This is a genomic window from Marinobacter sp. NFXS11 (assembly GCF_040148675.1).
GTDB lineage: Bacteria > Pseudomonadota > Gammaproteobacteria > Pseudomonadales > Oleiphilaceae > Marinobacter.
This window is the reverse complement of sequence record NZ_JAGDDV010000002.1, coordinates 1,383,925-1,441,359: the sequence shown is the minus strand read 5'-3', so window position 1 is coordinate 1,441,359 and position 57,435 is coordinate 1,383,925. Positions and strand designations below refer to the sequence as shown.

The 57,435-nt window shown below is 58.3% G+C and carries 52 protein-coding genes and 1 tRNA gene (1 of these 53 only partly in view); 34 read left to right on the top strand and 19 right to left on the bottom strand.

Going from position 1 to position 57,435, the window contains the following annotated elements; translation table 11 throughout:
* Positions 1-971: the start of a penicillin-binding protein 1B gene (mrcB, locus tag J3362_RS15620; RefSeq protein ID WP_349520886.1), read on the bottom strand. 1,360 nt of this gene lie to the left of the window's left edge; 971 of the gene's 2,331 nt are visible here — the first part of the coding sequence; the start codon lies at positions 969-971; the stop codon falls past the left edge of the window.
* Between the two features lie 157 nt (positions 972-1,128).
* On the opposite strand from mrcB, the gene J3362_RS15615 reads away from it, so the two are divergent.
* From J3362_RS15615 to J3362_RS15605, 3 genes are read left to right on the top strand one after another with little or no spacing between them, the layout of a single operon-like run.
* Positions 1,129-2,679, top strand: a complete 1,551-nt coding sequence (locus J3362_RS15615) for a bifunctional aminoglycoside phosphotransferase/ATP-binding protein (protein WP_502882442.1) — start codon at positions 1,129-1,131, stop codon at positions 2,677-2,679.
* Positions 2,680-2,719: 40 nt separating this feature from the next.
* Positions 2,720-3,088: a pentapeptide repeat-containing protein gene (locus J3362_RS15610; RefSeq protein WP_349520882.1), complete on the top strand. Its 369-nt coding sequence runs from the start codon at positions 2,720-2,722 to the stop codon at positions 3,086-3,088.
* A complete protein-coding gene (locus J3362_RS15605; protein WP_349520881.1) occupies positions 3,085-3,456 on the top strand; it encodes a Rieske (2Fe-2S) protein in 372 nt (123 codons plus the stop codon). Before J3362_RS15610 ends, J3362_RS15605 begins: the two co-directional genes overlap by 4 nt.
* Here the strand turns inward: J3362_RS15605 and sfsA are convergent.
* Entirely contained in the window at positions 3,440-4,171 is a 732-nt protein-coding gene (sfsA, locus tag J3362_RS15600) for a DNA/RNA nuclease SfsA (protein ID WP_349520879.1), read from the bottom strand. The genes J3362_RS15605 and sfsA overlap by 17 nt on opposite strands.
* 179 nt (positions 4,172-4,350) lie before the next feature.
* Between sfsA and dksA the strand changes: the two genes are divergently transcribed.
* The 11 genes from dksA (at position 4,351) to pgi (ending at position 16,231) form a co-directional block, all read left to right on the top strand.
* On the top strand, positions 4,351-4,791 hold the full coding sequence (dksA, locus tag J3362_RS15595) for an RNA polymerase-binding protein DksA (protein WP_008173182.1): 441 nt from the start codon (positions 4,351-4,353) through the stop codon (positions 4,789-4,791).
* Between the two features lie 61 nt (positions 4,792-4,852).
* A complete protein-coding gene (gene gluQRS, locus J3362_RS15590; protein ID WP_349520878.1) occupies positions 4,853-5,725 on the top strand; it encodes a tRNA glutamyl-Q(34) synthetase GluQRS in 873 nt (290 codons plus the stop codon).
* Between the two features lie 50 nt (positions 5,726-5,775).
* Positions 5,776-5,952, top strand: a complete 177-nt coding sequence (locus J3362_RS15585; RefSeq protein ID WP_048497702.1) for a hypothetical protein — start codon at positions 5,776-5,778, stop codon at positions 5,950-5,952.
* A complete protein-coding gene (locus J3362_RS15580; protein ID WP_349520876.1) occupies positions 5,942-8,905 on the top strand; it encodes an ATP-binding protein in 2,964 nt (987 codons plus the stop codon). Before J3362_RS15585 ends, J3362_RS15580 begins: the two co-directional genes overlap by 11 nt.
* Before the next feature lie 7 nt (positions 8,906-8,912).
* Positions 8,913-10,316, top strand: coding sequence for a sigma-54-dependent transcriptional regulator (locus J3362_RS15575; RefSeq protein WP_349520875.1), 1,404 nt, complete (start codon positions 8,913-8,915; stop codon positions 10,314-10,316).
* A gap of 333 nt (positions 10,317-10,649) precedes the next feature.
* Positions 10,650-10,994, top strand: coding sequence for a hypothetical protein (locus tag J3362_RS15570; protein WP_349520873.1), 345 nt, complete (start codon positions 10,650-10,652; stop codon positions 10,992-10,994).
* The gene (gene pcnB, locus J3362_RS15565; protein WP_349520871.1) at positions 10,987-12,351 is read left to right on the top strand and encodes a polynucleotide adenylyltransferase PcnB; all 1,365 of its coding nucleotides are present in this window, start codon (positions 10,987-10,989) and stop codon (positions 12,349-12,351) included. Before J3362_RS15570 ends, pcnB begins: the two co-directional genes overlap by 8 nt.
* A 2-nt stretch (positions 12,352-12,353) precedes the next feature.
* On the top strand, positions 12,354-12,848 hold the full coding sequence (gene folK / locus J3362_RS15560; protein ID WP_349520870.1) for a 2-amino-4-hydroxy-6-hydroxymethyldihydropteridine diphosphokinase: 495 nt from the start codon (positions 12,354-12,356) through the stop codon (positions 12,846-12,848).
* A gap of 58 nt (positions 12,849-12,906) precedes the next feature.
* Positions 12,907-13,701: a 3-methyl-2-oxobutanoate hydroxymethyltransferase gene (gene panB / locus J3362_RS15555; RefSeq protein WP_349520868.1), complete on the top strand. Its 795-nt coding sequence runs from the start codon at positions 12,907-12,909 to the stop codon at positions 13,699-13,701.
* Positions 13,698-14,546 carry a pantoate--beta-alanine ligase gene (panC, locus tag J3362_RS15550; protein WP_349520866.1) on the top strand — a complete coding sequence of 283 codons (849 nt, stop codon included), beginning with the start codon at positions 13,698-13,700 and terminating at the stop codon, positions 14,544-14,546. The genes panB and panC overlap by 4 nt, the downstream gene beginning before the upstream one ends.
* A gap of 23 nt (positions 14,547-14,569) precedes the next feature.
* On the top strand, positions 14,570-16,231 hold the full coding sequence (gene pgi, locus J3362_RS15545; RefSeq protein ID WP_349520865.1) for a glucose-6-phosphate isomerase: 1,662 nt from the start codon (positions 14,570-14,572) through the stop codon (positions 16,229-16,231).
* Here pgi and folK (J3362_RS15540) read toward each other — a convergent pair.
* Both folK (J3362_RS15540) and folB read right to left on the bottom strand, forming a co-directional pair.
* Entirely contained in the window at positions 16,214-16,738 is a 525-nt protein-coding gene (folK, locus tag J3362_RS15540) for a 2-amino-4-hydroxy-6-hydroxymethyldihydropteridine diphosphokinase (RefSeq protein ID WP_349520863.1), read from the bottom strand. The two genes, pgi and folK (J3362_RS15540), sit on opposite strands and share 18 nt — an antisense overlap.
* Positions 16,738-17,094, bottom strand: coding sequence for a dihydroneopterin aldolase (gene folB, locus J3362_RS15535; protein WP_349520861.1), 357 nt, complete (start codon positions 17,092-17,094; stop codon positions 16,738-16,740). Before folB ends, folK (J3362_RS15540) begins: the two co-directional genes overlap by 1 nt.
* A gap of 140 nt (positions 17,095-17,234) precedes the next feature.
* Between folB and plsY the strand changes: the two genes are divergently transcribed.
* Positions 17,235-17,825, top strand: a complete 591-nt coding sequence (gene plsY, locus J3362_RS15530; protein ID WP_349520859.1) for a glycerol-3-phosphate 1-O-acyltransferase PlsY — start codon at positions 17,235-17,237, stop codon at positions 17,823-17,825.
* 3 nt (positions 17,826-17,828) lie between these two features.
* Here plsY and tsaD read toward each other — a convergent pair whose 3' ends face one another.
* On the bottom strand, positions 17,829-18,884 hold the full coding sequence (gene tsaD, locus J3362_RS15525; RefSeq protein ID WP_349520857.1) for a tRNA (adenosine(37)-N6)-threonylcarbamoyltransferase complex transferase subunit TsaD: 1,056 nt from the start codon (positions 18,882-18,884) through the stop codon (positions 17,829-17,831).
* A 237-nt stretch (positions 18,885-19,121) separates the two neighbouring features.
* On the opposite strand from tsaD, the gene rpsU reads away from it, so the two are divergent.
* The 8 genes from rpsU to J3362_RS15485 all read left to right on the top strand — a co-directional run bounded on the left by rpsU (position 19,122) and on the right by J3362_RS15485 (position 31,078).
* Complete coding sequence (gene rpsU, locus J3362_RS15520) at positions 19,122-19,337, top strand: 30S ribosomal protein S21 (RefSeq protein WP_007153483.1); 216 nt, start codon at positions 19,122-19,124, stop codon at positions 19,335-19,337.
* Between the two features lie 149 nt (positions 19,338-19,486).
* The gene (gene dnaG / locus J3362_RS15515; RefSeq protein ID WP_349520854.1) at positions 19,487-21,214 is read left to right on the top strand and encodes a DNA primase; all 1,728 of its coding nucleotides are present in this window, start codon (positions 19,487-19,489) and stop codon (positions 21,212-21,214) included.
* Positions 21,215-21,347: 133 nt separating this feature from the next.
* Positions 21,348-23,195, top strand: a complete 1,848-nt coding sequence (gene rpoD, locus J3362_RS15510; protein WP_349520852.1) for an RNA polymerase sigma factor RpoD — start codon at positions 21,348-21,350, stop codon at positions 23,193-23,195.
* Between the two features lie 96 nt (positions 23,196-23,291).
* Positions 23,292-23,368 (top strand) — tRNA-Ile (locus tag J3362_RS15505).
* A 199-nt stretch (positions 23,369-23,567) separates the two neighbouring features.
* Positions 23,568-24,905, top strand: a complete 1,338-nt coding sequence (gene aupA, locus J3362_RS15500; protein ID WP_349520850.1) for an alkane uptake protein AupA — start codon at positions 23,568-23,570, stop codon at positions 24,903-24,905.
* 12 nt (positions 24,906-24,917) lie between these two features.
* The gene (locus J3362_RS15495) at positions 24,918-28,145 is read left to right on the top strand and encodes an Ig-like domain-containing domain (RefSeq protein WP_349520848.1); all 3,228 of its coding nucleotides are present in this window, start codon (positions 24,918-24,920) and stop codon (positions 28,143-28,145) included.
* A 157-nt stretch (positions 28,146-28,302) separates the two neighbouring features.
* The gene (locus tag J3362_RS15490) at positions 28,303-30,597 is read left to right on the top strand and encodes a molybdopterin-dependent oxidoreductase (protein ID WP_349520847.1); all 2,295 of its coding nucleotides are present in this window, start codon (positions 28,303-28,305) and stop codon (positions 30,595-30,597) included.
* A gap of 19 nt (positions 30,598-30,616) precedes the next feature.
* Positions 30,617-31,078, top strand: coding sequence for a DUF2489 domain-containing protein (locus J3362_RS15485; RefSeq protein ID WP_349520845.1), 462 nt, complete (start codon positions 30,617-30,619; stop codon positions 31,076-31,078).
* A gap of 337 nt (positions 31,079-31,415) precedes the next feature.
* Here the strand turns inward: J3362_RS15485 and J3362_RS15480 are convergent, their stop codons facing one another.
* The 3 genes from J3362_RS15480 to J3362_RS15470 form a co-directional block, all read right to left on the bottom strand.
* Positions 31,416-32,780: an aminoacyl-tRNA deacylase and HDOD domain-containing protein gene (locus J3362_RS15480; protein ID WP_349520844.1), complete on the bottom strand. Its 1,365-nt coding sequence runs from the start codon at positions 32,778-32,780 to the stop codon at positions 31,416-31,418.
* A 151-nt stretch (positions 32,781-32,931) separates the two neighbouring features.
* Positions 32,932-35,007, bottom strand: coding sequence for an ATP-dependent DNA helicase RecG (gene recG / locus J3362_RS15475; protein ID WP_349520842.1), 2,076 nt, complete (start codon positions 35,005-35,007; stop codon positions 32,932-32,934).
* Between the two features lie 8 nt (positions 35,008-35,015).
* A complete protein-coding gene (locus tag J3362_RS15470; protein ID WP_053114223.1) occupies positions 35,016-35,975 on the bottom strand; it encodes a hydrogen peroxide-inducible genes activator in 960 nt (319 codons plus the stop codon).
* A 76-nt stretch (positions 35,976-36,051) separates the two neighbouring features.
* Here J3362_RS15470 and J3362_RS15465 point away from each other — a divergent pair, with 76 nt between their 5' ends.
* On the top strand, positions 36,052-36,918 hold the full coding sequence (locus J3362_RS15465) for an NAD-dependent epimerase/dehydratase family protein (RefSeq protein ID WP_349520840.1): 867 nt from the start codon (positions 36,052-36,054) through the stop codon (positions 36,916-36,918).
* Between the two features lie 61 nt (positions 36,919-36,979).
* Here the strand turns inward: J3362_RS15465 and ridA are convergent, their stop codons facing one another.
* The 4 genes from ridA to gmk all read right to left on the bottom strand — a co-directional run bounded on the left by ridA (position 36,980) and on the right by gmk (position 40,691).
* Positions 36,980-37,366, bottom strand: coding sequence for a deaminase RidA (gene ridA / locus J3362_RS15460; protein WP_008169589.1), 387 nt, complete (start codon positions 37,364-37,366; stop codon positions 36,980-36,982).
* Positions 37,367-37,444: 78 nt separating this feature from the next.
* Positions 37,445-39,586 carry a RelA/SpoT family protein gene (locus J3362_RS15455; RefSeq protein ID WP_014575900.1) on the bottom strand — a complete coding sequence of 714 codons (2,142 nt, stop codon included), beginning with the start codon at positions 39,584-39,586 and terminating at the stop codon, positions 37,445-37,447.
* A 173-nt stretch (positions 39,587-39,759) separates the two neighbouring features.
* Positions 39,760-39,972: a DNA-directed RNA polymerase subunit omega gene (gene rpoZ, locus J3362_RS15450; RefSeq protein ID WP_008169593.1), complete on the bottom strand. Its 213-nt coding sequence runs from the start codon at positions 39,970-39,972 to the stop codon at positions 39,760-39,762.
* An 86-nt stretch (positions 39,973-40,058) separates the two neighbouring features.
* Complete coding sequence (gene gmk, locus J3362_RS15445) at positions 40,059-40,691, bottom strand: guanylate kinase (RefSeq protein ID WP_349520837.1); 633 nt, start codon at positions 40,689-40,691, stop codon at positions 40,059-40,061.
* A gap of 148 nt (positions 40,692-40,839) precedes the next feature.
* On the opposite strand from gmk, the gene J3362_RS15440 reads away from it, so the two are divergent.
* Positions 40,840-41,661 carry an RluA family pseudouridine synthase gene (locus J3362_RS15440; protein ID WP_349520836.1) on the top strand — a complete coding sequence of 274 codons (822 nt, stop codon included), beginning with the start codon at positions 40,840-40,842 and terminating at the stop codon, positions 41,659-41,661.
* A 21-nt stretch (positions 41,662-41,682) separates the two neighbouring features.
* On the opposite strand, the gene J3362_RS15435 is transcribed toward J3362_RS15440, so the two are convergent.
* Positions 41,683-42,549 carry a YicC/YloC family endoribonuclease gene (locus J3362_RS15435; protein WP_349520834.1) on the bottom strand — a complete coding sequence of 289 codons (867 nt, stop codon included), beginning with the start codon at positions 42,547-42,549 and terminating at the stop codon, positions 41,683-41,685.
* Between the two features lie 168 nt (positions 42,550-42,717).
* Here J3362_RS15435 and rph point away from each other — a divergent pair, with 168 nt between their 5' ends.
* Positions 42,718-43,434 (top strand): ribonuclease PH, encoded by a 717-nt coding sequence (rph, locus tag J3362_RS15430; protein ID WP_349520833.1) that lies wholly within the window; start codon positions 42,718-42,720, stop codon positions 43,432-43,434.
* A gap of 278 nt (positions 43,435-43,712) precedes the next feature.
* Here the strand turns inward: rph and J3362_RS15425 are convergent, their stop codons facing one another.
* Positions 43,713-44,519 carry an exodeoxyribonuclease III gene (locus J3362_RS15425; RefSeq protein WP_349520832.1) on the bottom strand — a complete coding sequence of 269 codons (807 nt, stop codon included), beginning with the start codon at positions 44,517-44,519 and terminating at the stop codon, positions 43,713-43,715.
* An 81-nt stretch (positions 44,520-44,600) separates the two neighbouring features.
* Here J3362_RS15425 and pyrE point away from each other — a divergent pair, with 81 nt between their 5' ends.
* Both pyrE and J3362_RS15415 read left to right on the top strand, forming a co-directional pair.
* On the top strand, positions 44,601-45,239 hold the full coding sequence (pyrE, locus tag J3362_RS15420) for an orotate phosphoribosyltransferase (RefSeq protein WP_008174208.1): 639 nt from the start codon (positions 44,601-44,603) through the stop codon (positions 45,237-45,239).
* Positions 45,240-45,242: 3 nt separating this feature from the next.
* On the top strand, positions 45,243-45,896 hold the full coding sequence (locus tag J3362_RS15415) for a DUF4124 domain-containing protein (protein WP_349520831.1): 654 nt from the start codon (positions 45,243-45,245) through the stop codon (positions 45,894-45,896).
* Positions 45,897-45,993: 97 nt separating this feature from the next.
* Here J3362_RS15415 and J3362_RS15410 read toward each other — a convergent pair whose 3' ends face one another.
* Positions 45,994-46,416 (bottom strand): hypothetical protein, encoded by a 423-nt coding sequence (locus J3362_RS15410; protein ID WP_349520830.1) that lies wholly within the window; start codon positions 46,414-46,416, stop codon positions 45,994-45,996.
* Positions 46,417-46,695: 279 nt separating this feature from the next.
* On the opposite strand from J3362_RS15410, the gene J3362_RS15405 reads away from it, so the two are divergent.
* The gene (locus J3362_RS15405) at positions 46,696-47,175 is read left to right on the top strand and encodes a fibronectin type III domain-containing protein (protein WP_349520828.1); all 480 of its coding nucleotides are present in this window, start codon (positions 46,696-46,698) and stop codon (positions 47,173-47,175) included.
* 7 nt (positions 47,176-47,182) lie between these two features.
* Here the strand turns inward: J3362_RS15405 and J3362_RS15400 are convergent, their stop codons facing one another.
* Entirely contained in the window at positions 47,183-47,521 is a 339-nt protein-coding gene (locus J3362_RS15400) for a DUF2782 domain-containing protein (RefSeq protein WP_349520827.1), read from the bottom strand.
* An 87-nt stretch (positions 47,522-47,608) separates the two neighbouring features.
* Between J3362_RS15400 and polA the strand changes: the two genes are divergently transcribed.
* Positions 47,609-50,341 (top strand): DNA polymerase I, encoded by a 2,733-nt coding sequence (gene polA, locus J3362_RS15395; protein WP_349520825.1) that lies wholly within the window; start codon positions 47,609-47,611, stop codon positions 50,339-50,341.
* A gap of 222 nt (positions 50,342-50,563) precedes the next feature.
* Positions 50,564-50,938 (top strand): hypothetical protein, encoded by a 375-nt coding sequence (locus tag J3362_RS15390; protein ID WP_008174194.1) that lies wholly within the window; start codon positions 50,564-50,566, stop codon positions 50,936-50,938.
* A 31-nt stretch (positions 50,939-50,969) separates the two neighbouring features.
* Here J3362_RS15390 and J3362_RS15385 read toward each other — a convergent pair whose 3' ends face one another.
* The 3 genes from J3362_RS15385 to J3362_RS15375 form a co-directional block, all read right to left on the bottom strand.
* Positions 50,970-52,373, bottom strand: coding sequence for an OmpP1/FadL family transporter (locus tag J3362_RS15385; RefSeq protein WP_502882435.1), 1,404 nt, complete (start codon positions 52,371-52,373; stop codon positions 50,970-50,972).
* A gap of 118 nt (positions 52,374-52,491) precedes the next feature.
* Positions 52,492-53,613: a PilT/PilU family type 4a pilus ATPase gene (locus J3362_RS15380; protein ID WP_088558221.1), complete on the bottom strand. Its 1,122-nt coding sequence runs from the start codon at positions 53,611-53,613 to the stop codon at positions 52,492-52,494.
* Positions 53,614-53,829: 216 nt separating this feature from the next.
* The gene (locus tag J3362_RS15375) at positions 53,830-54,864 is read right to left on the bottom strand and encodes a type IV pilus twitching motility protein PilT (protein WP_148607526.1); all 1,035 of its coding nucleotides are present in this window, start codon (positions 54,862-54,864) and stop codon (positions 53,830-53,832) included.
* Between the two features lie 140 nt (positions 54,865-55,004).
* On the opposite strand from J3362_RS15375, the gene J3362_RS15370 reads away from it, so the two are divergent.
* The 3 genes from J3362_RS15370 (at position 55,005) to J3362_RS15360 (ending at position 57,211) form a co-directional block, all read left to right on the top strand.
* Positions 55,005-55,709 carry a YggS family pyridoxal phosphate-dependent enzyme gene (locus J3362_RS15370; protein ID WP_349520823.1) on the top strand — a complete coding sequence of 235 codons (705 nt, stop codon included), beginning with the start codon at positions 55,005-55,007 and terminating at the stop codon, positions 55,707-55,709.
* 61 nt (positions 55,710-55,770) lie between these two features.
* Positions 55,771-56,604 carry a pyrroline-5-carboxylate reductase gene (gene proC, locus J3362_RS15365; protein WP_349520822.1) on the top strand — a complete coding sequence of 278 codons (834 nt, stop codon included), beginning with the start codon at positions 55,771-55,773 and terminating at the stop codon, positions 56,602-56,604.
* Between the two features lie 22 nt (positions 56,605-56,626).
* Entirely contained in the window at positions 56,627-57,211 is a 585-nt protein-coding gene (locus J3362_RS15360; RefSeq protein WP_349520820.1) for a YggT family protein, read from the top strand.
* Positions 57,212-57,435 lie beyond the last annotated feature (224 nt).

The window sequence follows — 57,435 nt, the reverse complement described above, 5'->3', positions numbered from 1 at the left end:
CGGCGCGGATTGTAGTAACTGGGGCCTTTGACCATGCCCACCAGCAACGCGATCTGGTGCACATCCAGATCCTTGAGGGATTCGCCAAAATAGAACTGGCTGGCAAGACCGAAACCGTGAATGCTGCGTGTTCCGGCTTGTCCGAGGTAGACCTCGTTCAGATAGGTTTCGAGGATATCGTCTTTTTCATAGTGCAACTCCAGGAGCACCGACATCAGGGCCTCGTTGGCCTTTCTCACCAGCGTCTGCTCCCGAGTCAGGAAGAAGTTTTTCACCAGTTGTTGGGTCAGCGTGCTGCCACCCTGAACGATGCGCCCGGCCTGGATGTTGGCAAGCATGGCCCGGCCAATAGAAAGTGGCGCGATGCCGAAATGGTCGTAGAAATTACGATCCTCCACCGACATCAGAGTGGTGGGCAACAGGGCCGGCACTTCGTCCAGCTGGACCAGCACCCGGTCCTCCTTGTGCGCCGGGTAGATGCCGCCAATCTGCGCCGGCTCAAGCCGCACAATTGGGGCATTATCGCCTTCAATTACCGAAAAGCCCTGAACCCGATCGCCAGATATCATCAATGAGATCCTGCGCCTGGGTTCATCGCCGTCCGGGAACGAAAAGCCCCGGGTACTGATCACAAAGCGATTGCCCGTGCGCTGGTAACTGCCGGATTTCCTGCCGTCACCCTTACGGAAACCGGAGAGGCTCAGTTCCCTCTCCAGGGCACCGGCACTGACGCTGGCACCGTCGAAAAGCTCCAGCGGGCGCGCATAAACCCGGGACGGAACCTCGAAACGCCGGCCTTCGAAACGGGAGGTCACCACGGCATCGAGGTAAACCATCCAGCCAGCCAGCAAAACGAGACCGATGGCACATAACCGGAACATGAAACGCCAGAACCACGGCCGGCGACCGTTGTTGGAGGAACGTCGGGAGGGCTTTCGCCTGGGGCTGGAAGATGCTTTGGATTTTTTCATGCCGCGATTATAACGAAGGGAGCGGTGAGGAAGGCAGGCCATCCGTGTGTTATTTCTGTAATCTGCCCGTTATGATAGAGCAAGAAAAATCAATGGGTTCAGGGAACGCGAGGAGAGCACGGTGAGTGAGACATCCCCAGGCAATCTGATTCTGGCCATGCAGAATCCAGACCTGTACGACCATCCTGTCGATGGTTTCCAGGTTATCGAAACTCACATCTCACAGGTGATCCTGACCGGTGACTACGCCTACAAGATCAAGAAGCCCATGGATTTCGGCTTCCTGAATTTCTCCACCCTCGATCGCCGAAAGCATTTCTGCGAGGAGGAGCTCAGGCTCAATCGGCGACTGGCCGAAAAACTGTATCTGGAAGTGGTGCCCATCACTGGCACGCCGGAAAATCCGGCCCTGGGTGGCGAGGGCGAAGCCTTCGAATACGCCATCAAGATGCGTCAGTTCGGTCAGGACCAGCTTTTCGATCGCCTGCAGGAACAGGGGGAGCTAACCCCCGAACCGCTCACGGACCTGGCGCGTCAGGTCGCTGCATTTCATGAGCAACTGCCGCCTGTACCGGATGACAAACCGCTGGGAACGCCGGAGGCGGTGTTTGCCGCCATGCAGGAGAATTTTGACCAGATCCGTCCGCTGATTGACGATTCGGACCTGCTCATGCAGCTGGACAACCTCCAGGCCTGGACCGAATCCACCTTCGAGCGCCACCGGGAGCTGATTGCCCGTCGTCGCGACAGCGGCATGGTGCGGGAGTGCCATGGCGACCTCCATCTCGCCAATATCACCCGCTTCGAGGATGCGGTAACGGTTTTCGACTGCATTGAATTCAACGAACCGTTCCGCTGGATCGATGTGATCAACGATCTCGCGTTCCTGCTGATGGATCTGGAGTCCCGGGGGGAAAGCGCCCTTGCCAACCAGGTGCTCAATACGTACCTGGAATATCGCGACGACTTCGAAGCCCTGCCTTTGTTGCCGCTTTATAAGGCATACCGGGCTATGGTGCGCGCCAAGATTGCCCTGTTTACCATGGGGAACCCGGGGCTCACCGATGTTGAAAAAGCCGACCTGATGCAGCGCTATCGAGACTACGCCCAGTTGGCAGAGGATTACGGAACTATTCCGAATCACTATCTGCTGGCAACCACCGGGCTGTCCGCGAGCGGCAAGACCTGCGTCAGCGCCGCCATGGCCAATGAACTGGGGCTGATACGCCTGCGCTCCGATGTCGAGCGCAAGCGCCTGCACGGACTGGCCCCACTCGACAGCTCCCGCTCACCGACCGGTGGCGATCTGTACACAGAGGAAGCGACAGAGAAAACCTATCAGCGGCTGGCGGAGCTTGCCAGTCACGTTCTGGCCGCCGGTTTCCCGGTGATTGTGGACGCCGCCAGCCTGAAACAGAAAGAGCGGGCCCTGCTGGCATCGATAGCCGAAGATCAGGGTGTGCCCTTTGCCCTGATCCATTGCGAGGCGCCGGAAGATCTGCGCCGGGAGTGGATCCGAAATCGCAAGGGCGATGCCTCCGAGGCAACCGAGGAATTGCTGGACGCCCAGCAAACCTGGTTTGAACCGTTAACCGCGGAGGAGAAGAGCCACACCATCCACCTGCACACTGACCAGGAGCATGTGGCAGAGGCGGTGGCCGACCGGATCCGCCAACATCTGGGTATCCCCGGCGGAAAGGCCGACTAAGAACAACAACTGGCTCCCACTGGCGAGCGCGAGGTTCGATATGGACGATAAAAGCGAACACGAAGTACATCAGATCAGTCACCCGCTCTACGATATTCTTCGTAGCGAAGACATGCAGGCGTTCAATTCTGAAAAGGCGAAGCTTGCAGAGTTACCCAGTTTCGCCCATGGCGATTTCCGGGGTCTGGATCTTAGGGGAATGGATGCCAAGGGGCTGGATTTCCGCCACGCCTACTTCCGGGGCGCCGACCTGCGAGGTATCGACTTCTCGAAATCCCGGATGGAGGGCTCCAGTATTGCCAGCGCCAAGATTTCCGGCTGCTATTTTCCGCATCGCCTGGACGCCGATGAGATCGTCATGTCCCTGAATCACGGGACCCGCATGCGATACACGATCTTGCCGAAATGAGCAGCTTCCCGCATTCCTGGCAGCCCGTCTGTCCGGCCTCCGAGCTGACACAAGGCCAATTCGTGGAATTCCGGCTCCGGGAGAAGGCCCGGGAGCCGGCAGGCATGCCGCTGACCGGGTTCCTGTTTCTGGACGGTGGCACGCCCCGCGCCTATCTGAACATCTGCCCGCATCTGGGCGTTGAACTGAACTGGATGCCCGGCCGGTTCATGGATTCCGACAACCTGTTTATCCAGTGTTCCACCCACGGCGCCCTGTTCAAGCCCTCAGACGGCGAATGCATTGCCGGGCCCTGCCAGGGCGATGCGCTCACCCAGCTGGACCTGCGGGAGCGGGACGGCCAGATTGAGGTCAGACTTCCAGAATAACGGGCACCGATTCGGTCAGGGTCAACACACCTGTTGGCGTGCCGTCGCTCTCGCTCAGATCGGCACGATAGGCAATCACTTCCACGCCAGCATCGCAGGCCTCCCGCAGTAACTCACCGTATTTTCGATCAATATGGTCCGCCGGGCGAACGGTTTGAATGCCGGTGTGATTAACCACGAAAAACAGCACCGCGCGATCGCCCTGCTCAACCTGGGCAATCAGCTCCCGCAGATGCTTCTGGCCGCGCTCGGTCACCGCATCGGGGAAAAAACCCTGAGCATCGTCCGCCAGCGTGACATTCTTGACCTCCACCCAGGCATCGGCCGCGGTGTCATGGCCGGAAAGCAGCAGGTCGATCCGGCTCTTCTCCGAACCATACTTAACCTCAGCGCGGCACTCGGAATAGCCGGCCAGCTCCACCACGGTGCCGGCTTGCACGGCCGCCCGGGCCTGGCTGTTCGGCCGGGCGGTGTTCACGCAGGCCAGTTGCCCGGGCGAGGTTTCCACCAACTCCCAGGTGTATTGGAGTTTGCGCTTGGGGTTATCACTCTGGCTGAGCCAGACCCGAGCATCCTCTGGCTGACAGCCCAGCATGGAGCCGGTGTTCGGGCAGTGGGCGGTTACCTCCGAACCATCCGGCAGCCGCACGTCTGCCAGAAAGCGTTTGTAGCGGCGGATAAGCCGGCCTTCAACCAGCGGTTCTGGAAACTTCATGTGATCTCCGTACAAAAGTCGATGTCACAAGGCTGGCACCCCCGTGACTAATCTGCTATTTTCCGCAAATTCCCGTTTCAGGACGAATGCTTCATCCAGGGTATAACCGCGCAGCCACGGGGGCTCACGCGGAGGGAAGCAAACCGTTCTTGTGAAGTACAAACAAGAGGCCGGGTTCAATGGCAACTACTGCAGAACAACCACGCGAACGTTTTACCAACTTCACCCCCTATGAAATGAAGAAGGGTGAAGAGTACATGAGTGCGGAAATGCTCCAGCACTTCAAAGATCTGCTGCTGCAATGGAAGCAGGAGCTGATGGAAGAAGTCGACCGCACCATGCACCACATGCAGGAAGACGCCGCAAATTACGCGGATCCCAGCGATCGCGCAACCCAGGAGGAAGAATTCAGCCTGGAGCTGCGTACCCGCGACCGGGAGCGGAAGCTGATCAAGAAGATTGACCAGACCATCGACCGCATCGACAAAGACGACTATGGTTTCTGCGATCAGTGTGGCGTGGAAATCGGTATCCGCCGTCTGGAAGCACGACCGACAGCCACCCTGTGCATCGATTGCAAGACACTGGCCGAGATTCGCGAACGCCAGACAGGCATCTGAGCCTACTACTCAACAGCTGCCGGCCTGGGCTTTTTCCAGCCCTGCCGGCTGACTGACAGCCATGAACAACCCTCATTACCGGGGCCGGTTTGCGCCCTCTCCGACAGGCCCGTTGCATTTCGGCTCCCTCGTTACCGCACTTGCCAGCTTTCTGGAAGCCCGCAGTCAGGGCGGCCAGTGGTTTATCCGCATTGAAGACCTGGATCCACTGAGAGAGCCGCCGGAAGCGACCGGCCAGATCATTGCCAGCCTTGACGCCCACGGGCTGTTTCCCGACGAGCCGGTACGCTTTCAATCCAGACGTCACGACGCCTATCAGCAAGCCGTTAACCGGCTGCTTGAAAGCGGCTACGCGTATCGTTGCCAGTGCTCGCGCAAGGAATTGCAGGCCAACGAGGGGCGCCACCCGAACCAGTGCCGAACTCGCACAGAAATCGACGGTGACCGGCCATTCGCAATCCGCTTTGCCCTCGAAGACCAGGACTGCCACTGGCAGGACCAGCTGCTGGGGCCACAACACCAGACGGTGCAAGCAGAGCTTGACGATCCGGTCATCCTCCGCAAGGAGGGGTTCTACGCCTATCAGTTGGCGGTGGTGGTCGATGACATTGATCAGGGAATCACGGACGTGGTGCGTGGCTCGGATCTGCTGGACATGACGGCGCAGCAGCAACAGATTTATCGGGCCTTGGGCGCTCTTCCTCCACGCTGGCTCCATATCCCGGTCATACTCAACGAGCAGGGTCAGAAACTCAGCAAGCAGACTCATGCACCAGCTCTTGATGATGACAAACCTGTAGACAACCTGTTCATGGCGCTCGTTGCCCTTGGCCAGAACCCGCCTGCCGATCTTGCCAGCGGTTCGCTGGATTCGCTGCTGGAGTGGGGCCGGAGGAACTGGCGACGGGGCGCCATCCACCTGACATCCCGGTGAGGGACATGGTATAAAGCCCTTCTCACACCTCAGCGCGGATAGCATGCCTGATGTATATCTACCGTCTGGTCTTCCTGTTGGTACTGGCCATCTATATCTTTTCGCCCAACATCCTTGACTGGTGGACTTCGCCGGGAAACGTCTGGTACAGCCCCTACATTATCTGGGCCGGCCTGATTGCCATCGGTTTCTGGCTTGAGTGGCGGCGGGACCCCAATGAGTTTTAGTCCCTCCGGCCTGCTGCTCGCCAGCCTCCTGTATCTGATTCTGCTGTTCGGAATTGCCTGGTTTACCGAAAAGGGCATGGTCCCCCGGCGCTGGGTTCGCCACCCCCTGATTTATGTGCTCAGCCTGGGCGTCTATGCCGGCATATGGGCGGTCTACGGCGCGGTTGGTATGGCCGCCGAATCCGGCTACGGCTTTCTGGCCTACTATCTCGGCATCAGCGGCGCTTTCCTGCTGGCGCCCGTGCTTCTGAACCCGGTCATGAGGATCGGACGCGCCTATCAGCTCACGTCCCTCGCCGATCTGTTTGCCTATCGCTACCGAAGCCAGTGGGCTGGCACCCTGGTCACCCTCTGCTCCGGCGGGGCCATTCTGGCCTTGCTGAGCATGCAGATACAGGCCGTCGCCACCTCTGCCAGCATTCTTGCGCCGGACACATCGCCTGCGGTAATCAGCGTGATGTTCAGCTTGATCGTGGTGCTTTTCGCCATGCTATTCGGGGCAAGGCGCGACCAGAACTCGGAAAACCATCAGGGGCTGGTGCTGGCCATCGCCTTTGATTCGCTCGTAAAACTTGTGGCATTGCTGGTGCTCGGGGGCGTCATTCTCTTCGGGGTCTTTGACGGCATGAGCGGACTGGAAAGCTGGCTGGACAACCGAACGTCGCCAGCCACTACCATGACCCTGAGCATTGACGACGGCAGTTGGCGGGCACTGATGCTGATGTCCTTTGCCGGCGCCCTGGTGCTGCCACACATGTACCACATGACCTTCAGCGAAAACCCCTCCCCCAAGGCACTGGCCAAAGCCAGCTGGGGCCTGCCACTTTACCTGTTGCTGCTCGGCCTGCCGGTGCCCCTGATTCTCTGGGGCGGCCAGGAGCTGGCGGTGACCACAGGGCCCGGATTCTTTGCCATCGGGGCAGCCCAGGCTATGGAAAGCCCCGCACTTACACTGCTGATGTATATTGCCGGCCTGTCAGCGGCCAGCGGCCTGATGATCGTCAGCACCCTGGCACTGGCGGGCATGGCACTGAACCACGTGGTGTTGCCCCTGAAAACCCCGAAAGACCAGGGTGATATCTATCGGTGGCTACAGTGGATCAAGCGCCTGCTCATCGCCGTGATCATTTTCCTGGCGCTGCTGTTTCATGAAGTTGTCGGCAAAAACCTCGACCTGTCCATTCTCGGCGCCATTTCCCTTTCCGGCACTTTGCAACTGCTGCCCGGCGCCCTGGGCGTGATTTACTGGCCCGAGGGCAATCGCCGCGGCCTGATCGCCGGTCTTGTTGTCGGGCTGGCCATCTGGGTGGTGACGCTCGTGCTGCCGTTCTCGCACACGGCCAATCTGCTGGCCTGGCTGGATGCGCCACTGATACCGGACTACAGCAACTGGCATATCTTCACGTTCGTCAGCCTGACCGCCAACATTACCGTGTTTGCGCTGATTTCCATTCTCAGCACCAGCACCAGTGAGGAAAACAGCGCGGCCCAAGCCTGTTCACTGGGCGCCCTGTCCCGCCCGCAACGCCGTGAATTGCTGGCCACCTCCTCCAGTGACTTTGTTCGGCAGTTGGCCGAGCCCCTTGGCTATGGTGTCGCACGACGGGAAGTTGAGCGGGCACTGGGCCAGCTGAAGCTGCCCAATGTGGAGTATCGCCCCTACCAGCTCAGGCGACTGCGGGACCAGGTGGAAATAAACCTGTCCGGCCTGCTTGGCCCCTCCGTAGCCCGGGACATGGTCAAGCGCCATCTCGGCTTCAAGCCCATGGCCCAGGGCGGCACCGCCCAGGACATCCGCTATGTGGAGCGCGCCCTCGGCGATTACCAGAACCGGCTAACCGGGCTGGCCGGCGAACTCGACAACTTGCGCCGGCATTACCGGCAAACGTTGCAGAATCTGCCCATTCCCGCCTGCTCGGTTGGCGAGGACGGCGAGATTCTGATGTGGAATCACGCCATGGAAGCGCTAACGGAGATTACCGCCGACGATGTAGTCGGTGCCCGACTGATGGCCTTGCCCGAGCACTGGCACCTGCTGCTGGACGATTTCAATATGGGTGAGGATCTGCATCGTTACAAACACCGACTGGACCTTCGCGGCAAGCCTCACTGGCTGAATCTTCACAAAGCCGCTCTTAGCGGACCGGACCACACCGAAGGTGGCAGCATTATCCTGGTGGAGGACCAGACCGAGACCCGGCTGCTCGAGGACGAATTGATGCACAGCGAACGGCTGGCATCGGTGGGAAGGCTCGCGGCCGGTGTCGCCCACGAGATCGGGAACCCGGTCACCGGTATCTCTTCCCTGGCCCAGAACCTGAAACTGGAAACCGACAACCCGGACATCCTGGACACCGCTGACCAGATCCAACAGCAGACACGCCGCATCTCTACCATCCTGCAGTCGCTGATGAACTTTGCCCGCAGCGGCAATCATGCCCAGGCCAACCGGTACGAGCCGGTAGCGATTCATCGCTGTGTTGAAGAATCGATCAACCTGCTGTCGCTCAGCGACAAGGGGCTGGGCATTCACTATGTCAACGACTGCCCGCCCTCTTTGCAGGTGCTGGGAGATGAGCAGCGTCTGGTCCAGGTATTCGTCAACCTGCTGGCCAACGCCCGCGACGCGTCACCGGAAGGCGGCACCATCCGGGTCAGTGGAAAGGGCGATGGCTACTCCGCTATCATCGAGGTGGTTGATGAGGGCTCCGGTATTCCCGGGGATCAACTCGATCATATCTTCGAGCCGTTTTACACCACCAAGGCCCCCAACAAGGGAACCGGTCTTGGCCTGTCGCTGGTGTACAGCATTATTGAAGAGCACTATGGCAACGTTCAGGTGGAAAGCCCGGCTTCTGCCGACACTGGCCGCGGAACCTGCGTGAGGCTGAGATTGCCAGCCTACGAACCGGAAACCGGCACCATTGCCATCAGCCAGAACCAAAGGTCTTGAGACTGTTATGCCTCGCATTCTGATCGTGGAAGACGAAGACATTATTCGCTCGGCAGTGCGCAAACTGTTGCTGCATGCCGGCTATGAGGTCGCCGATGCGGCCTCCGTTGAGGAAGCCGAACAGAACCACGAACCCGATCAGTTCGATCTGATCATTTCCGACCTGCGCCTACCGGGCGCAGCGGGCACCGAACTGATCAATCGCGCACCCAACACGCCGGTGCTGATCATGACCAGCTACGCCAGCCTGCGATCAGCGGTGGACTCCATGAAAATGGGCGCCGTTGAGTACATCGCCAAACCGTTTGATCACGATGAAATGCTGGCCGCGGTCGAAAACATTCTGGCCCGGAAACCCGCCGGCCGGAACTCGGGTGACGAATCGACACCAGCCCTGGAAACGCCGGAAAGCAGCGATCCTGCCAACATCATGTTCGGCCAGTGTGAGCCAATGCAGCGGGTGTTCACGCTGATCCGGAAAGTGGCACCGACAGAAACCACTGTTCTGATTCAGGGCGAATCAGGAACCGGCAAAGAGTTGGCGGCTCGTGCCCTGCACCTGCTCAGCCCCCGCGCTGCCAAGCCACTGATTTCGGTGAACTGCGCGGCTATCCCCGAAAGCCTGATTGAATCGGAACTGTTCGGCCATGAAAAAGGCGCTTTCACCGGTGCGGTATCAGCAAGGACCGGCCTGATCGAGGCCGCCGATGGCGGCAGCCTGTTTCTGGATGAAATCGGCGAACTGCCGGCCGAAGCCCAGGCACGTCTGCTGCGGGTTCTGCAAGAAAGCGAAATTCGGAAAGTCGGCTCCACCCAGAGCCGCACCGTCAACGTGCGGATGATTGCCGCCACCCACCGAAACCTCAAGGCCATGACGCGCACCGGGGAATTCCGTGAAGACCTGTACTACCGGTTGAACGTTATGCAGATCCGGATCCCGCCCTTACGTGAACGTTTGAGCGATATTCTCGGCCTCGCTCGCCGTTTCCTGAAACGACAGGGCGAGAAAATGGGCAAGCCCAATCTCAATCTCAGCCCCGAGGCCATGCGCGCCCTCGAACGCCATCGCTGGCCGGGAAACGTACGGGAACTGGAGAACGCCATTGAGCGCGCAACCATCCTGTGTGACGGGGACGTGATCACGCCCTCATTGCTGGACCTGGACAGCGAAGGCAGCGACGAATACATCCCCGAGACTCTCGTGGACGGTAATAACGAGCAGACACAGACCAGGGAAGTGGACGCGTCCAACGATCTCTCCCTCGAAGATTACTTCCAGCATTTTGTTCTCGAGAACCAGGACCGCATGAGCGAGACGGAACTGGCCCAGAAACTGGGCATCAGCCGAAAATCGCTCTGGGAACGTCGCCAGCGTCTAGGCATCCCCCGGAAAAAATCCTCTGGCAACTGAGCCCGGCATAGTATGAACCCGCGCTCAGTTGTTACCCCATGTTCCTGTCGGTAACACTCCTCACGAAAGTAACGTGATCTCAGTAACACTTAGGTTGAATACGGGGTAACACTTATGGCCTACAAAATCGTAAGACCCTGTTAATAAAAGAAATCTAAAAACTGGCACATGGACTGCAACCTATTTGGCGCACAACAACAAAAACAAGAGTGACAAAGCAGCGCAAACAACAAGAACAAAAAGCTGCGGAATGCGTTCGGTAACAAAAACAACAACAGAACGTAAGCGAACTGAGTGTTTTGGGTACTTTGCTTTTTAGTGGTTCCACGGCACGTGCGAGTTGTAGATGTAGAGAAGAATCGCCTCAGAGGTGACGCTACAGCTACTCCAGACCCGCTCGATGTCTCTGACCGCTCTGTGTATTCAAAGCTTTCCGTTTGCACTGCTGAGATGCCCCTTAATGGGGATATGCAGTGGGGTACAAAAACCAAGAAAAATCCCGGCAAAAACAAAAACAATGCAGATCGTCAACGCTTTGAGGGCGGATTCGTGAGAACGGATCCGCCTTTTGATTATCTGGGCTCCGGAACGGTAATCCACGGCAAACGTGTGCAAATCCTGCTCAAACCGTTAAACTCTCGGTTTTTGCTCATCGCAACCACGGATTTCAATGCCTAAACGACTCGTCGACAAACTCCGTTCCTTCATGCCCGGCAACGGAAAAAAGAAAGCCCGCACCTACCAGCGACGGGAAATCCCCAGGGACCAGCACAACGTCTCCCGCTCGGTAATCAGCGAACCTGCCAAGAAAGTTTTGCATCGCCTGAACAAGTCAGGCTATGAGGCTTACCTGGTGGGAGGTGGTGTCAGAGATATCCTGCTGGGCGGAAAGCCCAAGGATTTTGACATTGCAACCAATGCCACACCGGAAGAAGTTCACGACCTGTTCCGCAATTCCCGTTTGATCGGACGGCGGTTCCGGATTGTCCATGTGGTGTTTGGCCGCGAAGTGATCGAAGTGACTACTTTCCGGGGCAACGCCGCGGAAGCCGATACCGACACCGATGATGACGATCGCAGGACCAGTGAACACGGCCTGCTGCTGCGAGACAATGTCTACGGCAACCAGGAAGAGGACGCACTACGTCGCGACTTCACCGTCAATGCGCTGTACTACTGTATCCGCGATTTTACCGTGATCGATTTTGCCAATGGCATCGAGGATCTTCGCAACCGCCAGCTGCGCCTCATTGGCGACCCGGAAACCCGCTATCGGGAAGACCCGGTACGGATGCTTCGCGCTATCCGCTTTGCGACCAAACTCGGCTTTGACATCGAACCCGAGACCGAAGCTCCGATCGGGGAATTGGCTCCCTTGTTAACCCATATCCCTCCGGCCCGTCTGTTTGAAGAAGTGCTCAAGCTGTTTTCAGCCGGCCATGGTGAGGCAACCTACGATCTGCTCAACCGTTATGACCTTCTTGAGCCACTGTTTCCGGAGACCGCCCGGGCTATCGAGAACGGAGAACCGGATGAGCTGATTCGCCAGGCTCTCAGAAACACAGACGCCCGTATTGCCCAGGGCAAGTCGGTCACACCTTACTTCCTGTTTGCCGCCATGCTCTGGCCGGCACTCCAGGCGGAGTGGCATCGCAGGCAGGATAACGGTGACCCGGTCCAGCCGGCACTGCACGGCGCCATCGGAAAGGTGATTGGCCGCCAGGTGCAGGCAACCTCGATTCCGAAACGTTTCTCCGGCCCCATGAAGGAAATCTGGGAACTCCAGATGCGCCTGCCCCGCCGACAGGGCAAACGGGCCTTTGCCACCATGACTCATCCACGGTTCCGCGCGGCTTACGATTTCCTGCTGGTTCGCGAGGCGTCTGGCGAGATTGAACCCGGGCTTGGCCAATGGTGGACCGAGTTCCAGCAGGAGGACGAGCGGGGCCAGGAGCGAATGCTCTCGGAACTAAGCACCGATGCGCCCAAGAAGCGGCGCCGCCGCCGCAAGCCGGTCAAACGCCCGGCTCAGTAACGATGGCAGACGTCTTTATTGGTCTTGGCAGCAACCTGAAAGACCCTGCTGCACAACTTGCGCGGGCAGTCTCCGCGCTGGCCACCCTGCCGGAAACGGTTCTGGTTGCCCAATCGCCGTTTTATGCCAGCCGCCCGGTCGGTCCCCAGGACCAGCCGGACTTCGTCAACGGTGCGGTATGGCTCAGGACCTCTCTGCCACCACATCAACTGCTTGACGAACTTCAGAACGTGGAACAACAGCATGGCCGGCAGAGGCTTAGGCACTGGGGACCCCGAACGCTCGATCTGGACATACTGCTCTTCGGCGATCAGGTGTTGGACGACGAGCGCCTCACCATCCCCCATCGGGAGCTGCGGAACCGGGACTTTGCGCTCCAGCCCCTGCTGGACCTGAAGGCCGACCTGACTCTGCCAGACGGCACCCCCATTACCGAACTGCGCCGCCAATGCCCCGACAACAGCTTGCGCAAGCTTCCACCGGCGGATTACCCTTAACACTTCAATGCCGATACCCCGGCACGCCAGGCCCATCCACCCAAAAGGCAAGGATTCTATGGCTGTTACCATCAATACCCTGCGTGAATTCAAGCAGAAGGGCGAAGCCTTCGCTGCCCTTACCTCCTATGACGCCACCTTTTCCCAGGTGGTCAGCGAAGCGGGCGTTCACGTAATCCTGATTGGCGACTCCCTCGGCATGGTGCTCCAGGGGCATGACAGCACCCTGCCGGTGACCATGGACCAGATGGTGTATCACGTCAGCTGCGTGTCCAAAGGAAACCGTGGGTCCCTGATCATGGCCGACATGCCCTTCATGAGTTACGGCACGGTTGAGTCTGCCCTGGAAAACGCTGCGGAACTGATGCGCGCTGGCGCGCACATGGTAAAGCTCGAGGGCACGGACTGGATGAAAGAAACCATTACCGCTCTGACCGAGCGCGCCGTACCCGTGTGCGCACATCTGGGCCTGACGCCGCAGTTCGTCAATAAATTTGGCGGCTACAAGGTCCAGGGCCGTGACGAGAAAGCGGCGGAGATAATGATCGAGCACGCCTGCGAGCTGGAAGCCGCCGGCGCCGATGTCATCCTTCTGGAATGCGTCCCTGCGCCTCTCGCGGCGCGCATCGCCCAGGCTGTTAAAGCACCCGTCATCGGGATAGGGGCGGGACCGGATACGGACGGCCAGATTCTTGTCTTGCATGACATGCTCGGCATTACCACCGGCCGCAAGCCGCGATTCGTCAAGAACTTCCTGGCCGAGACAGATTCGATACAGGAAGCCCTGCAGGCCTACGTGAAAGCCGTAGGCGAGCGCACATTCCCCGCTGAGGAGCATACGTTCAAGGCATGAGAACCGTACATTCCCTGAAAGAATTGAGAACCATCCTCCGCGGCTACCGGCAGCAGGGCAAAACCATCGGCCTGGTACCCACCATGGGCAACCTGCACGAGGGCCATATTTCCCTCGTGCGCAAAGCAGCGGAGATGGCGGATGTGGTGGTTACCAGCATCTTCTTGAACCCGATGCAGTTCGGAGCCGGCGAAGATCTCGAGACCTACCCGAGAACCCTGGCTGAAGACCAGGACAAGCTCGCCTCGGCCGGTAACACACTGGTATTCGCGCCCTCCGCCGAGGAAATCTATCCGGAAGGGCTGGCAAGTCAGACCCAGGTGGTCGTGCCGGATGTCAGCGATGGTCACTGTGGCGCCAGTCGCCCGGGTCACTTCGAGGGCGTAGCCACGGTGGTCACCATGCTGTTCAATATGGTGCAGCCGGACTTCGCTGTATTCGGCGAGAAGGATTTTCAGCAGCTGGCCGTGATCCGGAAAATGGTCCGGGATCTGATGATCCCTGTGGATGTGGTGGGCGGCCCCACGGTGAGAGAGGACGACGGCCTGGCGAAAAGCTCGCGCAATGGTTACCTGACGCCCGAGGAACGGCAGATTGCGCCAGCGGTCTACCAGACGCTGCAGGCTACTGCCGCCAAGATCACCGATGGTCGTACAGACTTCCAGGCCCTGGAAAGCGAAGCTGAGCAGAGTCTCGGGGACGCAGGGCTCAGGCCGGACTACTTCAATATCGTCAACAGTCAGACACTCAAACCGGCCACGGCTGAGGATCGGGAGATTACCATCCTGACGGCAGCATTCCTGGGCACCACCCGCTTGATCGATAACCTGTCCCTGACCCGATAAGCCAACAGAAAAAGGAACCTCTGATGCCCGCACATCCTGCAGTACTGACCTCGAAACCCGAATGGCAGACACTGAAGGAACATCGGCAACGCCTGGACGGCGTTCTCATGAAGGACCTGTTCAACCAGGATCCCGGGCGGGCAAAGCGTTATTTCATTGAAGGCGCAGGGCTGTCACTGGATTTTTCCAAGAATCGGATCACTGACGACGTGCTCGACGCGCTTCTGGCGCTGGCCAGCAGCTGCAACCTGGAAGCACGGCGGGAGGCCTTGCTCAGCGGAAAGAGAGTCAACGTTACCGAAGATCGCCCTGCCCTTCACACGGCATTGAGAAACCCGGGAACCGACGCCATCACCGTTGACGGCGAAAACGTGGTCGCCGAGGTGCAGCGCACCCTGCAACGCATGGAAACCCTGGTGGATGAGGTGTTGGGCCAACACCGCACCGGGTACACCGGCAAGCCTTTCACCGATGTGGTAAGCATCGGTATCGGCGGCTCCTACCTGGGCCCGAAGCTGGTTGGCGAAGCCCTTCAGCCCTATGCCCAGGCCGGCATTCGCTGCCATTACGTGGCTAACATTGACGGCACCGAGATTTGCGAGGCACTGCGCCAGGTCAATCCGGAAACCACTCTGTTCCTGATCCAGTCCAAGTCATTCCGCACCCAGGAAACCCTCGAGAACAGCAAAGTCGCGAAACAGTGGTTTCTGGATCATTGCGGGGATGAACAGGCGGTCTCGCAGCATTTCATGGCCGTGACGGCCAATGTGCCGGCGGCGCAGGACTTCGGCATCGATCCGGAGAACGTCTTCCCGATGTGGGACTGGGTGGGCGGTCGTTATTCACTGTGGTCAGCCATCGGCCTGCCTATTGCCTTTAGCGTTGGCATGGCCAACTTCCGTGCCCTGCTGGCAGGCGCCCATGCCATGGACCAACACTTCTGTGATGCGCCATTGCCGGAGAATCTGCCGGTGGTGATGGCCATGCTGGGCATCTGGTACACCAATTTCTGGGCCGCCGAGACCCACGCGATACTGCCCTACGATCATTACCTGCGCAGCCTGCCAGACCACCTCCAGCAGCTGGATATGGAAAGCAACGGCAAGAGCGTGACGCAAGCGGGCGCCCCCGTCGCCTGGCAGTCCGGCCCGGTGATTTGGGGCGGCGTCGGTGCCAATGGCCAGCACGCCTATCACCAACTGATCCACCAGGGCACCCGCCTGATTCCGGCGGACTTCATCATACCCCTGAAAACCCACAACCCGGTGGCCACCCATCACGCCGACCTGTTTGCCAACTGCCTGAGCCAGTCCAGGGCCATGATGGCCGGGAAATCAGTGGAAGAAGCCAGGGCCGAGCTGAAAGCGGAAGGTCGGGATGAAAGCGAGATTGAACAGCTTGCGCCACACAAGGTGATCCCCGGCAACAAGCCAAGTAACACTCTGACCATGGAGAAGGTGACACCCGAGACTGTGGGCGCGTTGATCGCGCTCTACGAGCACCGCACCTTTGTGCAGGGGGTTATCTGGGACGTGGATTCGTTTGACCAATGGGGTGTGGAACTCGGCAAGCAACTGGGTAAAGGCATCCTGCCGCGGCTATTGGGCGAGGAAGATGGCACCCAGGCCAGCGACAGCTCGACCGATCACCTCATCGAGCTGTTCCGCTCAACCGGCAGCGTGTGAAATCTGCCGACCCTGCCAGCTGAAGCCCACCGGCCAGAGCTTCTGGCCGGTGTCGTACTCCCGCCATAGCTCGCCATAGGTTTTGCCGCACACCGGGTGCTCCGCTTCAGGCGCTATGTCGGCCAGTGGCCGAAGCACGAAAGCGTTTTTCAGGATTTCACCCCTTGGCAGTTCAACGCCATCGATGCGCCCGACGGCACTGCCATAGGTGAGAATATCGAGGTCCAGCGTTCGCGCACTGAATTTAGGCACATCCCGACGCCGGCCGTTGTCCGCCTCCAACTGTTTGAAACGCTTCGAAAGCTCGGCAACCGACAGGGACGTATCCACGCCCACTACGAGGTTCAGGAAGGGAGAGCCATCAAACCCGACCGCTTCGCTGTCGTAGACCGGGGAGATGATCAGCTCGCCAAACCATGCCGAGAGCGCATCGAGCGCTGCCCTGACGTAGCGTTCCCTGTCGACATTGCTGCCAATACTGATGTAAACCCGAACGGCCGCTGCCATCACCGGACTCCCCTCTCGATTTGCACACCCACCGCCTGTGCCGCAGGTACGGCCCCCGGCTTGCGTATCGCCAACCGAAGCCACGTGATGCCAAATTCATCCTGCAAGGCTTTGGCGAGCACCTCAGCGCCGTGCTCAAGCAGTTGCGGCCTGAGTGCCTGCAGACAGGTCTCCACCCGGGCACTGACGGCCGCATAATCCAGGGCATCGGCGACATCGTCTGTTCGACCCGGCACCTGGTTATCCCAGGCCATTTCCAGATCGATCACCAGGTCCTGGGTGACTTCCCGCTCCCAGTCATAAACGCCGACCACAGTTTCCACAACGAGGCCTTCGATCAATACAGTGTCTGCCAAGGGTACTCCGGAGTTCTTCCACTCTTTGGTGATTGAATAACGCACAACCAGGGGATACTGTGAAGAGCATGGCCCGCGTTTTCAGGGCGGGCATTTTCGCACATATTGGTTGTATACGTCTTTGATTCCGAGCCCACAGCATGTTTCCCAGTGACCCGGTTTTAACGGTTTTACTCTGCGCCGCCGCTTACCTGGCAGGCTCGGTGCTGTTTGCCCTGCCGGTCTGCCAACTCTGGAAACTCCCGGACCCACGGGCGCAGGGTTCGGGCAACCCCGGCGCAACGAATGTCTACCGAACCGGCGGGTGGCCGCCAGCGCTACTCACGCTTGCGCTGGATGCCGCGAAAGGCTGGTTACCCGTTTGGCTGGCTCATGCCGGCGGTCTTTCCGTTATGGTTCAGGCTGTCGTTGCCCTGTGCGCCGTCACCGGCCACATGATTCCGATTTTCTATCGGTTCAAGGGTGGCAAAGGGGTCGCGACGGCGCTCGGTGCTGGTCTTGCGCTGGCGCCAGTCACAACGCTGATGATGGCCGCGATCTGGATGCTGGTAATCTGGCGCTGGCGAATATCCGCCCTCGCCTCGCTGGTAGCCATTGCCTCCGGCCCGCTGATCAGCGCCTTCCTTGAACCGGAAACCCTGCCACTGTTCGGCCTGCTCGCGCTTTTAATTGTGGTTCGCCACCGCAACAATCTCATCCGGCTCGCCCAAGGACGGGAAGCCGGGCTTTGACGATCAGTCCACCAGGCCGGTTGAGCGAGTCTCGTTGATGGGCGGCAGTGTGTTCATCGGCCATCGGGGCACTGCCACAATCCGCTCACCGTCCTGCTGGCCGGCCTTCATGCGCTGGGCACCGGCGTAGGCGATCATTGCACCGTTATCGGTACAGAATTCCGGGCGGGCGTAAAACACATGAGCGCTGAGCTTGCCCGCCATCTTCTCCAGGCCCGCCCGCAGGCGTTTATTGGCGCTGACACCCCCGGCAATGACCAGTCGCTTGCAGCCTGTCTGTTCCAGAGCCCGACGGCACTTGATGGTAAGTGTATCGACCACGGCGGCTTCAAACGCCAGTGCGATATCCGCCCGGGTCTGGTCATCCAGTCCGCCTGCCTCACGTGCAGCATTGACGGTATTGAGAGTGAAGGTTTTCAGGCCGCTGAAACTGAAATCCAGGCCGGGCCGGTCGGTCATTGGCCTCGGGAACCGATAACGACCCTCGGTACCGTTTTCTGCCAGTGCCGCCACCCGGGGGCCACCCGGATAGTCCAGACCGAGCATCTTCGCCGTCTTGTCAAAAGCCTCACCGGCGGCATCGTCCACCGATTCACCCAGCATCTCGTACTCGCCAATTCCATCCACCCTTACCAGCTGGGTATGACCACCCGAGACAAGCAATGCGACGAACGGAAACGCAGGTGGATTGTCTTCCAGCATGGGCGCCAGCAGGTGGCCTTCCATGTGGTGCACGCCCAACACAGGAATACCCAGGGCAAACCCCAGCGAATGGGCTACGGCTCCCCCGACCATGAGCGCGCCAACCAGGCCCGGACCCGCAGTGTAGGCAATTCCCTCTATATCGGCACGACCTTTACCGGCATCCGAGAGCACCTGATCGCACAGGGGCAGGAGCTTGCGAACGTGGTCCCGGGACGCCAGTTCAGGGACGACACCCCCGTAATCAGCATGCATGTCGATCTGGCTGAACAGGGCGTGCCCCAGCAGGCCCGCTTCGGTGTCGTAAAGCGCTACGCCAGTCTCGTCGCAAGAGGTTTCGATACCTAGAATCAGCATAATTTCGGGCCACATTGGTTGGCGGAAATGAAAACGACGCGCATTTTAGCAGAAACCCGAAACCCACTGGCAGATTCATCGAACAAACATTGACCTTGCCATAACGCAGGCGCTATCATTGCCGCCCTAAAATATGCACTGGTCGAGTTTTAGCCAATCTGACCAGGGATCGAGAACCGGTCTGGCTCGCCAGACGGACAAAATTGAAACCGAATCTATCAGGTAGGTGATTTTCGAATGCCAGCTGTTAAAGTGAAAGAGAATGAACCGTTTGACGTAGCACTGCGTCGCTTCAAGCGTTCCTGCGAAAAAGCAGGGGTACTTTCCGAAGTACGTCGTCGTGAGCACTATGAGAAGCCGACCGCTGTTCGTAAGCGCAAAGCAGCCGCTGCCGTTAAGCGTCATCTCAAGAAGCTTCAGCGGGAACAGCGCAAGTTCGAGCGTCTGTACTAAGTTTTATCTGACGCCGCTTGACTGCAAAGCACTGATTGCCTGTTCAGCCGCAGGCTGCACAGAGCGACTCAAAAATGCCGCCGAGGCCTGGCTTCGGCGGCATTTTTGGCTATTGGCCAACTCCGATGACGGCCTGATGTGGAGCCCCCATGAGCGGACTGATCCCTCAACAGTTTGTTGAAAATCTGCTGGATCGTATCGACCTGGCGGAACTGATCGGTTCACGCATCACGCTCAAGAAGGCCGGCGCTAACTACAAGGCCTGCTGCCCGTTCCACGACGAGAAAACACCCTCGTTCAACGTTCGGCCAGACAAGGGCTTCTATCATTGTTTCGGGTGTGGCGCCCATGGCGATGCCATCAGCTTTGTCAGGGAGTTTGAAGGCCTGGGTTTTACCGAGGCGGTCGAGGAACTGGCCAAGCGGGTTGGTCTCGAAGTGCCCTACGACCGGGCCGCAAAGCAGGAAATCCAGCAGGCGCGAACGCTGACCGATGCACTGGACTTTGCCAGTCGCTTCTATCAATCAGCGCTTAAAGGCCAGCAAGGCGCCTACGCCCGGGACTACCTGCAACAACGGGGCCTGGACAACGCCATCATCGAGCAGTACCAGGTGGGCTATGCGCCTTCCACCGGCACGGCACTGTTTGATGTTGCCAGCAAGGACCTGCAGGGTCCGCTGATTGAAACCGGCACGGTTTCCGACAAGTACGGCAGACCCAGGGACCTGTTCCGCAACCGGGTGATGTTCCCGATTCGCAACAGCCGGGGCAGAACCGTTGCCTTCGGCGGCCGCACCCTCGGAGATGACAAGGCGAAATACATCAACTCCCCGGAGTCGGATGTGTTTCACAAGAGCCGCGAGATTTACGGGCTCTTCGAGGCAAAGCAGGCAATCCGGCAGCTGGACAAGCTGCTTGTGGTTGAAGGCTACATGGATGTGATCGCCCTCGCCCAGCACGGCATTCACTATGCGGTGGCGACGCTGGGCACGGCAACGAACCAGGACAGTCTTACAGCGCTGTTGAAACAGGTAAGACACATCGTGTTCTGCTTCGATGGCGACCAGGCCGGCTTCCGGGCCGCGGACCGGGCCATGGAGAATGCACTGGAACTGATGGCCGATGGCCTTCACCTCCAGTTCCTGATGCTGCCCCAGGGCGAGGACCCGGACACCCTCGTGCGCAAGGAGGGGCCGGAGGCGTTCCAGAAGCGCATCGAAGCGGCAACGCCTCTGTCACGGTACCTGTTTGACCGGCAGAGCGAAGGATTGGACCTCCAACTGCCGGAGCACCGGGGCGAACTGCGAGCCAGGGTTGAACCTCTGCTCAACAAGATGCCCCGAAGCACCCTTCGGGATGCCATGTGGCACGAGATGCTCCGCCTTTGCGGTGGCCGGAACCAGTGGCAGGGCCGCCAGCAGGGGCAGAAAGGACGCTGGAACGGCCAGCGACGGGACCGGGTTTCCGAAGATCGGATTGATGTGAAGCTCAGCAAGGACAGCATTCTGTGCCTTGCCCTGCTGGAAGCACCGGACCTGGCCACCGAAGTGACCGAACTGGCCCGCGGCTCCCGGCAATTCAATCAGGCCAGGAATTTTGCCGAGTGGATTCTGGCCAACGACATCCGGGACCGGAAAACCCTGGTGCGTACGCTGGCACTGGATACAGGTGCTCGTGAGCGCTTTTACCACCTGTTTGACGGGATCGAGCATATTCCCGCGCGGGAGAGCACACTAGCCGCCGCCCGCGAGCTTCTGAGTCCGAACGAAGAGGCATCCCGCCAGCAGCGGCTTGCCACACTATTGAGAAATCTGTCGAACCTCACGACCGAGGAACGACAGGAGCTGAGAGCCCTGAGCAGTGGCACCGGGGACTAGCAGCACTTGAAACTTGAGGCACTGATCACCATCTAACCTTTGAGCCTAGGCTCCTTGGTGGCAGAGCAACTAAGCGACAGCTATAATGGCTGTTTAACTTTTTTCCTTCTAAAAGCGAGTTTACAGGGTGTCTATGTCAGGCAATTCGCAAAAATCACGTTTGAAAGACCTCATTGCACGAGGCAAGGAACAAGGTTACCTGACTTACGCCGAGGTAAACGACCACCTCCCGGAAGACATCGCCGATCCGGATCAGGTCGAAGACATCATTCGCATGATCAACGACATGGGTATCCAGGTGTGCGAAGAAACACCGGACGCCGATACCCTGCTGATGACCGAGGGCGACTCCACCGCTGACGAAGCCGCCGCCGCTGAAGCCGCCGCCGCTCTGGCCGCTGTAGAAACCGACGCTGGCCGCACCACGGATCCTGTGCGCATGTACATGCGCGAAATGGGCACCGTCGAGCTGCTGACCCGCGAGGGCGAAATTGTCATCGCCAAGCGTATTGAGGAAGGCATCCGCGATGTGATGGCTGCGGTCGCCCACTTCCCGGGCACCGCCGGCACTGTGATTCAGGCTTACGACCGCATTCTCGAAAACGAAGGTCGCATCAGCGACATCGTAACCGGCTTCCTCGATCCTGACGACGCCGAGCCGTTTATGGGTGAGGACACCACAACCGAAAGCTCTGATGACTCCGACTCGGATTCAGACGATGACGACGACTCCTCGGAAGAAGAAACCGATAACGGCCCGGATCCGGAAGAGACCCGTCTTCGGTTCGAATTGCTCAACGAAAAGCTGGAGGCCGCGAACAAGGCCCTGGCGAAGCACGGTCGGTCCGACAAGAAAACCCAGGAAGCCCTGAACGAGCTGGGCCAGGTTTTCGCACCGTTCAAACTCGCCAACAAGGCATTTGACGAGCTGGTCAACGTGGTTCGCTCCACCAACGACCTGGTTCGTGAGAACGAGCGCGCGATCATGCAGATCTGTGTTCGCGAGTGCAAAATGCCCCGCAAGGACTTCATCAAATCGTTCCCGGGCAACGAGACCAAGCTGGATTGGGCCGAGAAAATCTCGAAGAGCAAGAAGCCTTACGCAGCGCCGATGGCCGAGCGTATTGACGAGATTGTGCGCCTGCAGAAGCGTATCCAGAACGTGCAGACCGAAGTGGATCTGGACGTTGCCGACATCAAGGAAATCAACCGTCGCGTGTCCATCGGTGAGGCCAAGGCCCGCCGCGCCAAGAAAGAGATGGTTGAGGCCAACCTGCGTCTGGTTATTTCCATTGCCAAGAAGTACACCAACCGCGGCCTGCAGTTCCTGGACCTGATTCAGGAGGGCAACATCGGCCTGATGAAGGCCGTCGACAAGTTCGAGTACCGCCGCGGCTACAAGTTCTCGACCTACGCTACCTGGTGGATTCGTCAGGCCATTACCCGCTCCATTGCGGACCAGGCCCGCACCATCCGTATTCCGGTGCACATGATCGAGACCATCAACAAGCTCAACCGGATCTCTCGCCAGATGCTTCAGGAGATGGGCCGCGAACCCACACCGGAAGAACTTGGCGAGCGCATGGAAATGCCCGAGGACAAGATCCGCAAGGTATTGAAGATCGCCAAAGAGCCGATCTCCATGGAAACACCGATTGGTGACGACGAAGACAGCCATCTGGGCGACTTCATCGAAGATATCCAGGCCCTCTCCCCGGTGGATTCCGCCACCGCAGAAGGCCTGCGCGAAGCCACCCGCTCGGTACTGGCCGGCCTTACCGCCCGCGAGTCCAAGGTGTTGCGCATGCGTTTCGGTATCGAGATGAACACCGACCACACCCTGGAAGAAGTCGGCAAGCAGTTCGACGTCACCCGGGAGCGGATCCGTCAGATCGAAGCCAAGGCTCTGCGCAAACTGCGTCACCCGTCACGCTCCGATCACCTGCGTGGCTTCATCGACGATCAGGGCAATCAGGGATAATTTCCCAAACAGTAGCGGGCGCCACACCTCACCGGTATAATGGCGCCCGCTTTGTTTCCCCTCAGGAAACACCTTTCAAAACAGCGTTCGCTGAACGGGCCTATAGCTCAGTTGGTTAGAGCAGGGGACTCATAATCCCTTGGTCGCTGGTTCGAGTCCAGCTGGGCCCACCATTCCCTGTGTTTGTTTTCAGTCCAATACATGTTCAAGTCATGACAATCGCTTGTCGATACATGGTTCTGCCGCCCTTCATTTTCGTCAAAAAAGCCAACGTCCCCCAAAGACAAGCCGAATACACTAGCTCTTGAACAAAAATACCAGTCGCCCTTTCGCGGCCCGAGTATAAAAACAACGAAGTAATGGAGTGTATCAATGGCTTTTTCCTCCCGTTCCCGGTCAAGGGCATTTTCTCTTGCAATCGCCACCGCCTCTGTCGGTTTCTCCGTTTCCGTTCATGCCAGTATGGGAAACATCGGCACCACTTATGGCGTGATGCCCGTGGATGTTGCTACAGCTCAGTCACTGTCCATGTTCAATGACCAGGTGTCAGCCACCTATTACAACCCTGCCTACCTCACGAAAGACGAGCGGGGGGAACTGACTGCCGGCATTCTGCACTCCGAGCAGGAGCTGCGTTCTGCGAATCCGAATGCCAACGGCGACATCCTTGCCAACTCTCCCAGCCAGCACGTGCTGATCGGCATGAAAACCAATCTGGGTTCGTTGACTCGATTCAAGCACCCGATCTATCTGGGTTTCATTGCCGGAGTCGAGAAATACGGTAAGGAAATGCTGGCCTTCGATTCCCAGACCTCGGAGAACGGGCAGTTTCTCAAGTATGGCAAGGAGCCCCTGTTCCTGAACATTGGTGGTGCAACGCCACTATGGCGCGGAATCTCGGCCGGGGCGTCGGTGCGGGTCACACTGGATGCCCAGGCGAACCTTGATGCGGTCTCTACTCTCGGTGGTGAAACCAGCCGCGAGCGCCTTGCAGTCAATGCCGAACCTTCGCTCAAAACGATTCTTGGCACCAATATCGATCTTGGAAGCACCTTTTGCCCTGAGAGCGACTGTTTCCTGAACGGCTGGGAAACCGCGTTCACCTATCGCACCAAATCAGCAGCCTCCACGTCGGTGGACTCCAACATCATTGTTACCCAGACCATTCCTGATCCCGGCCTCAGCCTGGCGGTATCGACCATTGATTCCTTCCAGCCGGAAACCTTCGGCTTTGGCGCTCAATACAAGGGCGAAAACTGGCGGATTGGTGGCAGCGTCGAGCAGCAAAACTGGTCCGAGCTGGAAAACGAATTTTCCTCCGATACGATCAAGGACCAGCAGTCCGTTGCACCGGGCAGCCGGATCAAATTCGACGACGTGCTCGTTCCACGAATCGGCGCCGAGTATGCCCTCAACAAGAACTTTTCCGTGCGGGGCGGCGTTGCCTATGAGGAATCACCGCTCAAGTCTACCCGCAACCCCGAGATCAATTACCTCGATACCGACAAGATTGTCGTGGGCCTCGGCCTGAGCGCCACCTACGACCGCACCCGTCTGCTGGCCTACCCCGTCCGCCTGGACATCGGTTACCAGTACCAGCAACTGCAGGAGCGCGATTTCACACTGGTGGATTTTGACGGCAACGAAACGCCGGTTACTGCAGACGGCGACGTTCACGTTGTCAGCGGCTCCATCACCCTGAAGTTTTAAGGAGGGCACGCCATGAAGTACAACAACACACTGGCACTGATACCCGCCCTGTTACTGGCCGCCTGTGGTGGCGACGAACAGACCATGAATGAGAAAGCCTCCCCCGGCTCGGTGGTGTATTCCTACCCGGCTGATGGCCAGGCAGATGTCAGCCCGAAAGCGGACATTGTTCTGCGCTTCAGCCATGCGTTGACCGATGAGGACGCAGATCTCCAAAACAAGATTCTGCTGCAATCTCAGGGACAGTCACTGCCCTTTTCTATCAGCCGGATTGACGGCGGTAAAAGCCTGCTGCTGTCTCCCTCGTCGGAACTCGACACGCTCGGCGACTACACGGTGACGTTCAGCGAACCGCTGGCTGCGGAGGGCGGTCGCCAGATCGACACCCCCAACGCGGTCGGCGATGTCGGCATCCAGTTCGAGACTCGGGGAAGTTTCTCCGGGCCAGCAAGCATAACCAACTCGGCCGCGGATTTTGGTATCGCCTGGCAAGTTCCGGCAAACAACAGTCCGTTCGAGGCCATGAGCTTCTCCACGTTCCGCCTGGCCATGACCCACCCGATCCATCCGGACTGGAAGGCTCTCGGCGGTTCCATCCAGCTGCTGGATAGCAACGGAGAGGTTGTTCCAGCGATGGTTCTGGTGAAAGGCAACCGGATAACGGTGGACCCTTGTCTGGTCGAGGAGCCCAGGAACTGTGGCAGCAAGGACGATGTCCTGGACACCAGCCAGACCTATACCCTGCGTCTGGAAAACCTGGCCAGCCTGACTTCGCCCGAAGCGGACCGGTTCAGTGAGGAGATCGCATACACGCCCCGCGAGACAGGCCCGACGGTCGTACTTCAGCAGTCTGCTGTTGATTCCGGGTTGGCCGCAGGTACTGCGGAACAAGACGTCACCCGATCCGTCCTGAACGGCCAGGTCATTAACGGCGTCACGCTCAATTCGGTGCTCCAGGGCGAAGCAGGCCCCTCCCAACAGACCGGCGACCTGTTTGCAGAGCTGGCTTATGCGCCGGCATTCGAGGCTGATGAGGCACTTCCGCTGCGTATCGCCCGGGGCAGCGTGTTGAACAGTACCAGTCTGGATGTTCTGGTTGGCGGCGAGGTTCCTGTGCTGGACGCCGCGACCGGCCAACTTCAGACCACTGGCAACATCAAGGTCACTATGTTGTCAGACGCATCCGGGTACCTGAGCCCCAACCCCTACACCGATGACATTAACGCGCCCAGACATATCACGCTCTTTATGGATGTCTCCATGAACACCGAAAATGCCCAGCCCAACGCAGCGCTCTCTCAGGATCTGATGGGGGTCGAGTTGCGCGGCATCGCGCTGGTGCAGGATGGTGTATTGACCATCGATGCCATCGGAATGGTGGAACCAAACCTTCTCGGCCAGGAATACACCGACTCGACCATCGCGTTCCATCTTGAGGCGGCCACCGATGCCGATTCGGTTCTGGACGCCGAGCTACTGCGCGAGCTGGACAGCACTGCGCCCAGCCTTATCAGCTGGATGCCCGGACCGGACAACGCCATTCCGGATACGCGCCAGTCCATGCAGCGCCCCGGGGATCCGGTCATTCTGTTCTTTGATGAGCCCCTTGCCGCGGACTCCATTGATACCGGAATTTCTTTGTTCGCGGATGGTGTTCCTGTTGAGACACTAGAGACACAACTGGACGGAACTGCCGTTATCCTGAATCCGGGCGAAGGCCTGCGCCATGGCGTTGCCTACGAAGTCGTCATCGATGGTTTGACCGATCTGGCCGGCAACCCAGCCACCGCGGCACCGTTACAGTTTTCACTGGATGATATTGGCGGCTCCACTGTAACTCGGCGCCCTGCCCTGGCCCTGACCACCTATCCGGGCTACCCCTGCGAAACCGATCATAGTCTGCTGGATCTCTCCGCCGGCGTACTGGGACAGTGCTATTCCGATGGAGGTGTGGGTGACACTCTACCGGTCAGCACCATGCCGTCAGATCGCCCCATTACCGTTGTCTTCTCCAAGTCCATGGACCTGGATTCCATTATTCAAGGCGACACGTTCATCGTTGAAAAAGTGAGGCAGGAACCAAATGGGTCTGTCACGGTTCTGGAAAGCAACGTACCTGGCCGGCTTGAGAAGAATCTCCAGCGGATCCGGTTCTACCCGGACCAGCCCTGGGAAGCCGACGCACACTATCGGTACACCCTGAAGTCATCGGAGGGTGCAGGAACCTGCGCGGCTGGAAGCTACACCTCAATTTGCGATTCCGATGGCCTGGCGCTGAAAACCGACCTGCTTGAAGGGCTTGATGACGGAGATGGCAACAACGGACCGGACGACATGGTGATCTATTTCACCGGAACCGAACCTCTGGACAGCGTTTTCACACCTCTGCGAAACCTGCCAGTTCGCGACACCAATGCCAACTTCATTGTCGACTGTGACTCCAACACCAACCCGGACTGTCTTGAGCCTTTTGACCACGAGGGCAGCGACGCTGATGGCTGGGCCGCTTCAGCCAATTCAACCAAACTGAGGGTCCGCAATAACGAAGCATCAGCCTCTCCGCCCGTGATTGTCGCCAGTACCGCCGATGCGCGGGTTGGCTGCGAGACCGGCGAGCGTTGCCCCAAAGATAAGTTCATCTACCAGACCTACGCCCTCAACACGGAAGTTATTGGCCCTGGCGTTTATGAGCCAACCGGCGATGAGGGGATTCTGGTGAACCTGTATCCCACGCAGTTGGCGACCACATCGATCAGTGTGTTCACAGAGCTTCGTGTTTTTGGATTTATCCCACTCCAGGAGGAGTCCATTACCAATACCCAGGTCCTCCGCATGCGCTATGCCAAGGACGACCCGGCGTGTTCCGGCCCGGGCTGCAGCCGCTCTGGCCTGATACCCGGGGTAATAACAGAGGGTGAAAATGGCCAGCCGGTCTTCAAGACCCGGGCCGAATTGATGCTCGATGCGCCCGATATGGAAATCCCGCTAGGGGGCCGCCACGACCTGTACGGTCGGGAGTTTGTGCTTGAACTGGAGGGCAATATCACCTTCTTCGATGACGGCCGGATGCAGATTGAGCAACGCAACTCCAACCTGGTCGACATTAATGTCCGGGCGCGGGCACTCGGGGTACCTGGCGGCGAAATCGTGACGATTGATCTGCCCCTGCAAATCCCTGAACAGGGCGTCTACCTCAACTTCATTTCCAACCCGGTCAAAGAGATCCCGGCAGAGCAGTAAAAGCTCTGGAACCATTGCAAAGGGCCAGCCTACGGGTTGGCCTTTTTTGCACTGGGCTCAAGCGGTGGTTATTTCCCCATCCAAGCCATTTACTGCTAATCTGGTTGCAGATTGAAACTGCTATAGCAAAACAACAACCCTTCAGGAGAGCCCCTTCATGGAAAACGGCACCCACTATCGTACCTGTCACCTTTGCGAGGCCATGTGCGGTGTCGCGATCGAAATGAAGGACGGCCGGATTGCTTCCATCAAGGGCGATGAGAATGATCCGCTCAGCCGGGGGCATATCTGTCCGAAGGCGGTTGCGCTTCAGGATCTGCACGAAGATCCGGACCGCCTGAAAAAGCCCATACGCAAAACCGGGACCGGGTGGCAGGAACTGGAGTGGGCGGAGGCGTTTGACCTGGTCGCCGAAAAGCTCCACCAGACCCGCCAGGACCACGGCCGCAACAGTATCGGCGTTTACCTCGGCAACCCGAACGTGCACAACCATGGCTCTCTGGTTGCCACCATGCCATTGCTGCGGGCCATCGGAACCCAGAACCGGTTTTCGGCAACGTCCAACGATCAGTTGCCTCACATGCTCGCCAGTCTCGAGATGTTCGGGCATCAGGTTCTGTTTCCCATTCCCGATATCGACCACACGGATCTGTTTATCTGCATTGGTGCCAATCCCATGGCGTCCAATGGCAGCCTGATGACGGTTCCGGACTTCCGCGGGCGACTCAAGGCCCTGAAGCAGCGCGGCGGCAAGATGGTTGTGGTGGACCCCCGCCGCACCGAGACCGCAAAGCTGGCCGACGAATTCCACTTCGTCCGGCCCGGAAGCGATGCCCTGCTGATGATGGCCATGGTGCATACATTGTTTGAAGAAGGTCTGGTGGATCCCGGCCCGGCGGAAAGGCTGGTGAGAGACGCAGACCTTCTGCGCCTGGCCGCCCTCAGCTTCACCCCGGAAGCGGTCAGCGCACACACCGGCATTTCCGCAGAGGACATTCGTGCCCTCACCCGACAACTCGCCACGACGCGAAAGGCAGCTCTTTACACGCGCATGGGAACAAGCACCCAGACCTTTGGCGGTGTGGCAACCTGGCTGGCCTACTGCCTCAACATCCTGACCGGAAAACTGGACCTGCCCGGCGGCGTTCTGTTCTCGCAGCCGGCGATTGATCTGGTAGAGCTTGGAGCCATGGCCGGTCAGAAAGGTCACTTCGGCAAGCGCCATAGCCGCGTCAAGGGGCTGCCTGAATTCGGCGGAGAATACCCGGCCAGCACGATGGCCGATGAGATGTTAATTCCAGGCGATGGGCAGATCAGGGCTTTTGTCACCGTTGCCGGCAATCCCGTTCTCTCCAGCCCCAACGGCCGGCGTCTGGAGGAAGCCCTGGGCGGCCTCGACTTCATGGTCTCGGTGGATTATTACCTCAACGAAACAACTCGGCATGCGGATATCATCCTGCCCCCGACCGCGGCGCTGGAACGCAGTCACTACGATCTGATTTTCAGCATGTTTGCGGTGCGCAATTTCGCCAAGTACAGCGAAGCACTGTTCGATGCCGGCCCGGGTGCCCGCCATGACTGGCAGATTCTACTGGAACTGGCCCACCGGCTGGAAAAGCTCCGGAAAGGCGGACAACTGCCACTGCGGGCGGAGCTCGGCTGGCGTGCCTTCAAGCAGATTGGGCCAGACCCGATCCTTGATCTGCTCTTACGATCCGGCCCCTATGGCGCCGATGCCGGGCGTGCGCGGGGTTTGCTGCAGCCTGCGGTCGATCTGGTGATGGATATCCTGCCGAAACGACACCCGCTTCGTGGACTGGCCAAGCTCAGCCCCCTGAACCGCCACTGGCAGGAGCTACCGAAAGGGCTTTCCCTGAGTGCCCTGAAGGACAACCCGAACGGCGTCGATCTGGGCCCTCTCCAGCCATCCCTGCCTGAACGCCTGTTCACCCGCGATGGCAAGATCAACCTTGCGCCAAGGCGCTACCTGGACGACCTTGGCAGGCTGCACGAGGCCCTGGCTGCGCCGGCCGGCGACTCCCTGCAACTGATTGGCCGGCGCCACGTCCGGAGCAACAACTCGTGGATGCACAACAGTCAGCGGCTGGTTAAGGGCAAGGACCGGTGCACCCTGATGATTCATCCCAAAGATGCCAGCCGCCTGGGTTTGCAGACCGCTGACTCGGCAGAAATATCTTCGGAATCGAGGCAAATTGTCTTGCCGGTGGAGATTACCGAAGATGTCATGCCCGGCGTGGTATCCATTCCCCATGGCTGGGGCCATGACCGCGACGGCACTGGCCAGTCGGTGGCGGCTGCCCATGCCGGTGCGAGCATCAACGACTTGCTCAGCGACGGTCGAATTGATCCGCTCTCCGGCACTTCCGTATTGAATGGACAGCCCGTTACTGTCAAAGTCTGGCGCCCGGAGCGCCAACGCAAACGGGCCTGATTCATAAAAGGAGCCGAAAATGCCCCAGTGGCTGCAGTGGAGTCTGATTATTGCCGGTCTCATCGCCATCGTTATGCTGGCGGTCTTCATCCGGCGTCAGATGGGGCTGCTTTCGGAAAATCGCAAACGCCAGGCCAAAGCCGAGGCGTTCCAGACCAACCGCAGAAAAGACATGATCCGCAGTGTTCATGTTATTGCGATGGCGGTTGAAGAGGATCAGATCGAATACTCGGAAGCCTGTCTGAGACTCAAGGGCCTGCTCGATCACATTGCTCCGGAGTTGCTGGAGCAGTCACCTTTCAGGGTATTTCAGGAAGTGCATGACCAGTTGCAGCACATGCCCACGCACCGGGCACGGCAAGCAACGGAGACAAAGTTTGTGGACAAAATGGACAAGGAACGTTTCGAGGTGGAACAGAGGCATGCCGATGCAATTCGCCGAGCCGCAACCGCTATCCGGCACCATTCCTTTTCAGATTAACGTCAGCCATTGACGCATCCACGGAATTGGTCAGACCTTATTTTTGTAACGATTTGTAACTGGACGATCAGCAAAAAGGATAATTTAGCTCGTCAAATCAAAAGGTTCTGACGCGCTGAAAAACTGACACGGCGATCATTCCTTCCAGGTTACAACTGTTGACTTTTCTTTTCTCGATCAGGGTCTAAATTGAAAACAGGGAGGCACCTATCATCTGCGGCAGGTGCCACCTAACGTTGTTTTCTCCTGATAAGTTTGGACGACTCTGCAATAAAGCGGGTGAGCTTGCCGGCCTCTGGGCCGGCTTTTTTTGAGTCAAAATATGGGAATGCTGACCTTACTGGCTCATCATGCCGGCCATGGCCATAACGCTGTCCTTGCTGTTCACCAGCTCGTCGAACTGCTCTTCAACCTGTTCCCGATTCAGCCCCAACTCGTCATAAAATGACTGGCTGACGTCTTCCCCCGCACCCAATGCCACGCCACGGGCGGTCAACAGCTGCCGGCCCAACCAGAGCAACCGGGCATAAACGCTGTGGCTGCCATCGTAAGACGGGTTTTTCTGATAACGGATCGCCAGGGTAACCTCATCCGGCATGCCCCAGTTTTCCATCAACTGGGCCGCAATCTGTTCCCGGGTGATGCCAAGAAAATAATGCTCGGTGACTGAGGAATCGATATCTGGGTTCACCTCAAGGGAACGGCACACCAGCTTGAAATGAGGTGGAAAAACCTGCGCAAGCACCAGATGGCCAAAGTTGTGGAGGAGACCGCCAAGATAGGCAAGGCCGAACACCGGCCGCTCGCCCCGTGGCATCATGCTGGCCAGGATGCCGGCTGACTGGGCCTGCCAGATCGCCTGCTGCCAGTAATCCACGTAGCCGTCTGGATGATCCTGTGGCTGTTTGAGCGCCCGCCCGAGGGAAAGCCCCATTGCAAGGTTCATCACCAGATCAAACCCAAGCACCCGGGAGACGGCGTCGTGCACCGACTTCACCTGGCCCGCTGCCGCATAGAACGACGACGAGGCCCAGCTTACCACCTGCGCTGCGAGGCTTGGATCGCTCTCCACAATATCCACCAAATCGCCCATAACGGCGTTAGGATTAACCCGAAGATGGATAATCCTCTGGGCGGTTTCCGGCAACGGCGGCAGCTCCAGGGTGTCTTCAAGCCGTTGCTGTATTCTCAGGCTGGTAAACTTTTTAATGGCGGAATGAAATTGCTCCCGGTCCTTGCCGTGGTCATCAAGGTTAACCTTAATGGACTCCGGAGCAACGGCAAAGGAACGCCTGTCGGCCTTGTCCGTCAGGGCCCGGAAGTCCTCTGCAGGCATGACCATCGCCAGATTCTGCTCGCCCAGTTCCAGGGCGACCGAGGGCAGCTCATCCACGCGTTCATCGACCACGGTTGGCCAGCCTGTCAGTGATGGCAATGCCGGGAGTGCCTTGAGGCCAGCCCTCTCCCGAACCCGCAGCTGCTCGCGACGCTTCATCAGTCGCAGGTCCCGGCCCAGTTGCTTGTTCAACTGCTCCAGGTCAATCAGATCGTCGCGGCGGCAGATTACCTGAAGGTTCCCTTGCTCATCATTGAGCAGAACCATTCGCAACAGTTCTGTCCGGCTCGCCTGGCCTGCATCCCTTAGCGATACACCAGCTGCGGTCTCGCCCAGGGCCTGCTGAACTGCGACAGGTAATTCCATAAAGTTCTCCCGAATATTGCTGTTTTCCGTCGGATAATCCGAGTGAGAAAATCACATTAAATTCAGTATAGGGCAAAGAAATGGCCCTGACGTTGACTGAACTCTATTTCCAAAGCGATTTCATACGCTTTCGAAGGCTCATTGGACGCCTTCACACGTCGCCATAGCGCGTCCGGTCGCCGAGCCATCGGCGAACTAGAGCCCGGACAATTTCCGGATGGACCATCAGGCCCGGTGCCATTTTCCGAACTGGCTCAATCCAGCCCTTGTCGCGTTCGAAGTCGGCCAGACGAAACTGCATCATACCGGTTTGCCGGGTACCCAAAACTTCGCCCGGCCCTCGAATCTCCAGGTCTTTCTCGGCAATAAAGAAGCCATCCTGGCTGTCCCTGAGCGCCTGCAGGCGGGCCTTGCCATTGGCAGACAGGGGCGGGTGATACATCAACACACAAAAACTCGCCTGCTCCCCCCGGCCAACCCGACCGCGAAGCTGATGCAACTGGGCCAGGCCGAGGCGCTCCGGATTCTCAATGATGATCAGCGAGGCATTGGGTACATCAACGCCTACTTCAATGACCGTTGTGGCCACCAGCAGGTCCAGCTCGCCAACTTTGAACTGCTCCATCACCGCCGCCTTTTCCTGAGCCTTGAGCCGGCCATGCACCAGCCCCACTTTCAGGTCCGGCAATCGCTCGGCAAGCTCCTGGGCAGTCACCTCCGCAGCTTGACACTGCAGAGCCTCGGATTCCTCGATCAGAGTGCAAACCCAATAGGCCTGTCGACCTTCCCGGCAGGCGCCCCGAACCCGTTCAATCACATCTTCCCTGCGGCTGTCGGGAATCACGATGGTTTCGATCGGCTTCCGTCCTGGAGGCAGTTCATCAATCACCGAGGTATCGAGATCGGCATAGGCGCTCATGGCAAGCGTACGGGGAATGGGTGTCGCGGTCATGATCAACTGGTGAGGTGCCAGTGAGCCACCGACACCCTTTTCCCGCAAGGCCAGCCTCTGGTGGACGCCGAAACGATGCTGTTCATCGACGATGACCAGGGCAAGACGGTGGAACGTGACATCGTCCTGAAACAGGGCATGGGTGCCGATCACCACGGCGGCATCCCCTGACTGGACCGCTTCCAGCGTTTCCGTCCGGGTCTTTCCTTTTACCTTCCCGGATAGCCACGCGAGACGGATGCCCAGAGGCTCCAGCCATGCCCGGAAATTCTGAAAATGCTGTTCGGCAAGGATTTCGGTGGGCGCCATCAGGGCTACTTGTGCACCGGCGCCAATAGCCTGCAACGCCGCCAATGCCGCGACGACGGTCTTGCCCGAGCCAACATCGCCCTGAACAAGCCGGAGCATCGGCAGTGGCTGGCTCAGGTCCTGACGGATGTCGGCCAGCACATGGCGCTGGGCACCGGTGAGTGCAAAGGGCAGGGAATCCAGGAAACGCTCGGGCAAATCCCCCGTGGGCAGGAGCGGGAGCGCTTCACGGGCCTGAATCTGCTCACGTACCTGGAGCAAGCTCAGCTGATGGGCCAGCAGTTCCTCCATCACCAGGCGCTGTTGCGCCGGATGGCGTCCTTCCATAAGCAGGTTGACCGGCGCGCTGGCTGGCGGGGAATGCACCAGCTGGACAGCTTCGGTGATTCCGGGCAGCTGATACTCGGCCAGCAGGTTCCCGGGCAACCAGTCACGGATCGGGAACCGGTCAAGATAGGCCAGAGCCTGCTGGCAGAGCGAGCGGACGCGTGGCTGCTGGATGCCCTCTGTAAGCGGGTAAACCGGGGTCAGGGTCGCATCACCTTCCGCCGGCATGGGCGGCGGATTGATCTGGTACTCAGGGTGGTAGAACTCATAACCTGCGCGCCCGGGCCGGACTTCGCCAAAGCAGCGAACCCTGGCGCCCTCGCTCAACTGGTTTTTCTGGGCCGCGTTGAAATGAAAAAAGCGCATCACCAGAAACCCGCTGTTATCCCGGAGGGTTACTTGCAAACTGCGTCTGCGACCCATGATCAGGTCCGCTTTCATAACCTCCCCTTCCACCACGGCCACATCACCGATGCGAAGACTTCCCATGGGTATTACCCGGGTTCTGTCTTCGTATCGATGAGGCAGGTGAAACAGCAGGTCCTGCAGGGAGGTAATACCCAGCTTGGCGAGCTTTTCTGCCAGGGCGTTGCCTACGCCCTTGAGCTGGGTGACCGGTATGTCATCCAGTGACGTCATAGTCAGGCTCAGGCGCTTTCAGCCACAACCGGTGTGTCTGTTTTCGCCTTTTCGATTACCCGGCACTGGCTGGCAGCCAGGGAGAGCACATCAATAGCCTTGGGCCGCGGGAACGTAACCCGCCAGGCCAGAGCCACTGTGCGGAACGGCACCGGGGGCGCAAACGGTCGAACGGCCAGAATGTCCTCGTGGTACTGCATGGCGGTGGCGGCCGAGAGCGGTAATACCGTGATACCCAGGCCGGAAGCGACCATATGGCGGATGGTTTCCAGAGAACTGCCTTCGGTCACCAGCGCCGGTGAGCCGTTGTTTGCCCGGTGGGTTACGGCCTCTACCAGCGGTGGGCAGGATTCCAGAACCTGATCCCGGAAACAATGTCCGGGCCCGAGCAATAGTAATTGCTCCTTGGCCAGCTCGTCGGCAGTCAACTGCTCCTTGCTGGCCAGAGGATGCCCGGCGGGCAGCAACACCACGAAAGGCTCGTCGTAGAGCGGCAGGGTAACCACTTCCGGCTCCTCGAACGGCAGGGCAATAATGATGGCATCCAGCTCAGACTGCCGGAGTTTCTGCCTCAGGTTGGCGGTGTAGTTCTCTTCGATATAGAGCGGCATTTCCGGGGCCGCACGCCTCAATTCCGGGAGCAGGTGCGGGAACAGATAGGGACCGATGGTGTAGATCGCACCGACCTTCAGAGGCGAATTGAGCTGGTTCTTGCCATCCTGAGCCATGTCTTTGATCAGGCCGACCTGATCGAGCACCCGCTGGGCCTGCTCGATAATGCGCAGACCGGTTTCGGTTACGCGGATGCTGCTTTTGCTTCGCTCGAATAGAGGGATACCGAGCTCGTCTTCCAGCTTTTTCACAGCAACACTGAGCGTTGGCTGGCTGACATGGCAACGCTCTGCAGCCCGGCCAAAATGCCTTTCGCGGGCCAGCGTAACGACGTATCGTAACTCGGTGAGAGTCATGGTGAGCTCCGGTCAGATAGATGCGGGTCGAAGTTTCACGAATTTATGAGGTAAAGCATAAGGATTGAAATTGTCTATGGCAATCACTGAAAGTCGTAAGACGCCCCGAATTCTCGTTGCCGGTTGCGGCAAACTCGGTGGCGCCATTGCCAGTCGGCTGACAACCTCGGCCACCGTGTTTGGCCTGCGGCGAAATCCCGGGCGTGTTCCCGAGGGCGTTCACGGCATTGGCGCCGATCTGACCAGGCCTGAGACCCTGGCCCGCAAACTTCCTGCTGATCTCGATATCATCCTCTATTGCCTGACGCCCTCCAGCTACGACCAGCAGGGCTATCGCGATGCCTATGTGACTGGCCTGGAAAATTTGTTGGCGGCCCTCGGCAGTCAGTCTCTGAAGCACCTTTTCTTTGTGAGCAGCAGTAGTGTCTATTCACAGGATGACGACAGCTGGGTAGATGAATCCAGCCCCACAGAACCGGCCCGATTCAGCGGCGAGCAGGTCCTGGCCGGTGAACAGACCGCATTGGAAAGCGGCCATCCAGCGACAATCATTCGATACAGCGGCATTTACGGGCCTTCACGGCGTCGTTTTCTCGAGGAGGTCCGGGAGGGGCGCATGAATCCGGCGAAGCCAGCACCGTTCAGTAACCGGATTCACGAGGAGGATGCAGCGGAGGCGGCTGCCCACCTTGTGAAGCTGGCACTTTCGGGAGCGTCACTGGAGCCCTGCTACCTTGCCAGCGATTGCGAGCCGGTAAGACTTGATGAGGTAGTAGATTGGGTGAGGCAGCAAACGCCCTGCGCATATCCGCAGCCCGATGCCCGGAAAGGCGGCCGGGCAGGGAGCAAACGCTGCAGCAACAAGCGACTGCTGGGCACCGGCTTCCAGTTCCGCTATCCGGATTTCCGTGCCGGCTACCGCGCCATGATTGACCAGGGATAAGCCTCCGGCATTAAAAAAGGCGGCCTTGGCCGCCTTTTCTCAATTCAGGTGTTAGCAGATCTTAGCTGAGCACCATCACCGCTTCCATTTCAATGGGCACTCCCTTGGGCAGCGCCGCGACACCCACCGCCGCCCGGGCCGGATACGGTTCCTGGAAATAGGTGGCCATGATCTCGTTGACCGTGGCGAAATTAGCCAGGTCCGTCATGTAGATGTTCAGTTTCACGATGTCCTTCAGCTCGCCACCGGCGGCTTCGCAAACGGCCTTGAGGTTATCGAATACCTGCCGGGTCTTGGCAGAGAAATCGCCGGCGACCACTTCCATGGTTTCCGGCACCAGCGGAATCTGGCCAGACAGGTACACGGTATCTCCTGCCTTTACCGCCTGGGAGTATGTGCCGATTGCCTGGGGCGCATTCTCGGTCTGAATTACGGATTTGTTGGTCATGACCCTTGGTTTCCTCTCTTCCAAAACGCCAATCCTCGCCCTTGCGTAGCGCGCCTGTCAACCGGGCTTTGGTCGGGGTCAGTGCCGCACACGGCTGATGTGGGTGATCGCACGAATGTTGCGGATCCGGCGCATCACCCGGGCCAGGTGCCGGCGACCATTAACGTGTACCACGAGACTGACAACGCCAAAGCGGGCGTTCTGCTCTTCCACATTAATGCGCTCGATATTGCCGTCCGCCATGGCAACCGCATTGGCCATCTCGGCAATCACACCGCGCTGGCGCTCCAGCTCTACCCTTAGCTCCACGGAAAATTCGTCGGTAATGTCCTTGGCCCATTTAAGATGAGTGAGGCGAGCCCGACCCTCATCGTCCTCGGGCAACCGGGAGCAGGTATCGGAATGAATCACCATACCTTTGCCGGAATCCATCACCCCAACCACCGGATCTCCCGGAATCGGCTTGCAACAGCTGGCGAACCTTACCAGAAGCCCCTCAGTGCCACGAATGGTCACCGGACTGTGATTGCCACCCTCGATATCCCTGGGCGCCTCAATGGCTTCGGCAACCTCTGAGCCGCTCGCGAGCTGACGGGCGACCAGGTAGGCCATCCGGTTGCCGAGTCCGATGTCACTGATCAGATCGTCAAAACTGTTCACCTGATTGTGGTTCACCACCGCCTGCTTCTGGGCGTCGCTGATCTCGGACAGCTTCGCACCAAACCCCTTCAGGGATTTCTTCAGCAGGGTGCGGCCGAGCTCCAGTGATTCCGCGCGCTTCTGGCTCTTGAGCACGTGCCGGATGCTGCTCCGGGCCTTGCCGGTCACCACGAAACTGAGCCAGGCCGGGTTGGGCCGGGCGCCGGGCGCAGTGATAATTTCCACGGTCTGGCCACTCTGCAGGGGCTGGCTGAGGGAACCCAGGTTGCGGTTGATTCGACAGGCGACGGTAGCGTTGCCGATATCGGTGTGGATGGCATAGGCAAAGTCCACCGGCGTTGCCCCGCTTGGCAACTCCATGATGCGGCCCTTGGGGGTGAAAACGTATATCTCGTCCGGGAACAGGTCTACCTTCACATGCTCGATAAACTCCATGGAGTCATCGGCCCGTTCCCGCATTTCCATCAGCCCCTTCACCCAGCGGTCCACCCGGGCCTGGTTGGCGCTGGTCACGCTGCTGGGTTCATTCTTGTACATCCAGTGCGCCGCAATACCGTTATTGGCGATATGCTCCATCTCCTCGGTACGGATCTGGATCTCGATGTTCACGTGCATCCCGAACAGGGTGGTGTGGATGGACTGGTAGCCATTGGCCTTGGGCATGGCTATGTAGTCCTTGAAGCGGCCCGGGAGGGGCTTGTAGAGGCTGTGCACGGCGCCCAGGATCCGGTAGCAGTCGTCTTCGGTATCGGTGATGATCCGGAACGCGTAAACATCCATGATTTCATGGAAGGACTTCTGCTTGAACTTCATCTTGTTGTAGATGCTGTTCAGGTGCTTTTCCCGGCCCAGAATCCGCCCCGGCAGGCCGCGCTCTTCCAACTTTTCCTGCAGTTTGCCGCGAATGTCCTCGATGATTTCGCGGTGGCTGCCCCTGAGCTTGTCCACCGCTTTTGAAATGTACTTCGAACGCATCGGATACAGGGAGGTGAACCCCAGATCCTCGAGCTCGGTGCAGATGGAGTGCATACCCAGGCGGTTCGCGATGGGGGCGTAGATATCGAGGGTCTCGGTGGCAATGCGCTGGCGCTTCTCATAGGGCATTGGGCCCAGGGTGCGCATATTGTGAAGGCGGTCCGCCAGCTTCACCAGGATTACCCGAATATCTCTGGCCATGGCCAGAGTCATCTTCTGGAAGTTTTCAGCCTGGGCTTCCGCCCGGGACCGGAATTCGATCTGGGTAAGCTTGCTGACCCCATCCACCAGTTCCGCAACATCGTCACCGAACTGCTCCGCCAAGGCATCCTTGGGAATGCCGGTGTCTTCGATTACATCGTGAAGCATCGCCGCCATCAGGCTCTGATGGTCCAGACGGAGATCAGCGAGAATATGGGCAACAGCCAGGGGGTGAGTAATGTACCGGTCGCCGCTTTTGCGCATCTGGCCCTCATGGGCCTGCTCGGCATAATAATAGGCGCGTCGCACCTGATTGATGCGAGTGGTATCCAGATAGGAACTTAGCTCTCGAGCCAGTCCTTCAACCGTAGCCTCTGCCGACACCGCGCCTCCACGACTTCATGAAATTCAGGGACAAAAAAACCCGAATGCACGCATCCGGGTCCTTCCAGAGTCCTTCCAGCAACGTTCTATAAATACACTATAAAACCGCGGGGACAGATTTCAATACTTCTCGCTTGCGGACAGATACTTATAGACCTGGATCCGCAGCTGGGTCACTCGTCGTCTTCTTCCTTGAGGAGATCACGAGTAATCTTGCCTTCGGCAATTTCGCGCAGAGCGATAACCGTCGGCTTATCATTTTCTTCAGCCACCATCGGCTCGGCACCCTTGGTAGCGAGCTGACGGGCACGCTTGGTTGCCAGCATTACCAGCTGGAAGCGGTTATCAACGTTTTCCAGACAATCTTCAACGGTAACTCGTGCCATAACTTCCCCGACTCATAAAATGACTGTTTCAGCAGACCGCACAGTTTACTGTGGCCGGTTCAATTTGTATACAGGAAAACCCCGTATCACGCCGGGCCGGACAATCCCGCCAGCAACGCCCGATGCCTTGGCTGCTGCGCTTCCATGCGAAGGCGCTGGGCCCGGACAATCGCGAGCAGATCTCCGAGAGCGGATTCGAAGTCGTCATTGACCACAAGAAAGTCGAACTCCACCGCGTGGCGGCACTCTTCCTCAGCCTCGGCCAGGCGCCGCTCTACGACCTCCGGCGCATCGGTGCCACGCCCGACCAGTCGCTCGCGCAGTACTTCCGGCGACGGTGGCACGATGAAGATACTGACACACTCTGGAATAAGCCGTCGCACCTGCGCGGCACCCTGCCAGTCGATCTCCAGGATCACATCCTGGCCCGTTGCCAGAGTTTCCCGAACCCATGCCTGGGAAGTGCCGTAGTAATTGCCGAAGACATCGGCGTGCTCAAGAAAGTCGCCCTCGCCAATCATCGCCTCGAACACGGCCCGACTGACAAAGTGGTAGTTCACTCCGTTCTGTTCGCCCTCCCGCATGGTGCGGGTCGTGTGCGAGACGGAAACACCGAGCTTCTCGTCATTGCGGAGCATTTCCGCCACAAGGCTGGTCTTGCCGGCACCGGATGGCGCGGAGATAACGTACAGAGTACCCTGCTCAACTGCCTGACTCATAACCCGAGAACTCCAAACCTGGACACGGCGGCCGCGTATTCCGGCCAGTAAAGCACGGAATTATACGGACTTTGGCAAAACACCGCACCCCACAAGGGCGACAGCTGATACCATTTGCCTATCCACTGTTCAGCGACTGCAAGAACCCATGCGAACTACCATCGACATCACCGTGAAGCAGCCCGGCAAAGCCATCGACGCCCTGAGCGAGGCGGCCCCCGGGCTTTCGCGTCAGAAAATCAAGGACGCGATGACCAAAGGCGCCTGCTGGTGGACTCACAAAGGCAAGCGCCTTCGGCTACGCCGTGCCACAAAGGAGTTAAAACCGGGTATCCGACTGCAGCTTTACTACGACGAGAAGGTGCTTGAGAGGAAACCGGAAGAGCCTACTCTCCTGGAGAATGCGGGGCGCTACACCGTCTGGTTCAAACCTCATGGACTTCTGGCCCAGGGCTCCCAGTGGGGCGACCACTGCAGTTTGCTTCGCCTGGCCGAAATCCAGCTTGAGCAACCATGCCACCTGATCCACAGGCTCGACGCCGACGCTGCCGGGCTGATGCTGATCGCCCATGATTCGAAAGCGGCCGGCGCCCTTTCCCAATTTTTTTCGGGGCGGACCATGACCAAACACTACCAGGCGCGAGTGGCCGGCCTTATGGACGCTCGAGAGCAGCTCGTTGATGCGCCCGTCGAGGGCAAGGCGGCCGTCAGCCGTGTATCAACGCTCGAGCTGGACGAAACCGGGGAAACTTCGCTGGTGGAAGTCAGTATCGAAACCGGACGAAAACACCAGATTCGCCGGCATCTGGCGGGCCTAGGCCATCCGATCATCGGTGATCGCCTTTACGGGCGACCGGCCGGCGCCCCCCTGCAACTTCTCGCCTTTTACCTCGAATTCGACTGTCCTCTGAACAAGCGCAAGATGATATTCGAACTGCCGGCGGAACTGAGCGACCTCAAACTGAACTGACCACCGGCGGAGAGATCCGGCTTATTCCAGATTCTGAACCTGCTCTCGCATCTGCTCGATCAGAACCTTGAGATCCACTGCAGTGCGGGTAACGCCGGCATCAATGCTCTTGCTGCTCAGGGTGTTGGCCTCTCGATTCAGCTCCTGCATGAGAAAATCCAGCCGCCGACCAATGGCATCTTCGCTTTTCAGGGTATCGGACACCTCACCAATATGGGCATCCAGCCGGTCAAGCTCCTCGGCCACATCGCTCTTCTGGGCCAGCATCACCATCTCCTGGGCAACCCGATCGGCATCCAACTCCACTTTCGCTTTTTCGAACCGGTCCCGAAGTGTTTTTTCCTGGGCCTCGAGCAATTCCGGCATACGTTTACGAACCTCGGCGACGAGATTGCCCATGGTGTTAAGGCGCTCCTCAAACAGTGGCCGCAGACGCTCACCCTCTCGCTCACGTACTGAAGCGAGTTCGGCCACGGTCTGCTCGAACAGGCCAACAGCGGCGTCCTTGGCAGGACTGTAGTCCTGCTCGGGCACTGACAGCACGCCCGGCCACCTGAGTATGTCCAGGGCATTGATGTGGGCCGGGTTATCCAGAATCCGGTTGATATGGTTGGCCGCCTCGTTCACCGCCTGGGCCATGTCTTCGCTGATCTCGAAGCTTTGCGAACCTTTCTCTGCCGACTGCAAACGCATGGATACATCCACCTTGCCCCGTTTCAACTGCTTCCTCAGCTCTTCCCGGAACCGGTTTTCCAGCTCCCGAAACGCGTCCGGCAGGCGGAAGGAGGGTTCGAGATACCGGTGATTCACAGTCCGGATTTCACAGGTCAACGTTCCCCAGTCTCCCTGGACGTCCTTGCGGGCAAATGCGGTCATACTTCGGATCATGTCAGCTCCGCTTCGATAGATATGGATCACTCAAGTTTAACAGGCTCTTAACAGCGACGGCGAACCGGACAAAAGGCCAACCCCAACGTGTTATACTGACCGACCTTTTCGACAAACGTTCTCCCGGGACATGCGCCCGGACATTCAATACTGACTTCAGGAAACACTATGCGTCCAAGCGGCAGAACGCCCGAGCAACCCAGAGATGTTCGAATCACCCGCAACTATACCCGCCATGCCGAAGGCTCGGTGCTGGTGGAATTCGGGGACACAAAAGTCATCTGCACTGCCTCCATCGAAAACAAGGTTCCTCCGTTTCTGAGGGGTGAAGGCAAGGGCTGGATCACCGCCGAATACGGCATGCTGCCCCGCTCTACCGGCAGCCGAATGGGCCGGGAAGCCGCCCGCGGCAAACAGGGTGGCCGGACCGTCGAAATCCAGCGCCTGATTGGCCGCTCCCTGCGTGCAGCGGTGGATCTGACCGCTCTCGGTGAACACTCCATCACCATTGACTGCGATGTCATCCAGGCCGATGGCGGCACCCGCACCGCAGCCATCACCGGCGGCTGCGTGGCACTGGTTGATGCCCTGAACCACCTGGTTGCTGACAAGCGCCTCAAGAAATCTCCGCTCAAGCAGATGGTCGCCGCGCTTTCAGTCGGTGTTTACAAAGGCACCCCGGTGGTGGATCTGGACTACCCGGAAGACTCCGAAGCCGAAACCGACATGAACGTCATCATGACGGACCAGGGCGGTTTCATTGAGATTCAGGGGACTGCGGAAGGTGCACCGTTCGACCAGTCAGAACTGGACAGCATGCTGACTCTGGCCAAACAGGGTATTGAGCAGTTGTTTGAGATTCAGAAGGCGGCGCTGGCAGATTAAGTTTGTTGCCCGCGTGTCCGGAGGAGGAAACCTTTCCGGGACACGCTACAAGCACATCCATGTGCGCTCGGCTCCGGCCTTCCCTGGCCGGAGACGGTCCCGGAAAGGTTTCCCCCTCCGAACCCGCTACTGTTCGAAAAACCTCACAAGCCCGGGGTGCCTGCGTGGCAACGCTTTCCCAGACTGTTGAGGGCCATGGATGGCCCGATTCAAGCGCACAGGGAAGTGCTTGTAGCGTGTCTGGGAAAGCGTTGCCGCGCAGGCGCCTTCCTCAGAGCTTAGAAGCCGATTTCGATGTCGTAATCCATGATCACCGGGGCGTGATCAGAGAAGCGGGTTGAGTCGTCAATCCAGCCATCTTCGATGGTCTTGCGGATTCCCGGTGTCAGCAGCTGGTAATCCACCCGGATGCCGGCATTCTTGCGGGAACCCTCGGCCTGCTCGGGCCACCAGGTGAACTGGTTGCTCTGCTTGTTGATCTCCCGGAAGCCGTCAACGCAGCCCATCTCATCGAACAGACGATCCAACCACGCACGCTCGTGGGGCAGGAAACCGGAGAAATCCAGTTTGTGGTACAGCGGGCTGGCGTCGGTTACGTGATGGGCAGTCTGCAGGTTCGCGCAGAAGATGAACTGACGGCGCTTACGAAGGGTCTTTTGCATGTGCAGACCGAAGGACTCCATGAATTCGTCCTTGTGGTCGAGAACCGTCAGGTCGTCCTCGCCAATCAGCTCGTCCTCACGACCCAGCGCACAGGGCGCCAGGACGCAGGCAACCGAGACCTTGTCAAAATCGGCCTGAATGAACCGGCCTTCCCGATCAGCCTGTTCGTTGGCAAATCCATACATGATGGCCTTCGGGAAATGACGGGTGTATATGCCGACACCGCCATCCTCATACTTTTCGCCATCAATAAAGTAGGCCTCGTAACCTTCCGGAATCAGGTTATAGTCCTCAACCTCGTAGGCCCGCATGCGATGGTCCTGAACGCAGACCACGTCAGCGTCCTGCTCCGCCAGCCAGTCGAAAAAACCTTTTTCAACAGCCTGGGCGAGGCCATTGACGCTGATTGATACTACCCGCATACGTGTTCCCTGATTCGGTTTGTGTGTATGATACCGTTTTTACGAGCTAATTAAAGATCAACACCCGCCAGAAGCCTTGTCATGCACGACTATCAGCAAAAATTTATCGAATTTGCCATCCGCCGGAATGTACTACGCTTTGGTGAGTTTACGCTCAAGTCGGGCCGAACCAGCCCCTACTTCTTTAACGCTGGCTTGTTTAATACCGGGGACGACCTGCTTCAGTTAAGCAAGGCCTATGCCGCCGCGATAGCACGCAGCGGACTGGATTATGACATCATTTTCGGGCCAGCCTATAAGGGCATTCCGTTGGCCACAGTCACAGCCATGGCGCTGGCTACAGATGGTAACAGCAAACCCTTTGCGTTTAACCGCAAGGAAAAGAAAGATCATGGTGAGGGCGGCAACATTGTTGGCGCACCGTTACAGGGCAAAGTGCTGATTGTGGATGATGTGATTACCGCCGGCACCGCGATCCGGGAATCCATAGACATCATTCGGGCCGCCGGAGCCGAACCAGCAGGCGTGTTGATTGCGCTGGATCGCCAGGAGAAAGGCAATGGCGAATTGTCTGCCATCCAGGAAGTGGAGAAGGAATTCGGCATTCCGGTGGTGAGCATTATTCGCCTCGAACAGGTTTTGGACTATCTTAAAGCCAATCCGGAGTTTGCCGGACATGCCGAGAAGGTAGCCAGTTATCGGGATCGTTACGGAGTCTGATTGATGGCCAATCGTCTGACCGCACTGTCTGTTAAAACGACGGCACTGGCACTTGCCCTGGGGTTCTCTGCCCAGGCAGCAGCCAATATGTACCGTTACACGGATGAGAACGGCCAGATCGTAATCAGCAGCACCATCCCCCAGGAAGCCACCAAGCGTGGCTATGACATCCTGAATGACAATGGCCGCGTAATTGACATCATTCCGCCGGCACCCACCGAAGAAGAGATTGCTGCCCGGGAAGCGGAAAAACAGCGCCAGAAGGAACTCGCAGAACAGCGCGAGCAAGACCGGGCGCTACTGAAACGCTTCAGCCACCCGGATCAGGCCGTGAAAGCCATGCACCGGAAAATCCGCGAGCTCGAGGGTCTTATTCAGCTCAAGCGCGGCAATATATCGGTGATATCCAGCCAGCTGGATAACGAACAGAGTCGGGCCGCCAACATGGAGCGGGCCGGTCGCGAGATTCCAGAGGGCACGCTGGAGAAAATCCGGCGGCTGGAGGCCCAGATTCGCGATATCGAGCGGGAAATCACCTCACAGACCCAGGAAATCGAGGAACTACGCAAGGCCTTTGAAGCCGACATCGAGCGCCTGGAAGAGGTTACCGGCGAGGCACGAACCCTGCCACTTGATCATACCAAGACCGAAAACTGATCCTGCACTGAAATTTCCGAGACCACGAAAAAGGCCACCGGTGTTACCCGGTGGCCTTCTCATTTCACTCACCGATTGGTGAGACGCTATCCGCAATTCAGGCGGATGCAGTGCTCTTCTTGGCAGTTGAAGTGGTCTTGCGCGCAGTGGTCTTGCGTGCAGCCGTCTTCTTCGGCTCAACAGATTTCTTCGCATCCTGCGCAGCGTCAGACACGTCTTCCGCGGCTTCTGCGACTGCATCAGCGCCTTCGGCTGCTTCTTTTTCCAGCTTGGCGACCAGGTCACCAGCGAAGCTGCCAAAACGGCTGTTCAGGTTGCGCAGCTGATCGAACAGGCTGTCACTGTAGCCGTTGTAACGCTTGCGCAGGGTCTTCACGCTGTACTCGCGCGCTTCAGACTCGAGCTTCTCGGCGTAATCGAACGGCTTGGAGGCCAGCTTCTTCTGCTGCTCTTCAGCGGCGTTGATACCCTTGTCCACGATTTCCTGGAGCTGTTCCTGATAAGACTTGAGTTTACCCATGATAAATCCCCTTCGTTTCCTGAAAGTTCCAAGGCCCTGTCGAAACCAGTGCAACTAAGGCCTTACTTCAATCTCACAACCCAAGTTACGCTCTAAAATTAGAATGTTCATACTAAAAGCAGGAAGTGGGCGAATAAGGGCTTTTACGGATTATTCACTTGATCCTGAAAACCCCGCTGGCATAATCCCGAGCTGTCACAGAAGCCCGTCTCCCCGTTTTATTCAGGCTCCATACGCTTAATCAACAAAGGCCTCGATCAGGCCCGTATGCGAGTTACCATGACCACCAGTAAACCCAGACATCCGCCCGGCTCCCGGTTTCTTATCCCGCTGATCGCCGCGTCTTTCCTCCTTACCGCCTGCCAGGAGGATTCCCGCGCAACCAGAACGAGCTCCGATCGGGCCAGTGAAATTGCAAATTCGCGACTGGACAAAGCTACCGACGGGCTGATGAACACTCTTGGGCAGGCCCGCGAACCCGGATATACGGGCACTGAACCTAAAGAATTGACATGGACAGCTCCGCTGACCCGTGAAGACGGCTCGTCACTGACCCTTGGAGAGATTGCAGAATTCAGGGTTTACTATCGCCTCAGGCACCAGGAAAGCTTCAGGGTCATCCACATTGAGAGTACTTCGACCACAAGGCTCTCTCTGGCAGAGATGGCGCCAGGCGCTTACGAATTCGCCATCACCACCGTGGATATTCAGGGGTTGGAGAGCCGGCGCTCAACGCCGGTCAACGTCGATCTGATCTGACTGGGGTTTACCAGCGGAAAATCACCCAGCTGGGTACCAACATGTCGGACTCGGTTTCCCGGATCCATCCGCCGCCATCCGCCGGCACCAGGTAGTACTCCGGCCCCACTTCCGGCACAACTTTGATTTCCATCAGCTGTCCGTTGACCCGGTATTCGTAGAACACTTCCTGCTCGCCCGGGCGAATAACAATCTCGGGACCCTGACCCGCAGGCTGGTAATCCGAGATCACCACAGGCTCTTCGGGAGTTACCACCGGTGTCTCATCCAGAGCGCCTTCTTCCTGGGCCAAAGCAGCCATAGGCAAACAGGCGAGCAACAAAGCCGGACAGGCGATTCGTTTCATTTTCGTGATACCCTTTCGTCCATCGATTTCCGTACAGAGTTGCATAAGCCAACCCACGCTTCAATCAGATTCCGGACCTGTTTTGACATGACCAGCAAAAACACACCACCTGTGGTTCTTGTGGACGGATCGTCCTATCTTTTCCGTGCTTATCATGCACTTCCACCTCTCACCACAAGCAAGGATCATCCGACCGGAGCCATCAAGGGCGTGATCAGCATGATCCGCCGCCTGGAGCAGGATTTTCCCGGCTCCAAGATGGTGGTGGTGTTCGACGCCAAGGGCAAAACCTTCCGGCATGATCTCTATGAAGAGTACAAGGCCAACCGACCTCCCATGCCGGAGGATCTCGCCTGCCAGATCGAGCCCATTCACGAAATCGTAAAGGCCATGGGGCTACCGCTGCTAATGGTAACAGGCGTTGAGGCCGACGACGTGATCGGCACCCTTGCCAACGAAGCAACCAGCAAGGGCATCGATGTGGTGGTCTCCACCGGCGACAAGGACATGGCACAGCTGGTCAGCGATCACGTCACGCTGATTAACACCATGACCGAGACCCGGATGGACCGGGACGGCGTGGTGGAGAAATTCGGCGTTACTCCGGAGCAGATTGTCGATTACCTGGCCCTCGTGGGCGATAAGGTGGACAACATCCCCGGCGTCAACAAGTGCGGTCCAAAAACCGCGGTCAAATGGCTGCAGAGCTACGACAACCTGGACAACGTCCTCGAACACGCCAACGAGATCAAGGGCAAGATCGGTGAATACCTGCGGGACGCGACGGAGACCCTGCCCCTGAGCCGTGAACTGGCTACCATCCGCACCGATGTGGAACTGGATTTTGGCCTGGAAGACCTGAAACTCCGGGAGCAGGACGACGAGCAATTGCTCGAACTGTTCAAGGAATATGAACTCCGCAGCTGGATTGCCGAACTGGAAGAGGGAGACAATTCAACCTCCGGCAACGCTCAAGCCGTCGGTAACAAGCCCAACCCGGAAACCGGCAAAAAGGACTACAGCATCATCACCGACCAGAAGGAACTGGATCAGTGGCTGGAGCGCCTGAGGTCAGCGGAGCTGTTTGCCTTCGACACAGAGACCACCAGCCTTCGCTACATGGACGCCGAAATCGTGGGTGTCTCCTTCGCGATTCAACAAGGCGAAGCCGCCTATGTCCCTCTGGGGCACGACTACATGGGCGCACCCGAGCAGCTGGATCGTGATCAGGTGCTGGATCAGCTCAAGCCGCTGCTGGAGAACCCCGACCTGGCCAAGGTCGGCCAGAACCTGAAATACGACAAGAACGTATTGGCGAATCACGGCATTAGCCTTGAGGGCATTGCCGAGGACACCATGCTGGAATCCTACGTTCTGAATTCTGTCGCTACCCGGCACGATATGGACAGCCTCGCCATGTACTACCTTGGCGAGAAGACCATCAGCTTCGAGTCCATTGCCGGTAAAGGCGCAAAACAGCTCACTTTCAACCAGATTGACCTTGAAAAAGCGGCGCCCTACGCCGCCGAAGATGCGGACATTACCCTGCGCCTGCACCAGACCCTGCGACCGAAGCTGAAAGAGACCGGAAAGCTGGCCGCTGTGTATGAAGACATCGATTTACCTCTGGTGCCGGTTCTGTCGCGAATGGAGCAGCGCGGCACCCTGATCAGCGCGAGCACCCTGCGCCAGCACAGCCAGGAACTGGCAGAACGCATGGCCGAGCTTGAGAAGGAAGCTCACGAGGTCGCCGGCGAGACCTTCAATCTGGGTTCCACCAAGCAGCTGCAGGCGATCTTCTACGACAAGATGGGCCTGCCGGTCATCAAGAAGACCCCCAAGGGCGCGCCATCAACGGCGGAACCGGTTCTGCAGGAGTTGGCCCACGAACACGAGCTGCCGCGCCTGATTCTGGAGCACCGCAGCCTGAGCAAGCTGAAGTCGACTTACACGGACACGCTGCCCGAGCTGATTCATCATCGTACCGGCCGGGTGCACACGTCCTACCACCAGGCTGTCACTGCTACCGGCCGACTGTCCTCGTCGGAACCCAACCTGCAGAATATCCCCATTCGGAGCGAACAGGGGCGCCGTATACGGCAGGCCTTTATCGCACCCGAGGGATACAAGCTCGTCGCTGCCGACTACTCCCAGATCGAACTTCGGATCATGGCTCATCTCTCCGGAGACAAAGGGCTGCTCAAAGCGTTTGAGAAGGGCGAAGACATTCACAAGGCAACCGCATCGGAAGTCTTCGGGGTAAGCCTCGACGATGTGTCCTCGGACCAGCGCCGGAGCGCCAAGGCCATCAACTTTGGCCTGATCTACGGCATGTCCGCCTTTGGCCTTTCCCGGCAGCTGGACGTTGAGCGCAAACTCGCCCAGGGATACATTGATCGATATTTCGAACGCTATCCGGGTGTCCTTAAGTACATGGACAACATCCGTAAACAGGCTCATGACGACGGTTTTGTGGAGACGCTCTTCGGCCGGCGCCTGTACCTGCCAGAAATAAACGCCCGCAACAAACAGCTGCAGCAGGCTGCCGAGCGAACCGCGATCAACGCACCCATGCAGGGTACTGCCGCGGACATCATCAAGCGGGCCATGGTGGATGTTGAGAACTGGCTGCTGAAAGAACACGCCGATGAAGCTCGCATGACCATGCAGGTTCACGATGAACTGATCCTGGAAGTGAAGGAATCGGCACTCGACAAGATTCGGGCGGGACTGGAGAAGCGCATGTCCGCAGCAGCAGAACTGGATGTTCCCCTGCTGGTGGAAGCCGGTGCCGGCGACAACTGGGACGAGGCGCACTAATTCAGCTCAAAAAAGGGCAAGGACGCCCTAAAACGCACCGTAATCGACCGCAGCACCAACCCTTGAACGGACCACGACAAGCCGGCATTAGCCGCCGGCAATCCTTCTCGGCGACATTACCACCGTCACGGCACGATATTCGCTACATACTTGGAGTCGGCGCCCCGCCCCTGCACTCCGGGCAGCGCCAGGTTGTGACATTCCATCTCCGAGGCTCATACCATGACTTCTCTGGCATCTGAACGTAGCTGGCTGCTGGATCCCAGCGTGCTGAAACTGGTTCACCAGTGCCGCCGCCTGATTCACACGGAATTCGGCGTCAAACTGCACCTCACGGAAGAGCATCTGGAACAACAACTGGCCGATTACGCGCGGAAAACCCGCTCCAGTCAGCTGACTCGTGTCTGGGAAACCCTCAAAGAACGGGTTCCACAGCTCAATATTGAGCCCGAGGAAGAAGATGACGGCCTCAAGCGTAATTACAGAGGCCAGGTCATTGCCGATGCGCCGCCCGCATCAGCGGAACAGGACGAGGAGGGACAGATCGACCCGCCACGGAAGAAGAAAGTCATCTACCGTGGCCAGGTGGTTGGCTGACCGGCCTGCAGCCGGCCAGATTCTCGAGGTTTTAGAAGGACTTGCTTACCTCGAACGCTGCACTCCACGCGCTCAGATCGTACTCAGCAGCATAAAGGCTTGGATCCTGAACACCAGGCGCCAGTTGCGCGATCTCGCTCGGGTTTTCATGCTGGTAGTTCCGATCGTTGACTCGTGGATCGTCCGTGAACAAGAGCGTTCCAACCGCTACGTCAACCGTCCAGCCACTTTGGGCGTCAGCCCATTGGGCACCGAGAGTCAGCCAGTGACGATCACTGGAGGGAATTCGGGCGGTAACATACTGATTCACAGGCGACTCATCCCAGGCATATCCGGCTTTAAAAGCCCACTCAGGCGAAGCCTGCCAGATAGCACCAGCGTTAAGCTGCCAGCTGTTTTTCCATTGTTCGGTAACATGAGAAATCACAGCGCCCTCTTGCGGCGCACCACTAATGGCACCTCCAGCTTCGGTGCTGACGATATCAAGCTCCTCGAATCGGCTCCAACGAGCGTAAGTTGCGCCGGCCAGAAGAGTAACGTCATCTGTAAGGCTGTGGCGAACCCCCAGAGTTGCGCTCTCAGGAATCGCCAAAGGCACCTTGATGCTCTCTGAGGCTGACAGCGTCGGCCCCATCGGGTTGGACGGATTGGTTATGCCAGAGATTTCCAGGTCACCCTCCAGCTCGAGTTCCGTACCCGTCTGAAGCGTCAGGCCAATCTGAGTAGCGCGGGTCAGCTCATAAAGAAATCCAACACGGAACGTCATGCCAACATCGTCACCCTCTGCATCCGCATAAGGCTCCTCAAGTGCAAGCGCCGCTGTCCCTACTCGAGCACTGATATCCTGGTAGCGGCTCAAGCGCCCTTCGGCGTATAGGACGTTCAAACCAACACCCATTGAAAGGCCCTGGCCATTGTTAAGAGAAATCGAGGGCGTGAATGCAATCGCCGTGAGCTCTGTTTTGTCCGCGAAAAAACGCCCTGCAAAGTCGTTATCGTAATCCGCCGCCAAACCATAGGGCGCATGGATTCCAAAACCGACATCTATCGATTCGTTGATTTCGTGACTTAGATAAAAATTCGGCAGCACCGCAGGGTCTGCAATATCTCCTCCGCTACTGGCCGGGCTTACAGGCACCGCGGGATCGTTTCTGGAGGTCCGGATACTACTTTCCTTGGCCTCAGCATCAATATCCAGAACCGCGGCACCAAACGAAATATTAGTGCCCGACAACTGACTCATCCCGGCGGGGTTAAAAAGAACCGTGGTCGCGTTTTCGGGGTTGGCGGCAGCACCGGCGTTAGCGGTGCCCATCGCACTGGCGCTCTGCTCATTCAGGGAAAAGCCGCCTGCCAGGGTAGAGGCAGGTGCGGCGAGCGCCGCAAGGGTGGTGAGACGTACAGCTCGTGCAAGCGTTGAGGAACGGTGGTGCATGGTATCTCCTTATTGAATCGCGCGGAGTATACGCACCACCCCTTACTGGCCTCAAATGCCATTCCTAACGGTTCAGGGCCCTAACTTTCTACGACTAACGTCTTATGACCTTGCAGCGTCAGTCATCCTGGATTGAAAGCTTGTCGACCGAAGAAGACAGCTTGTCAGCTCCCTGGGCATCCGCGCCCAGCTTGATCATCAGGCGAAGATCGTTGGCAGAATCTGCGTGAGCCAGGGCATCTTCGTAGGTAATCGAACCCTCTGCATACAGATGATAAAGCGCCTGGTCGAAGGTCTGCATGCCGGATTCGTTGGATTTGGCCATCAGTTCCTTCAAACGATGCACCTCACCTTTACGAATCAGGTCTGACACCAGAGGGGTGTTGATCAGCACCTCAATAACCGCCTTGCGGCCCTTGCCGTCTGGCGTTGGGACCAGCTGCTGGGCCACGATTGCCTTAAGGTTCAGGGACAGGTCCATCCAGATCTGGTTGTGCTGTTCCGGCGGGAAGAACTGGATAATCCGGTCCAGCGCCTGGTTGGCGTTGTTAGCGTGCAACGTGGCAAGACACAGGTGACCGGTTTCGGCGAACTGTACCGAGTACTCCATGGTCTGCCGGGTACGAACCTCACCAATCAGAATGACGTCTGGCGCCTGGCGTAGGGTGTTCTTAAGGGCTACTTCAAAGCTCTCGGTATCGATGCCCACCTCGCGCTGGGTGACGATACAACCCTGATGCTGGTGCACGAATTCGATCGGATCTTCGATGGAAATGATGTGGCCACGGCTGTTGCGGTTACGGTGCCCGAGCATGGCCGCCAGGGACGTAGACTTACCGGTACCGGTAGCGCCCACAAACATGATCAGGCCACGCTTGGTCATGGCCAGTTCCTTGATCACCTCCGGCAACGACAGGTCATCGATTTGCGGGATCTTTACCTCGATCCGACGCAACACCATACCGCACAGGTTGCGCTGGAAAAATGCGGACACCCGGAACCGGCCAATGCCCCGGGCACTGATCGCAAAGTTACACTCGTGGGTTTCCTCAAACTCGGCGCGCTGCTTGTCGTTCATGGCGCCGTAAACGAACTCCCTGGTCTGCTCCGGCGTCAACGCGTTCTTGGTGACCGGCAGAACCTTCCCGTTCACCTTCATGCTCGGCGGCACACCCGCTGTAATAAACAGGTCCGAACCGCCCTTCTCCACCATCAGCCGTAACAGTTTTTCGAATTCCATTTTTCTACCCAGTCTTCATTGTTTGGTGCCTGGGCGGGGCGGGTGCAGCTCCCCGGGACACGCTGTGAATACGTCCGTGTACGCTTGACTGCAGCATCCATGCTGCAGACAGTCCCGGGAAGCTGCACCCGCCCCGCCCGTCAAACTGTATTCGGGGAGTCTGATGAATTCCCCTTTGCTCCTGCTCCTAAATTCCAGACGCCAGGAACAAGCTCATTAAAAGTTGTCAGGCATCTTGGCTTTGGCCCGCGCTGCTTCGCGGGAGATAAGCCCTTTCTGCAGCAGCCGCTCAAGGCACTGATCCAATGTCTGCATGCCGAGGGAGCCGCCAGTCTGAATCGACGAGTACATCTGGGCGATCTTGTCTTCCCGGATCAGGTTCCGGATCGCAGACGTGCCAATCATGATCTCGTGCGCGGCAATACGGCCGCCACCCATTTTCTTCATCAGGGTCTGGGAAATTACCGCCTGCAAAGACTCCGAAAGCATCGACCGCACCATGGACTTTTCCTCTGCCGGGAAAACGTCGACCACACGGTCAATGGTTTTGGCGGCGGAGGTGGTGTGCAGGGTGCCAAATACAAGGTGGCCGGTCTCAGCCGCTGTCAGCGCCAGGCGGATGGTTTCCAGATCCCGGAGCTCACCAACCAGGATGATGTCGGGGTCTTCCCGCAGGGCCGAGCGCAGTGCTTCGTTGAAGCCCAGAGTATCCCGGTGCACTTCCCGCTGGTTCACCAGGCATTTTTTGGAGTCGTGTACGAATTCGATGGGGTCTTCAATCGTAAGTACGTGCTCGTAGCGGGAGTCGTTGATGTAATCGATCATCGCCGCCAGCGTGGTGGACTTACCAGAGCCGGTCGGCCCGGTCACCAATACCAGCCCCCGGGGAACCGAAGACACGTCCTTGAACACCTGGCCCATGCCCAGATCTTCCATGGTCAGAACCTTGGAGGGGATGGTCCGGAAAACGGCACCGGCGCCCCGGTTCTGGTTAAAGGCGTTAACACGGAAACGGGCAACACCGGGAACTTCGAAGGAGAAGTCGGTTTCCAGGAATTCCTCGTAGTCCTTACGCTGCTTGTCGTTCATGATGTCGTAGATGAGCCCGTGGACTTCTTTGTGCTCCATGGGCGGCAGGTTGATGCGGCGTACATCACCATCAACACGAATCATCGGGGGCAAACCGGCAGAGAGGTGCAAGTCAGACGCACCCTGTTTCGCCGAAAAGGCAAGCAGTTCAGTAATATCCATAGGAATCCTCGGAAGGCTTTTTCTTTTATCCCGGTAGCTTCCGCCCGGCGGGGCCCCGGCGAGGTTCACTTGGCATTTCAGTGACCTGCGGGTAACGTGTCACCGTACAAGTGACAGACCGAGCGTGGCATTCTCACACTATGAGCAGCATAGCAGACAACATCGGGAGCGTAACCCGACGCATACAAAAAGCAACATTGCAGGCAGGCCGTGCGCCCGGGTCTGTGCATTTGCTCGCCGTCAGCAAAACCCGACCACCGGAAGACCTGCGGGAAGCCTTCGCTGCCGGGCAGCGGGCCTTTGGTGAGAACTACCTCCAGGAGGCCCTCGAGAAGATCGAGTCGCTTGCAGATCTCGAGGGCGTCGACTGGCATTTCATCGGGCCGATCCAGTCCAACAAGACGCGACAGATGGCCGACGCCTTTTCCTGGGCGCACAGCGTCGACCGCCTCAAGATTGCCCGTCGCCTGAGCGAACAGCGCGATCCTGCGCTGCCGCCATTGAATATCTGTCTTCAGGTCAATATTAATGAGGAAGAGAGCAAATCCGGCTGCACTCTGCATGAACTGCCGGATCTGGTGGCCGAAATCGGCGAATTGCCGAACCTTAGCTTGCGAGGCCTGATGGCCATTCCGGATCCGGATCAGCCCGAAGCAGGATTGAGAGCCAGTTTCCGGAAACTTGCCAATACTCTGAAACAGCTGCGGTCAGACCATCCCGACGCCGGCCCACTCGACACACTGTCGATGGGTATGTCCGGCGATCTGGAAGTCGCGATTGCGGAAGGCGCCACCTGGGTCCGGGTCGGCACCGCCCTATTCGGCAAACGCCCAGTAAAGAGCTGAACCGGCCGGTTCCTGCTATGATCAGGGCCGGACGTTTAACCGATCAACCGGGGAGTTAACCTTGAGCACATCACCAACCATTTCTTTTATTGGCGCCGGCAACATGGCCAGCGCCATCATTGGCGGTATGCTGGATAACGGCTATAAGGCCGGCAATATCTGGGTCAGCGCGCCGGATGACGCGCACCTGCAGACAATCCGCAAGCGCTTTGGCGTAAGCGTCACCACAGACAACCGGTACTGCGCCCAGCAGGCTGACATGGTGGTTCTGGCGGTGAAACCCCAGGTCATGGCCGATGTCTGTCGCGACATTGCACCAATGGTCCAGAACACTCGCCCACTGATGGTATCCATCGCCGCCGGCCTGACAGCGGATACCCTCGACGGTTGGCTTGGCGGCGGCCTGCCGATGGTCCGGGTAATGCCCAATACACCGTCCCTGGTCGGCAAAGGGGCTGCAGGCCTGTTTGCCAACAAAGAAGTGAAAGACAAACAGAAGAAGATGGTGGAATCGGTGTTCGAAAGCATCGGTTCAGCGCTCTGGGTTGAGGACGAAAACCTGCTGCACGCGGTTACCGCCCTCTCCGGCAGCGGCCCCGCCTATTTCTTCCTGATGCTTGAGGCGCTTGAGGAAGCGGCCACCGAGGCTGGCATTGCCGCCGGAACCGCCAGGGAACTGGCCATCCAAACCATGGCGGGAGCCGCGGAAATGGCCGGTCGAAGCGAGCACGATCCCGGCCAGCTCAAGCGCAATGTGATGTCTCCTGGCGGAACCACCGAGCAGGCCATCAACACCTTCGAGGAAGGTGGTATGCGCAATCTGGTGGCCAAAGCCTACAAGGCAGCATTCAAGCGTTCGGAAGAAATGGCCAAAGAACTGGCAGGCAAACAGTAACCGATAACGGAGACACGGCTTCATGCTGGCAGATATTCTGATTACCATCCTGCTCATCGCATCCACCTTTTACCTGACGATTGTGCTGCTTCGGTTCCTGCTTCAACTGGCCAGGGCCGACTTCTACAATCCCATCACTCAGTTCGTGGTCAAGGCAACCAATCCACCGCTGCGCCCGCTGCAGCGTGTCATTCCTGGCCTGGGCGGTTTCGATGGGGCTTCGCTGGTTCTGGCCGTCATCATCCAGGGCATCACCTTCTTCCTGATCCTGGTGGCACTGAACGGCGGCATTCCCGCCATAAATCCGATCACACTGCTGGTCTGGTCCGTACTGAACGTGCTGGACCTGATCGTGAAGATCTATTTCTGGTCGGTTATTGCAGTGGTGGTCGTCAGCTGGATCGCGCCGGGCAGCGGCCATCCGGCCATCCAGCTGGTCGCCCAGATCACCGAGCCGGTAATGCGCCCGGTGCGCAATATCATGCCCTCGATGGGCGGCCTGGATCTGTCACCCATCATCGTTTTCCTGATTCTCAACGTGATTTCAGTGGTGATTGAGCACATGAAAATGGCCGCAGGCCTCGGCTCCATCGGACTCGGTATGTAAACCCCGTCTCAAAAATACACTTTGTAACACTTAACCACGAAATCCATCATTCCCGAGCTGCAAAGTCATATGCCTGATTTTGCAGCTTTTTTATTGCATTGTCGGCAAGCTTGGCCGATCCTTCCACTCTGGCCCCGCCACAAACTTGGAAATAACAGGATAGTATTAACGGTAATTAATCCGTCACCCGTGAGCACCCCGTTCTGACCGGGATACCAGGAAGT

Bases quoted from the DNA above. Each gene is read 5' to 3' on its own strand.
- J3362_RS15585 (WP_048497702.1), top strand. From the start codon at position 5,776: ATGTATATCTACCGTCTGGTCTTCCTGTTGGTACTGGCCATCTATATC.
- J3362_RS15470 (WP_053114223.1), bottom strand. From the start codon at position 35,975: ATGACTCTCACCGAGTTACGATACGTCGTTACGCTGGCCCGCGAAAGG.
- gmk (WP_349520837.1), bottom strand. From the start codon at position 40,691: ATGAGTCAGGCAGTTGAGCAGGGTACTCTGTACGTTATCTCCGCGCCA.
- J3362_RS15435 (WP_349520834.1), bottom strand. From the start codon at position 42,549: ATGATCCGAAGTATGACCGCATTTGCCCGCAAGGACGTCCAGGGAGAC.
- J3362_RS15370 (WP_349520823.1), top strand. From the start codon at position 55,005: ATGAGCAGCATAGCAGACAACATCGGGAGCGTAACCCGACGCATACAA.
- polA (WP_349520825.1), top strand. From the start codon at position 47,609: ATGACCAGCAAAAACACACCACCTGTGGTTCTTGTGGACGGATCGTCC.
- panB (WP_349520868.1), top strand. From the start codon at position 12,907: ATGGCTGTTACCATCAATACCCTGCGTGAATTCAAGCAGAAGGGCGAA.
- J3362_RS15415 (WP_349520831.1), top strand. From the start codon at position 45,243: ATGGCCAATCGTCTGACCGCACTGTCTGTTAAAACGACGGCACTGGCA.
- J3362_RS15360 (WP_349520820.1), top strand. From the start codon at position 56,627: ATGCTGGCAGATATTCTGATTACCATCCTGCTCATCGCATCCACCTTT.
- J3362_RS15405 (WP_349520828.1), top strand. From the start codon at position 46,696: ATGACCACCAGTAAACCCAGACATCCGCCCGGCTCCCGGTTTCTTATC.
- J3362_RS15495 (WP_349520848.1), top strand. From the start codon at position 24,918: ATGAAGTACAACAACACACTGGCACTGATACCCGCCCTGTTACTGGCC.
- sfsA (WP_349520879.1), bottom strand. From the start codon at position 4,171: ATGAAGTTTCCAGAACCGCTGGTTGAAGGCCGGCTTATCCGCCGCTAC.
- gluQRS (WP_349520878.1), top strand. From the start codon at position 4,853: ATGAACAACCCTCATTACCGGGGCCGGTTTGCGCCCTCTCCGACAGGC.
- J3362_RS15375 (WP_148607526.1), bottom strand. From the start codon at position 54,864: ATGGATATTACTGAACTGCTTGCCTTTTCGGCGAAACAGGGTGCGTCT.
- plsY (WP_349520859.1), top strand. From the start codon at position 17,235: ATGTTTCCCAGTGACCCGGTTTTAACGGTTTTACTCTGCGCCGCCGCT.
- J3362_RS15440 (WP_349520836.1), top strand. From the start codon at position 40,840: ATGCGAACTACCATCGACATCACCGTGAAGCAGCCCGGCAAAGCCATC.
- J3362_RS15425 (WP_349520832.1), bottom strand. From the start codon at position 44,519: ATGCGGGTAGTATCAATCAGCGTCAATGGCCTCGCCCAGGCTGTTGAA.
- J3362_RS15380 (WP_088558221.1), bottom strand. From the start codon at position 53,613: ATGGAATTCGAAAAACTGTTACGGCTGATGGTGGAGAAGGGCGGTTCG.
- J3362_RS15575 (WP_349520875.1), top strand. From the start codon at position 8,913: ATGCCTCGCATTCTGATCGTGGAAGACGAAGACATTATTCGCTCGGCA.
- J3362_RS15480 (WP_349520844.1), bottom strand. From the start codon at position 32,780: ATGGAATTACCTGTCGCAGTTCAGCAGGCCCTGGGCGAGACCGCAGCT.
- folK (WP_349520863.1), bottom strand. From the start codon at position 16,738: ATGGCAGCGGCCGTTCGGGTTTACATCAGTATTGGCAGCAATGTCGAC.
- J3362_RS15385 (WP_502882435.1), bottom strand. From the start codon at position 52,373: ATGCACCACCGTTCCTCAACGCTTGCACGAGCTGTACGTCTCACCACC.
- J3362_RS15610 (WP_349520882.1), top strand. From the start codon at position 2,720: ATGGACGATAAAAGCGAACACGAAGTACATCAGATCAGTCACCCGCTC.
- pgi (WP_349520865.1), top strand. From the start codon at position 14,570: ATGCCCGCACATCCTGCAGTACTGACCTCGAAACCCGAATGGCAGACA.
- rpoZ (WP_008169593.1), bottom strand. From the start codon at position 39,972: ATGGCACGAGTTACCGTTGAAGATTGTCTGGAAAACGTTGATAACCGC.
- J3362_RS15615 (WP_502882442.1), top strand. From the start codon at position 1,129: ATGCAGAATCCAGACCTGTACGACCATCCTGTCGATGGTTTCCAGGTT.
- J3362_RS15580 (WP_349520876.1), top strand. From the start codon at position 5,942: ATGAGTTTTAGTCCCTCCGGCCTGCTGCTCGCCAGCCTCCTGTATCTG.
- J3362_RS15490 (WP_349520847.1), top strand. From the start codon at position 28,303: ATGGAAAACGGCACCCACTATCGTACCTGTCACCTTTGCGAGGCCATG.
- dnaG (WP_349520854.1), top strand. From the start codon at position 19,487: ATGAGCGGACTGATCCCTCAACAGTTTGTTGAAAATCTGCTGGATCGT.
- pcnB (WP_349520871.1), top strand. From the start codon at position 10,987: ATGCCTAAACGACTCGTCGACAAACTCCGTTCCTTCATGCCCGGCAAC.
- J3362_RS15400 (WP_349520827.1), bottom strand. From the start codon at position 47,521: ATGAAACGAATCGCCTGTCCGGCTTTGTTGCTCGCCTGTTTGCCTATG.
- rpoD (WP_349520852.1), top strand. From the start codon at position 21,348: ATGTCAGGCAATTCGCAAAAATCACGTTTGAAAGACCTCATTGCACGA.
- dksA (WP_008173182.1), top strand. From the start codon at position 4,351: ATGGCAACTACTGCAGAACAACCACGCGAACGTTTTACCAACTTCACC.
- folK (WP_349520870.1), top strand. From the start codon at position 12,354: ATGGCAGACGTCTTTATTGGTCTTGGCAGCAACCTGAAAGACCCTGCT.
- J3362_RS15465 (WP_349520840.1), top strand. From the start codon at position 36,052: ATGGCAATCACTGAAAGTCGTAAGACGCCCCGAATTCTCGTTGCCGGT.
- pyrE (WP_008174208.1), top strand. From the start codon at position 44,601: ATGCACGACTATCAGCAAAAATTTATCGAATTTGCCATCCGCCGGAAT.
- rpsU (WP_007153483.1), top strand. From the start codon at position 19,122: ATGCCAGCTGTTAAAGTGAAAGAGAATGAACCGTTTGACGTAGCACTG.
- recG (WP_349520842.1), bottom strand. From the start codon at position 35,007: ATGACGTCACTGGATGACATACCGGTCACCCAGCTCAAGGGCGTAGGC.
- panC (WP_349520866.1), top strand. From the start codon at position 13,698: ATGAGAACCGTACATTCCCTGAAAGAATTGAGAACCATCCTCCGCGGC.
- ridA (WP_008169589.1), bottom strand. From the start codon at position 37,366: ATGACCAACAAATCCGTAATTCAGACCGAGAATGCGCCCCAGGCAATC.
- J3362_RS15605 (WP_349520881.1), top strand. From the start codon at position 3,085: ATGAGCAGCTTCCCGCATTCCTGGCAGCCCGTCTGTCCGGCCTCCGAG.
- tsaD (WP_349520857.1), bottom strand. From the start codon at position 18,884: ATGCTGATTCTAGGTATCGAAACCTCTTGCGACGAGACTGGCGTAGCG.
- rph (WP_349520833.1), top strand. From the start codon at position 42,718: ATGCGTCCAAGCGGCAGAACGCCCGAGCAACCCAGAGATGTTCGAATC.
- aupA (WP_349520850.1), top strand. From the start codon at position 23,568: ATGGCTTTTTCCTCCCGTTCCCGGTCAAGGGCATTTTCTCTTGCAATC.
- J3362_RS15390 (WP_008174194.1), top strand. From the start codon at position 50,564: ATGACTTCTCTGGCATCTGAACGTAGCTGGCTGCTGGATCCCAGCGTG.
- J3362_RS15410 (WP_349520830.1), bottom strand. From the start codon at position 46,416: ATGGGTAAACTCAAGTCTTATCAGGAACAGCTCCAGGAAATCGTGGAC.
- J3362_RS15485 (WP_349520845.1), top strand. From the start codon at position 30,617: ATGCCCCAGTGGCTGCAGTGGAGTCTGATTATTGCCGGTCTCATCGCC.